A 43365-nucleotide genomic window follows, 5' to 3' on the forward strand; every position below is an offset into this window, starting at 1 on the left:
CCCCGACGGGGTGCGGCCGGTCGGCCGTCGCGCGGAGAGCGGCGGCGCGGACACCCGGGTGCCCGCGCCGGCCCGTCAGCTCTGGACAACGCCGCGGACGTTCTCCAAGGAACCGCAGTCCGCGTCGAGTTGCCGCTCCCGCTCCTTCAGGAAGGCCGCGCCGAGTTCCTCCCGGCGCGCCATGGCGACGTTCTCACGGGCGCCGTTGAGGATGGTCCGCTCCTCCTCGTCGGCATGGTGCGTGACGGCCTCGACGAGCTTCTCCAGCTTCTCGTCCCACTCCTCGGAACTGACCTCGTCGACCTCAAGGAGCGCCAGCAACGCCTCGTTGCCCTCCTCGTGTTCCGACTCGCCGTGCTCCACCTCTTCGTCGTCGATGTTCTTGTAGCGCTTGAGCGCGGGATAGACCTCGCGCTCCTCCGCGACGGCGTGCGCGATCAGCAGCCCGGAGAATTCCTTGAGCGCGCTCGCTCTGTCGGCCTCGACACTGCGCATGGCACGGAAGAGATCCTCCATCCTCCGGTGGTCCTCAAGAATGAGTTCGACGACATCCTGCGTTGCAGACACGGCGGTACACGCCTTTCCTTGAAGGAGATGGGTCCACTCAGGCGCCTACCCCCGTCCGCCCCGGCCACTACGGAGATTTCGCGGTGCCGGAGTGAAAAGAACCGCTCCGCGAGGCGGCCACGCGCACCAGGAGGAATCTTGCCGGGCCTAGGAAAAGACGTGGGGGCCGCGGGGAGCGGGCGCGACGAGACGGAGGAGGAGAGAGCCGACCGGAAATGGGGCGAGCTCATCCAGGAGATCCGGGTGGCCCAGACGGGAGTGCAGATCCTCTTCGGCTTTCTGCTCACCGTCGTCTTCACTCCGCGCTACGCACAGCTCCGCGAGGCCGACCAGACGATCTACATCGTCACCGTCGTGCTGGGCGCCGCCGCCACCGGCGCGCTGATCGGGCCGGTGTCCCTGCACCGGCTCGTCTCCGGGAACCGGGTGAAGCCGCAGGCGGTCCAGTGGGCCTCCCGGCTCACCTTCGCCGGGCTGATCCTGCTGCTCGCGACGATGACCTCCTCGCTGCTGCTGATCCTGCGGGTGGCCACGCACGACAGCTACGTGCCCTGGCTGGTCGCCGGAGTCGTCGCCTGGTACCTGTTCTGCTGGTTCGTCCTGCCGGTGTGGGCCCGACGCCACCGCACCGCCGCCCGCCCCGCGGACCGGGACACCCGGGGCCGGTAGGTTCCGGCCGTCCCGCCGGACCGATCCTGCCGCGACGCGCGTTCAACGCCGCCGACGGGGCACTGGACCACGAGCGCCCGCCTCCCACAGGCGCGGCGACTGGTCCGATCCGGTCGGCCGACCGGACCTTTCGAGAGGAGTACAGGGTGGACGACTCCCTGTGGAACTACACGCCCACCAGCGGCCACACGCCCGACGACGACCTGACGGGGTACGCGGTGGAAGCCGAGGACGGTCATATCGGCAAGGTCGACAAGCACTCCAACGACGTCGTCGCCCAGTACATCGTGGTCGACACCGGCGTGTGGATCTTCGGCAAGCAGGTGATGCTGCCCGCCGGCACGATCAAGGACATCGACCACCGGGCCCGGAAGATCCTCGTGTCCCGCACCAAGGACGAGATCAAGGCGTCTCCCGAGTTCGACAAGGAGAAGCACCTGGGCGACCCCGCCTACCGCGACCAGCTGGGCGGCCACTACGGTTCCGGCCACTGACCGCCGTCCCACCGCGGCCGGCACCGGCACCGCCTGCCGGTGCCCCGGACGTCAGGCGGTGAGAGCGTGCTGCGGAGCACTCGTTACGGACGGTGTGCTCCGCTCCGCGGCCCGCACGGGATACGTCGTCTTCGACGGGTCCACCACGGGCTCGCCGAGCACCAGCCGGCCCGCCGCGTGCAGGGCGTCGCACTCGTCCGTGGGGAGCGCGACGTAGCAGCCGCCGCGCCGGGCGGCCGAGGAGGCGGGCTGCCAGTAGCCGTACCGGCGGCGGCCGTTGGCGTGCACGGTGAGGCAGACGGAGACCCGCCGCTCCGTGATCAGACGCAGCACCTCGGCACCGCCCGCGCTGAGCGGGGTGTGGGGGCGGGGGACGGACCGGAGGGGAGTCACCCGGCTCCGGTCGCGGCCCACGGACCCGGGAGAACGGTGGAGGGCGAGCGTCATGAGGAGGCAGCCTTTCGACGGACGTGGTTCGATCGCGTACCGCCGGAGCGGTGACGTTCTCGCTGCCCGGCATTGTTGCGGAGACCACTGACAACGCGGACAGGGCAGGGCTGCGGAACTCTGCCTGTCAGCCGGATGCTCACTTTCCCGGGTTCCACACCTGCCCCGGCCGCCCCGCCCACGACAACGCCGGACCCCGTCCGGTCACCACGGCAGGAAGGCGTGCACGTCCTTGCCGTCGGACCGCAGCACCACGCTGACCTGGTCGGAGAGCGCGTGCACGAGGTGCCAGCCGATCCCGCCGCCGCCCTCACGAGGGTGGAAGGGGCGCGGTGCCGGCGCCGTCGTGCTGGTGTCCCGCAGCGTGACGTGGACGCCGTCGAAGGTCCGGCGCATCCGCAGCTCGAAGGGGCCCGGAGCGTACTGGATCGAATTGGCCGCGAGCTCCGTCACCACGAGGAGGATGTCGTCCCAGTGCTCGGGGGCGCTGGGACGTGCCGTGCGGGCGAGCGCGGTCAGGAAGCCCTCCGCCGTCAGGCGCGCGTCGGTCACGTTGCGCAGCTGGCCGGCGAAGGAGCTGCTGAGGGTCTCGATGTGCTCGCCTGACAGGTTCTTGTCCCCACTCGGTCTTCTTGCCATGTCGCCTTCCCGCAGATCGGCACCGGGACTCCTGCTGGTTCCGGCGGGTGGGTACGACCGTTCGTCCGCGTCCGTGGCCCCCGCTTCCGGGCGGCCGGGCTGCCGACTCCTCACCGGGCGGCGGGGTGCGGCGAACCCCGGCGTGGCCGGTCAGGCGGCGGTCGCCCTGGCCCGCCGGTTCGCCGTGCGCCGCCGCAGCGCGCGCCGCTCGTCCTCGCTCGTGCCGCCCCAGACGCCCTGGGTCTGCTCGGAGTCCATCGCCCACTCCAGGCACGCGTCCCGGACCGGGCAGACCCGGCAGACGGCCTTCGCTTCCTCGATCTGCAGCAGCGCAGGTCCGGTGTTGCCTATGGGGAAGAAGAGGTCGGGGTCGGCGGTGCGGCATGCCGCGGACTCGCGCCAGTCGTCCATGAGGGCCTCCTGCCATCGTGGTCGTCGCTCGGATCGGTGCGCTCGGGTCGCCGTCCGGGTCACCCCTGATCGCCCATGTGAAACGGCCCGCGGGCTGCGGGTTCGCTCCCGTCCGCTCGCGCCGGGCCGCGCGCAGGGCCCGGCGGCACCGCTCGCGACGCTCCGGACCGGTCGCTTCCGACCGGCGCGCGGGAGCCCCGGTGGTGGCAAGATGGAACCGCCAGGTGCGCCAGTTCCCCATCGACGAGGCAGGTGGCCATGTCGCAGGAGCCCGGCGAGGTCTGGGAACAGTTCGCCGTCGCTCTGGCGGACATGGCCCGGGACCTGTTGGCCCAGGACTCGGTCCAGGACACGCTGGACCGGGTGGTCGAGCATGCGACCGTGCTGATCAAGGGGTGCGACGAGGCGGGCATCCTCACCGTGCGCGGGGGGAAGGTCCACGCCCTGGCGGCGACGGACGACGTGGTGCGCCTCGCGGACCGGATCCAGGGGGACCTCCGGGAGGGGCCGTGCTTCGACGCGGTGGAGGACCGCCAGCCGGTCTACGCCATCGAGGACCTGCGCCAGCCGCACGAGCGCTGGTCCCGCTTCGCCCCCCAGCTGAGGAAGCTGGGCATGGGCAGCATGATGGGCTTCTTCCTGTTCACCGAGGACGACTCCCTCGGTGCCCTCAACCTCTACTCCCGGCGGTCCTACACGTTCGACGAGACGGCGCAGCGCGCGGGCTGGATCCTCGCCTCGCACGCGGCCGTGGCCTTCTCGGCGGCCCGTACGCACCAGCAGCTCAGCCACGCCCTGGAGACGCGGCACGAGATCGGGGAGGCCATGGGCATCCTGATGGGCCGCTACGGTCTGAGCGAGGACATCGCCTTCAAGGTTCTGAAGAAAGCGTCCCAGGACCACAACATCAAACTCCGAGAGGTCGCCCGGCAGGTGTGCGAGACCGGCGACAAACCTGAAAGTCCGTTGGAATAGGCGGAGTTGGCCCGGGCACCCGAAAGGTCGGGAAACGAAGAAGCGCCTGAATTCCTCGGGTGCTGTCGCCAACTGCACCGACAGCGGGAGAATCTGATGACGAGTTATGGCAGTTCCTCTGCCGCGTCCTCCGGATCGCGCACGAACGGTCTGGCCATCGCGAGCCTTGTCTGCGGCATCGTGGGAATCTTCTTCCTGAACGTGGTTCTCGGTCCCCTTGCCATCGTGTTCGGTGTGATCGGAATGCGTCAGGCCGGCGTCAAGGGCGGCGGCGGAATGGCGAAGGCCGGAGTCGTTCTCGGTATCGTGGACCTGGTCATTTTCGCGATTCTTCTGGCTGTGGCCGCGTCGAACGGCGGCTTCACCTGGTACGTGGGCGGCTGACCGGCCCGAGACCGACGCGACGGAGGGGCCCCACCGGATCGATTCCGGTGGGGCCCCTCCTTGCGTCGCGTACGCCGCGGGCCGTCAGGTGGTGAGGTGGCACAGCAGCAGACAGACGTCGTCGTCCCGCTCGGAGTCGTACAGCATCGGGTCCAGGATCCGGTCGGCCGTGCCCTCCAGATCGCGGTCCAGGTCCCGCACGCGCTGGCCGGCGAGCGCGTCCGCCAGCCGCTGGATCCCCGGATCGATGCCCTGGGCCCGCCGTTCGACCAGTCCGTCGGTGTAGAGGGCGAGTGTCGATCCCGGAGCGAGCCGCGTCGTGTGGTCGCGGATGTCCTGGTCGAGCGGGATGCCGAGCATGGCGCCGGGCCTGGCGTCCAGTATCCGCACCTCGCCCTCGGGGGTGCGCAGTACGGGCGGCGGGTGACCGGCGGCGGCCCAGGTGACGGTGGGTTCGCCGGGCCGGAAGCGGGCGATGACCGCGGTCGCGTACAGGTCGGGCTGGAGCTGGTGCAGGAACATGTGCAGCCGGGTCAGGAGCTGGCCGGGCGTGCCGCCGTCGACGGCGTAGGCCCGGAGCGCCGTGCGCAGTTGGCTCATCATGACGGCGGCGTGCAGACCGTGTCCGGTGACGTCGCCGACGACGGCGACCAGGCTGCCGTCGGGCTGGCGGAAGGCGTCGTACCAGTCGCCGCCGATGTTCAGGCCGTGGGTGGCCGGCAGGTAGCGCGCGGCCAGGCTGAGACCCGGTGTGGCCGGCAGCTCGGTGAGCAGGGCCCGTTGCAGGGTCTCGGCGATGTCGCGGTTGTGCTCGAACCGCTGGGCGTTGTCGATCGCGATGCTCGCCCGGCGGGCCAGTTCGAGGAGCATGACGGCGTCGTCGGCGTCCCACCGGGGTTCGGGAGGCGTCAGGGTGACCACGCCGAGCGGGGAGTGGCGGGTCGGCAGCGGGATGCACAGCAGCGGCTCGGCGGGGTGCGCGGCCGACGGGGGGTGGTCGTCGACGCCGGACAGGCCGCCCGGATGGTCGGCGGCGTACTGGGGGCGCCCCGTGCGGGCGGCGGCCACGGCTGCCGCCGGCCGGTGGCCCGTCCCCGCCGCCGCGTCCTCGTCGGTGAAGAGCCATACGTCGACGCTGCGGGCGTAGGCGGGCACCAGGAGCCGGGGCAGCCGCCGCAGGATCTCCTCGTGGTTGAGGGAGGCGGTGAGGGCGGCGCTCGCGTCGGCCAGGAACGTCAGCCTGCGGCGCGCGTTCTCGGCCTCCGTACGGGCCTCGCGCTCGGCGATGAACAGCTCGCGCTGGGCACGTCCGGCCGCGTCCAGCTCGGCGTGCAGCGCGAGGACACCCTGGTTCGTCTGGTGCAGTTCCTCCCGGTGGAAGGCGACCAGTTCCTCCTGCTGGGCGAGGCTCTCCAGGACCATCGACGTGTCCTCGTCGGCGCTGAGCAGCGCGTAGGCGAGGCTCGTCGTCCCCTCGTACGGCACCTGGTCCGCGGCCGGATCGCCGCCGCCGGGCAGCTCCGCGCTCGCCCGCCAGGCGGCCTGCCGCGGTAGGAGGCCCGCCCCCTCGCAGGAACGGACGCTCGCTGTGATCCTGTGGTGCTGTCCGTCGTCCCCGGGCGGGGTGACGCGCACGTCAAGGCGCCAGGTGCCGCCCTTGGTGAGGCACTGGCGCAGCTGCGTGCTGAGCGCGGTGACCAGCCGGGTGCGCTCCAGGGCGGAGAGGCCGTGGGCGGCCACGATGCGGGCGGTGTCTATGCGCGCCCGGGCGGCGTCGGCGACCGTGGTGATCTGCCAGGTGTGGGTCATGGTTCGCGGTCCGGCGGGGCGGGCGTCAGCACCGCCACGGTCGTGTCGTCCCGCACGGGCCTCGCGGCGCTGCTGGAGTCGCGCACGACGACGGCGGCCGTGACGGCGGGGTCGAGGGTGTCGAGGGGGACGGCGGGCGGGGGAGTCCAGCGGCTGGGCAGGCCGTCGCTGTGCAGGATGAGGAGTCCGTCGGCCGTCCACGGCAGCCGGTGACCGGGCAGCCGGGCCGGACGGTGGGCGCCGACTATGCCCGGGTGGGACAGCAGCGGGTGCCAGGTGTCCCCGGAGCGCAGGCGTGCCCCCACGTTGCCGATGCCGGCGAAGTCCAGGGTGCGTGAGGCGAGGTCGAGCTGGGCCACGGCGACGGCGGCGCCCCGGGTGTGGCGGAGCGCGGTGTGCAGCCGGCCGAGCAGGTCCACCGGCGGCAGGTGCGGCCGGTGGCGCAGTTCCGCCAGGGCGGCGCCGGACGCCTCGGCGGCGGCCTCTCCGTGTCCGAGGCCGTCGGCGAGCAGGAGTGTCACGAGGTCGCCGGCGCGCACGCAGGCCCACGCGTCGCCGGAGTGCTCGGCGGCGGCGAGCGGGATGTTCACCCCGCCCACGCGCACCGGCTCGTGCGCGCCCCCTGCGTCCCGTCCGCCCGGGTCCCTGGGGACGGCGTGGACGCGGGCCAGGGCGACGGTGCCGCGTCCGGGCGTGCTCTGCAGGTCGAAGTCGTCGGCGACGCGACGGCACGTGCCGAGTCCGGCTCCCAGCGAGGAGGCCGTCGAGTAGCCGTCGCTCAGGGCGGAGGGGAGGTCGGCGATGCCGGGGCCGTGGTCGATCGCCAGGATCTGCACGGCCCGGACGCCTCCGTCTCCGGACGGCGCGAGCCCGGCGTCCACGGTGTCGATCAGGACCTGCCCGCCGCCGGCGTGCTTGAGCAGGTTGGTGGCCAGTTCCGTCGCGACGAGCGCCGCCGCGGCCGTACGGTCCCTGTCGAGTCCCGCGTGGTCCGCGGCGGACTCGGCGGCCACCCGGGCGTCCCGTACCCGCGTGGAGTCGTGCACCGGCACATCCCAGACGCGGGTCATGGACTCTCCTCACGCTGCGGGGGCGGGGCGGCCGACCAGCAGATCACGGTGACGGTGGTGCCCGCGCCCGGACGGCTGTCGATGGTGAACTCGTGCACCAGCCGGCGGGCCCCGCCGAGGCCGAGGCCCAGACCGCCGCCGGAGGTGTAGCCGTCGCTCAGCGCGCGTTCGAGGTCGGCGATACCGGGACCCTCGTCGTGGAAGGCGAGGCTCAGGCCGCGCGCGAGCCCGCTGTGCAGGACGGTGGACTCGACCTCGCCGCCGCCGCCGTGGACCAGCGTGTTGCGGGCGAGCTCGCTCGCCGCCGTGACCAGTTTCGTCTGCTCCACCAGGCCGAAGCCCAGCTCGGCGGCCGACTGGCGCACATGCTGGCGCACCCACGCCAGATCCATGTCCGAGCGGATCGGCAGTCGGGTGGTGACGCAGCCGGAGGTTTCCGTCACGGGCTCTCCCGGCGGGCGGGGCCGTGCGGGGGAGACGGCGGCGGGGTCAGCATCCGCATGGCCTCCTCGGCGTCGAGCGCGGTGCGCAGGCCGGGCAGGGTGAGCCCCAGCTCGACCAGGGTGATGGCGACGGCGGGCCGCATGCCGGCCACCACCGTCTGCGCCGCCAGCAGCCTTGCGGTGGCCGCGATCTCCGCGAACACCCGGCCCAGGAAGGAGTCGATCATCTCGATCCCGGAGATGTCGATGACCACCCCGCCGACGGAGCTGCTCACGATGGCCTCGCCGATGTCGTGCTTCAGCTGTTCGGCGGCGGAGTCGTGCAGGTCGCCCTGGAGCGTGACGAGCAGGGTGTCGCCGAGCTTCAGGACCGGTACGGCGGCGCCCGGGAAGCCGCCGGGTCCGCCTCTCATCGGGCGCTCGCAGCGCCGCGCTCCTGGTCGACGACGACGATGCCCTGCTGGTGCAGGGCGTACTCGAGGGCGTCGGCGAGGCTCGCGCGGGTGATCACCGACCCCAGGTCGATGCCGAGGTGGACGATGGTCTGGGCGATCGCGGGCCGGATGCCGGAGACGATGCACTCCGCTCCCATCAGCCGCGCGGCCGCCACGGTCTTCATGAGGTGCTGGGCCACCAGGGAGTCGACGGTCGGCACCCCGGTGATGTCGAGGATCGCGAAGCGGGCCTGCTGGGTGACGACGGCTTCCAGGAGGCTCTCCATCACCACCTGGCTGCGGGCGCTGTCGAGGGTGCCGATCAGGGGGACGGCGACGACGCCGCTCCAGAGCTTGATGACGGGGGTGGCGACTTCCAGGAGCTGGAGCCGCTGACGGTCGATCAGCTCCTGACCCGCGTTCAGAGCGGTCTCCAGGACGACCAGTCTGAGCGTTCCGAGCAGCGCGGTGAGGGTGACCGCACCCCCCTCCACGTGCCCGTCGCCGGAGCCGGCGGTCTCCGCTTCGAGCAGTTCGGTCACCGGGGGGCGCAGGGCGGCGACCTCCCGGGCGATCTGGGCGGACGTGGCACCCGAGCGCGCGCGGGAGGCCGCCATGCGCCTCAGCTGTTCGCGGACCGTGCCGAAACCGGCGGCTGCCAGGTCCTCGACCTGCCCCGACAGGGCCACCGCCGCCAGTGCGTCGACCACGGCCCTGCCCGCTTCCACGGCCTCGTCCCGGGACACCGTGAAGACGGCGCGGAACAGGGTCTCGTCGGCCCAGCGCTGCGCGATCTGCTCGCGGCGGCGCCGCAGGAAGTTCCCGACGTCCTGGGCCGGGGAACCCCCGTGTGCCGCCTCGTGGTCCGCCACGTGCTCGTCTCCTTCGTCGTACGGTGGACCGGCTTCCGGAAGCGTCACGGAAGCGCGGTCTCTTGTCGCGCGACAACTGTAGTCATGCCGTACGTGCGTCCGTCGCCGCCTCGGTGGAAGATCGCTCCCGCGGGTGGTGCCTACCCGGGAGACGGACGGCCGTGCCAGTCCAGGCACACCACCAGGGCGTCGTCCTGCGGGGCGGGTCCGCCGCGGTGGCCGGACAGTTCCCGCAGCACCGCGCGGGGCACCTCCGCCGCAGGCAGCAGCCGGGTGGACGTGATCGCCCGCTCCAGCGCCCGCTCGCCGTACGTCTCACCACCGGGGGCGGCGACGGCGTGCACGCCGTCGCTGACGAACAGCAGCCGGTCACCGGGTTCGCACTGGAACTGCTGTACGACGTAGTCGGTCTCCTCGAACATGCCGAGGGGCAGCTGTGCCTCGAACTCCACGCACTCCACGCGCTTGTCCCGCAGCCGGAGCATCTGGGGCGAGCCCGCGTCCACCACCCGCATGAGGCCGGTCGACAGCTCGAAGTCCACCATCAGCACGGACAGGTGCGAGGAACCGCGGTACTGGGCGTAGATCGCCTGGTCGGCCAGGGCCGCTTGGTCCTCGATCGGGATGCCCGCCCGTCGTGCGTTGCGCAGCGCGTTGATGCCGAGGTGCGTCAGCAGCGAGGCCTCGATCCCCTCACCCATGCCGTTGGTTATGTACAGCACCAGGCGGTCCGCGCTGGCCGACCAGTCGAAGTTGTCGCCGAAGATCGCGTAGGCGGGTTCCAGCTGGGCGCCGAGCTCGTACTCCGGGCGGGAGCAGGAACGGCCGGGGAGCAGCTGCCACTGCATCTCGGCGGCCAGCGTCAGCCGGTCCTTGCGGCGCGCCTGGAGGTACACGTCGGTGTCGCGCTCGGCCACCAGCACCTCGTGGCCGAGCACCTCGGCGATGTCGGAGAGCTCGCCCAGCGCCTCCTCGGTGAGGTGGTCGGACGGCAGGGTCACGGTCAGCACGCCGAGCCGGTCGCCGCGCACCGTCACCGGGAGATACGTGCGCCGCCGGCCTTCCCCGTCCTCCTCGACGAAGGGCTCCTGCGAGCCGAACGCCCGGCCCGCGCCGCTGCCGTGCACCGGGACGGGCTCCAGGGTGTGGGGGAGATCCGAGACGGGCTGGAGCACGGTGAGCCCGTAGTCGGCCATGAGAAGCTCGACGGACTCGGCCGCGTAGCACTCGCGCAGGACGCCGCGGACGGCGTCCAGCAACTGATGGGGAGCCGCGGTGCGCAGAGCGCGCTCCGCAGCCACGAATCTGTTCACGATGTCGGGTACGCCATTCTTCGACTAGTACGATTCCCGGTCCACGCTGGGGAGAGGTCGCCCGTCCGCCCGTGGGCACCGGTGTCTATTGTTTTGTGTCTGACGTCGTTCCGGCGAGCTGACAGTGCCCGAGAAGACTGGGAGAGTGAGACGGTGACTTCCTCCGGCCCGCGTCCGCAGCCCGGCGAGGTGGCTCGTGTGACCTCAGAGGCCGCCGAGCTGCTGGAAATCCTCTGGGGGCGGGCCTCGACGGCACCGGTCTCCGCCTCGCAGCTGCGGGTGCTGTTCATCCTTGAGCACAACGAGGGCATCAATCTCCGCACCCTCGCCGACGGGCTCGGCTCGACGCCGCCCTCCACCAGCAGGCTCTGCGACCGGCTCCAGGCCGTCGGATTCGTCGAGCGGGTCCCCAGCGCCACCAGCCGTCGCGAGCTGTGCCTCTTCCTGAGCGGCCAGGGCAGGTCCTTCCTGCGGGAGCTGCGGGTGCGCCGCGAGGACGCCCTGGAATCCGTGCTCGCCCAGATGCCCGCCGCCAAGCGCACGGCGCTGCTCGCGGGGCTGGAGGCCTTCTGCGCCGTCGCGGCGGCCGAGATGCAGGTCGACGCCGACCTGGACGTCCGTACGGCCTGACCGGCGCACCGGTCCGTCGCCGGTGCGGCGGCGGGGCCGCCCGCGGGCCGTGGCCGGCCCGCGCCGGCCGCCGGCTTCACCCAGCGCGACATCCTTGGTCTCCTCCGTGCGTCCGACGCGTCATCACATTGTTGCCTCACGGCCATAGTTGTCAAATGACAACTGTTGTTCGTATTTCTCCGTTCGTCCGGCCGGTCCGGCCGGTACCGCGGTCAAAGAACTCCTGCCCCGGAAGGCCCTAATGCCGACCGGTGACTTCGCTCACCTGGGCAAGAGCGGCGTCCACGCTCTCCGACGACGGCACCGCCATGTTCACGCCGGTGAGTTCGAGGATGCGCCGGACGGTCGGGGTGGGCGAGATCAGCCGCACACTGCCCCCCACGGACCGGGTCTGCTCGCGGGCCTGGAGAATCGCGTTTATCCCGGACGAGTCCATGAAGGAGACCGCGGCCAGGTCGAGCAGCAGGTGGTAGCGGCCGCGGCTCACCTGATCGGACAGGTGGCGGCGCAGCTCAGGCACTGTGTCGACGTCCAGGAAGCCCTCGACGGTGAACACGGCGACACCGTCCCGAGGGAGTGTCACGTCGACGGACACCGGAACTCGCTCGGTCGGCACAGTTACCTCCAATAGACACCACAACTGGGCCTCCCCACCGCTGAGCAGGGCCGATGCGCCGGAGGCGGTCTGCCGGGCGATCCGTCCCGGCGGGGCGCGGGGAGCACGACCACGCCTACCCCTTACACCGGTACGCACACCTGGAGGCCGTGCGGCGCGCGTCCCGGGAGGACGCCGAAAGGGCCTACGCCACCCTGATCCCGACGATGCAGGTGTCGTCGTCGGTGTCCGACTTGCTGTACGTCAGAAGCCGGTCCAACTGGTGGTCCAGCGACGGAACGTCGGCCCGCGCCGTGGTCAGCAGCTGCTTCAGCGACTCCTCCACCGACCGGTCGCGGCGCTCGATCAGACCGTCCGTGTACATCAGCAGCGTGTCGTCCACCGCGAGCTGCACCTCCGACTCCTCGAAGGCGGCCTCGGGCACGGCGCCCAGCAGTATGCCCCTGAGGAGGGGCAGCGGGCTCGCGTCCCGGTCCCGGATCAGCACCGGCGGCAGATGACCGGCCCGCGCCCACCGCAGCACGCGGGTGTCCGGGTCGTAGAGGCCGCAGACCGCGGTGGCCGTGACGGCGCCCGTCAGGTGGTGGGCCACGATGTTGAGCCAGGACAGCAGCTGGCCGGGACCCGCGCCCGTCACGGCGAGCCCGCGCAGCGCGTTGCGCAGGACCACCATGCTGGTCGCCGCCTCTATGCCGTGACCCGCCACGTCGCCCACGCACAGCAGGACCAGCCCCGAGGGCAGCACCACGGCGTCGTACCAGTCGCCTCCGACGAGCTGCTCGGTCTCCGCCGGACGGTAGCGGACGGCCGCCTGGATCCCCGGCGCCTTCAGGGGCGCCTGGGTCGGCGGCATGATCGCGTGCTGCAGCTGAAGGGTCAGCCGGGCACGCTCGTGCGCCTGCTGCTCGCTGTGGGCGAGCTGGTCGCGGGTGGCCGCCAGCGCCACCTCCGTCCAGTGCTGGGCCGAGATGTCCTGGTAGGCGCCGCGAACGACCAGGGGGCGGCCGTCGACGCCGAGCACCGGTTCGGCCACCACCCGGATGTGCCGGGTCACCCCGCCGGGACGCTGGAGCCGGAACGCCGCCGTGGCCGGCCGACGGTGGTGCAGCAGCGTCCGCAGGAAGCGGCCGATGGTGACGGCGTCGTCGGGGTGCGCGTGGGCGGCCAGGTCCTCCAGCGGCACGGGACTGCTGGACGTGGGCCGCCCGTACAGGTCGAAGAGCGTGCCGTTCCAGGTGATCTCGCCGGTGAGGAGGTTCTCCTCGAAGCCGCCGATCCTGCCGAGCCGCTGCGCGTGCTGGAGCAGACTGGCGAGCCGCGCGGTCTCGTCCTCGATCCGCCAGATGAGCAGTACGCTGCCGCCGTGCCGGCTCACGCTGATGTCGGCGACCGCCGCCAGGGGCACCTGGTCGACCAGGGCCGTCAGGTCCATCCGCCGGGCGCGGAACGGCTCGCCGGTGGCGTAGACCCGCTCGACGCGCTGGAACAGCTCGCTCTCGCCGGCCGCCATCGGATACGCCTCCAGCAGCAGCGCGCCGTTGACGACGCCGCGCGGGCGGCCCGCGGGATCGAGGAAGTGGCTGTTCACGTGGCGGATACGGAAGTCCGAGAGCTGTCCGTCGCCGTCGAGGTGGGGCACCAGGACGAGCGCGGGGTCGTGCAGCCCGTCGACCAGGTCCATCAGCTCGGAGACGTCGGCCGTCAGCGGGCCGCGGGCCTCGGCGCCGTCGATCAGGGCCGGCTGCGTCTCCAGCGTGTGGGCGCACAGCTCCGCCAGGGCCTCGACCTGCCGGACGACCTGGGGGGTCTGCGGTTCCAGCGGGGACGGCCAGGCGATCTCCAGGACGCCGTGGATGCGGCCGCCCGCCCCGGCCGGGGCGGCGACCCGCCCACCGCCCGGGAAGTGCCCGTTGCCGATGGTCGGCAGGCCCTCCTCGGCCAGCGAACCGGTCCACTGGGTCGCGCGGTGCGCCAGGGCACGGCGGGCCACCGTCGCCACACCCGGCGGCACGTAGCGCCAGCGGGCGGCCTCCGCCGTGGAGAAGCCGGCGCTGCCCGCCAGCGTCAGCGAACCGTCCGCGCCGGCCGCCCAGATGGCCACGGCCGCCGCGCCCAGCGGGGCCAGGGCGTGCTGCAGCAGGGAGTCGGCGACCGCCTGGGTGTCGTCGGCGGCCAGCACGCCGCTCTCGGCCTCGCGCAGCCGTACGGCGGAGGAGGTGTCCGGGGAGGCGCCGGGATCCGTCGCGGTGGCGAGGAAGGTGCTGGTCACCTCGGACAGCCGGTCGCGGGCCGCCTGGTTGATGACGTCGACGGCCAGTTCGAGCATGGGCACCCTGGCCTGCTCGGTCAGCTCGGCCAGTTGCCGGGCGGCCTGCGCGGGACCGCAGCCCAGCCGCTCGATGAGGATGCCCTTCGCCAGTTCGATCAGGGCACGCCCGTCGGCCTCGGCCTGGGCGGCCTGGACCTCGCGCCGCAGCCGCTCCACGGTGGCGGCCAGCCTGCCCACCGGTGACGTGGACGGGGCGTCCCGCAGCTCGTCGGCGGGCACCGCGGCCTCCGAGCCGGTGGCGGCGTCCTCGCCGGGGGCGGTCGGCGGAAGGGAGGGAGCTGCGGATCCGACGGGCTGTTCGCCGGGGCCGGACTCGCCGGACTCCTCAGGAATGCTCACTGTGCGGTTGCTCCTCGGCTGGGACGCCGGCTGGCGCGGGGAAGGTGGGGTGCGGGACGGCGCCCGGCCGGCTCGGCGAACCGGCCGGGGCCATCCGGTGTCACACGCTCAGCCAGCGCCGGACGCAGGCGATGAGATCGTTCGTGTCGACCGGCTTGGTCACGTAGTCGCTGGCGCCCGACAGGAGACTCTTCTCCCGGTCGCCGGGCATCGCCTTGGCCGTGACCGCGATGATCGGCAGGTCGGCGTACTGCGGCATCTTGCGGATCTCCGCGGTGGCCGTGTACCCGTCCATCTCCGGCATCATCACGTCCATCAGGATCAACGCGATGTCCGGGTGGTTGACCAGGGTCTCGATGCCCTTCCTGCCGTTCTCCGCGTGCAGCACCTGGAAGCCGTGCAGCTCCAGGATGCCGCTCAGGGCGAAGAGGTTGCGCGCGTCGTCGTCGACCACCAGCACGGTGGCCCCGTGGAACGCCTCCCCGACGAGCCCGGCGTCCTGCTGCTGGGCCTCCTCGGCGCCGCGCACGAGCGGGAGCACGTCACCGGGCTCCTCCGCGGAGAGGTGCAGCGCGATCCGCTCCCGCAGCTCGTCCAGGCTGGAGAGGAACTCCAGCGGCCGGTCCCCGCACAGGGACCGCAGGGCCCGCTCCTGCGCCAGGTCGAGCCGGTTGCCGTTGTGGATCAGCACGGGCACGCTCGCCAGCGCCGAGTCGCCCTCCACCGCCTGCAGGAAGTGGGCCGCCTCGCCCTCCGGCATGCCGAGTTCCAGGACCACGCAGTGGCAGGGCTCCGCGGCCAGCGCGCTCGCCGCCTCCTGCGCTCCCACGACCGTGATGACGTCGACCGTCTCGCGGCCCTCGACCTCCTCGCGGCTGCGGCTGACGTCCCCGACCGCACTCTCCGCGACGAGGGTCAGCAGACCGCGGGGACGCTCCTCGACGACCAGCAGCCGCCGCCGGGCCTGCCGGGCGGACCCGGACGACGCCGGCACCGCACGCCGGACCGACACGACCTCGGCGCTCGGCTCGGCCGGCGCCGGCTCCAGCTGACGGGTGCCGCTGAGCAGCTCCTCGAAGTCCGGACGGGCGACCGGCAGGAACAGCGTGAACGTGCTGCCCTGGCCGGGCGTGCTGTCCACGGTGACCGCGCCGCCGAGGAGGTGGGCGATCTCCCGGGTGATCGACAGGCCGAGACCGGTGCCGCCGTACTTGCGGCTCGTGGTGCCGTCCGCCTGCTGGAAGGCGCCGAAGATCGTCTCGAGCTGCTGCTCCGGGATGCCGATACCCGTGTCCTTCACGCGGAAGGCGACGACCGTGCCGTCCCGCAGCACGCCCTGGGGCACCTCGTCGCCCGCCGCCGGTTCGATGCGCAGTTCGACACTGCCCTGCTCGGTGAACTTGACCGCGTTCGAGAGCAGGTTGCGCAGCACCTGGCGCAGCCGGGAGTCGTCGGTGAGCAGGTCCCCGGGGGCGCCGGGCGCCGTGCTGATCGTGAAGTCCAGGCTCTTCTGCGAGGTCATCGGCCGGAACGTGGCCTCGACGTATTCCAGGAGCTGCCGCAGCGGGACCCGCTCCGGGGTGACGTCCATCTTTCCGGCCTCGACCTTGGACAGGTCGAGGATGTCGTTGATCAGCTGGAGCAGGTCCGAGCCCGCGGAGTGGATGATGCCCGCGTACTCGACCTGCTTGGGGGTGAGGTTGCGCGAGGGGTTCTGCGCGAGCAACTGGGCGAGGATGAGCAGGCTGTTGAGCGGCGTCCGCAGCTCGTGGCTCATGTTCGCCAGGAACTCCGACTTGTACTTCGACGCCAGCGACAGCTGCTGGGCGCGCGCCTCCAGTTCCTGGCGGGCCTGCTCGATCTGCAGGTTCTTGGCCTCGATGTCGCGGTTCTGCGTCGCGAGCAGCGAGGCCTTGTCCTCCAGCTCCGCGTTGGAGCGCTGGAGTTCGTCCTGCTGGACCTGCAGCTCCTCCGAGCGGGCCTGGAGCTCGGCCGTGAGCCGCTGGGACTCACCGAGCAGTTCGTCGGTGCGGGCGTTGGCCACGATGGTGCTGACGTTGACGCCGATGGTCTCCATCAGCTGTTCGAGGAAGGTCTGGTGGACCGGCGTGAAGCGGGCCACCGAGGCCAGCTCGATGACGCCGAGCACCTGCTCCTCGACCACGATGGGCAGGACCACGAGCGCGGTCGGCACCGTCTGGCCGAGACCCGAGGAGATGGTCACGTAGCCCGGCGGCAGCTGGTCCACGGTGATGGCGCGGCGGCTGCGGGCCGCCTGGCCCACCAGCGAGCGTCCCATCGGGATACGGGCGGGCCGGTCGTCGTCGTCCGGGTAGCCGTACGAGCCGACGAGCCGCAGCTCGGTGCCGCGGGGGGTCTCCTCGGCGAGGTAGAAGGCGCCGAACTGGGCGGACACCAGCGGCGTGAGCTCGTCCATGATCAGCTCGGCGACGACGTCCAGGTCCCGGTAGCCCTGCATCAGACCCGAGATCCGCGCCAGGTTGGTCTTGAGCCAGTCCTGCTCCTGGTTGGCCCGCGTCGTCTCGCGCAGGGACTCCACCATGGAGTTGATGTTGTCCTTCAGCTCGGCGACCTCGCCCGAGGCCTCCACGGTGATGGAGCGGGTCAGGTCGCCCTCGGCCACGGCGCTCGCGACCTCGGCGATGGCGCGCACCTGGCGGGTCAGGTTCCCCGCCAGCTCGTTCACGTTCTCCGTCAGCCGCTTCCACGTACCGGAGACGCCCTCGACCTCGGCCTGGCCGCCGAGGCGGCCCTCGCTGCCCACCTCGCGCGCCACTCGGGTCACCTCGGCGGCGAAGGCGGAGAGCTGGTCGACCATCGTGTTGATGGTCGTCTTGAGTTCCAGGATCTCGCCGCGGGCGTCGACGTCGATCTTCTTCGACAGGTCGCCCTTGGCCACCGCGGTCGTCACCAGCGCGATGTTGCGCACCTGGCCGGTGAGGTTGTTGGCCATCGAGTTGACGTTGTCGGTGAGGTCCTTCCAGGTGCCCGCCACGTTCGGCACGTGCGCCTGGCCGCCCAGCCGTCCCTCGGTGCCCACCTCGCGGGCCACGCGGGTGACCTCGTCGGCGAACGCGGACAGCGTGTCGACCATCGTGTTGATGACGTCCGCGAGCGCCGCCACCTCGCCCTTGGCCTCGACGGTGATCTTCTGGGAGAGGTCGCCGCGGGCCACGGCCGTGGCGACCTGCGCGATGGACCGCACCTGACCGGTCAGGTTCGACGCCATCACGTTGACGTTGTCGGTGAGGTCCTTCCAGGTGCCGGAGACACCGCGCACGGTGGCCTGTCCGCCCAGGTTGCCGGCGGTGCCGACCTCTCGGGCGACGCGGGTGACCTCGTCGGCGAAGGCGGACAGCTGGTCGACCATCGTGTTGATGGTGTCCTTGAGCTCCAGGATCTCGCCGCGGGCGTCCACGGTGATCTTCTGGGAGAGGTCGCCCTTGGCCACGGCCGTGGTCACCTGCGCCACGTTGCGGACCTGGGCGGTGAGGTTGCCCGCCATGAGGTTCACGGAGTCGGTGAGGTCCCGCCACACGCCGCCGACGCCCGGCACCTGGGCCTGGCCGCCGAGACGGCCCTCGCTGCCGACCTCGCGGGCGACGCGGGTGACCTCGTCGGCGAAGGCGGACAGCTGGTCGACCATCGTGTTGACGGTCTCCTTCAGCTGGAGGATCTCGCCGCGGGCGGGAACGTCGATCTTCTGGGAGAGGTCTCCCTTGGCGACGGCCGTGGCGACCTGGGCGATGTCGCGGACCTGCGTGGTGAGGTTGCCGGCCATGGCGTTGACCGAGTCGGTCAGGTCCGCCCAGGTGCCGGAGACTCCCGGGACCTCGGCCTGGCCGCCCAGGGTGCCCTCGGTGCCCACCTCGCGGGCCACCCGGGTCACCTCGGAGGTGAACACCGACAGCTGGTCCACCATGCCGTTGAACACGGTGGCGATGTCGCCCAGGAGGCCGCCGGCCTCGTCCGGAAGACGCGTGCCGAAGTCTCCGTCGCGCACGGCGGTGAGCCCTGCCAGCAGTTGCCGCAGCTCCTGCTCGCCCGGCGTCCGGCTCGAAGGCTCGGTCGTTGTGACGGTCATGCGTACCCCTCGTTCCGCTCCCCAAGAGTCCCCGGGAAAAGGACTCGGAACCACGCCGCACCCGCGGACGGTCTCACACGCCGTACACGGTATTCCCGCAGATCACGGATCTGCCGCTGAGAAAATACGCCGCAGGCTAACCCAGAAGGCACGTGCTGAACAAAGCGGTGGGCGTAACCAAGGGTACGGTCGGGAAAGTTGCCTGGGCGAGGCATGACTTCGCGAAGTGGGGATACACAGAACCCTCTCGGTCCGTCCCCCTCCGGGCCCCCGTGAAAACCGCCGGGTTTCCCGTCCGCGCCGGTGCCGCCGAGGGGCGTCGAACCGGGAAGCGGGCGGACGGAAAGGTCCCGCCGTCCTGGTGCACCGGGGGGACGGTGACGACCGGGACGGCGGGACCGGGGTCCTCGCGGGGGACGGGGGCGTCAGGCGACGGCCGGGTCCAGCAGGCCCGTGCGGAGCCGCTTCAGGATGCGGGTGATCAGCCGGGAGACGTGCATCTGGGAGATGCCGAGCTCCTCACCGATCTGGGCCTGGGTGCGCTCCTCCACGAAACGCAGGTGGACGATGCGGCGCTCGCGGTCGTCGAGTCCGGCGATCAGGGGAGCCAGGGAGTGGAAGTCCTCGACGAGCTGGAGGGAGGGGTCGTCCTCACCGATGAAGTCGGCCAGGACGCTCTCGCCGTCCGCTCCGCCGTTGCCGAGGAGCGCCGCGTCCAGGGACGTCGGGCTGTAGGCGTTGGCGGCCTTGCGGGCCTCGATGACGTCCTCCTCGGGGAGGGACATCAGCTCCGACAGCTCGCGCGTGGTCGGGGTGCGCCCGAGGCGGGTCTGGAGTTCCTCGGTGGCCTTGGCGAGTTCGACGCGGGCTTCCTGGAGCCGGCGGGGCACGTGGACCGCCCAGCTGGTGTCACGGAAGAAGCGCTTGATCTCGCCGACGATGTAGGGGACGGCGAAGGAGGTGAACTCGACTTCGCGCGTCAGCTCGAACCGGTCGATGGCCTTGATCAGGCCGATGGTGCCGACCTGGACGATGTCCTCCATGGAGTCGCCGCGGCTGCGGAAGCGGGAGGCGGCGTAGCGCACCAGGGAGAGGTTCATCTCGATCAGGGTGTTCCGCACGTACTGGTACTCGCGCGTGCCCTCCTCCAGCACGGAGAGCCGGTCGAAGAACTGACGCGAGAGGTCGCGGGCGTCCTTCGGCTTGACCTTGGAGGGGTCGTCGATGAAGGGGAGCTCCGACGCGGAGACCGCCTCGACCGCCTCACGCGCCGTGCCCGTTGCCTGCACCGCCGTCACGGCTGCCATGCCGTCCACCCCAATCGTCGAAAAATCTTGAATGACAGAGCCCGCCTGCCCGGGTTCGAAAGATCTAATCCACCCGAACTGACGAAAACATGCATACCAGAGTGCCTGGAGTGAACGGCTGCCCCCCTCGGCCCCCTCGCGCCCTTCCGCCTTGCGCGGCGGGGCCGTGCGGCGGCGTGTACGGCGTCCCGCCCGTCGACGTCCGGTCGCCCAGGGTGTCAGCGGGCTGTCGGGACGGCCAAGTACGCTTGGGATTCCCAGGCAGAGGCGGTGGAAATGGCGCACGGCGGTGGTGGGCCGGAGACGGCCCCCGTCTCCCGGCAGGTCGGTGGGGCGGTGCTTCACACGTACGCACTCGTGGAACGACCGGGCATACGTATGATCGGCGAGATCAGCCCGCCCACCCGTCCCGTCTGGCGGGAAGCCCTGGGCCGGCTGGCGTGCCGCTCCGACCACGTCTGCTTCCTGGAGATGTCGGCGATCTCGTTCGTCGACGTCGCCGGGGCCGCCGATCTGGCGCGCACCGCGCAAAGCCTGCACGCGAAGCGGCGTCTGGTACTGGAACAGCCTCCGCCCGAACTCGAGCGGATCCTGCATATGTTCTGGCCAGACCTACGGACGATTGAGGTGGCGGCATGACGAGTACGGCCACCCGACCCGACCCCTTCACCCACCCCGCGCTCTTCTACCGCGGCGACGAGGACTACGTCGACGGCACGGTGCCGTTCCTGCGGGCCGGCCTGGAGGCGGCGCAGCCGGTGGCGGTGGCGGCGCCCGTCCGGCAGCTGGACCTGATCCGCTCGGCACTCGGCGAGTCGGCGGCGCGGGTGCACTTCGTCGACATGACGAAGGCGGGCCGCAACCCCGGCCGCATCATCCCGTCGGTCCTGCGCTCCTTCGCCGACGCCCACTCCGGCAGCCACGTGCGGATCATCGGCGAGCCGATCTGGACCGGCCGGACCGCCGTGGAGTACCCGGCCTGCGTCCAGCACGAAGCCCTGATCAACGTGGCGTTCAGCGGCCGGGACGTGACGATCCTGTGTCCCTACGACGCCGAGGCACTGCCCTCCGAGGTGATCGACGACGCGCGTGCCACGCACCCCGTCCTCATCGACGGCGGCCAGAAGGAAGTCAGCGCCGCCTACGCGGTCGACAGCGTGCTCGCACGCTTCAACGAAACGCTTCGCCACCCGCCCGGAGCGGCGAGCGCCGTCTTCGACGCGGAGGCCCTGCCGGTCACCCGCGACTTCGCGCTCGCCGAGGCCCGGGAGCGCGGGATGAGCGGTCCCCGGCTCCAGGACCTCGCTCTCGTCGTCGCGGAACTCACCACCAACAGCGTCGTGCACGGAGGCGGTTCCGGCACGGTGCGGATCTGGGCCGAGAACGACCAGATCGTCTGCGAGGTGCAGGACGACGGGCGGCTGACCGACCTGCTGGCGGGCCGGCGCCCGGCGCCTCCGGCTCAGCTCGGCGGCCGGGGCCTGCTCCTCGTGCACTACCTGTCCGATCTGGTCCGTGTGCACAGCGGCGCGGTGGGGACGACGGTGCGCAGCTACCTCCCCCGAGCCTGACCCCGCCCGTGGTGCCGGCCGGGACCACATCCGCCCCGGACTCCTGGCCCCCTGGCCCCGGACGCGCGGAAGGCCCCGCCCCACTTCGCACTTCGGGGCCGGGCCTTCGCCTTGTATGCGGGCGGACGTCTAGCGCGTACCGCTCCGCTCGGCGTCCTGCGCGGCCTGGCGCTCGGTCTGCGCGCCGGCCGTGGACAGGGTGCCGCCGGAACTCTCGAGGTGCGCCCGGACGAACCACTGGAACTGCTCCAGGTCCCGCAGCTGCTCGATGAGGATGTCCTCCGTCACCGGGTCGGTCTTGCCGACCTCGGTCATCGCCGCGCGGTGGTCCTCGATGATCCCGGTGTAGACGAGGTCGAGGGCGCCGAGGTGGGCGATGGCGTCGGCGCGCCCGACGTCGTAGTCGTCCCAGGTGCGCTCGGTGACGAGGGTGCCCGGGGTGCCGTGCGGCACGCCGCCGAGGGCGGAGATGCGCTCGGCCGTGGTGTCGGCCATCTCACGCACCCGGTCGACCTGCGGATCGAGCATTTCGTGCACGGCGATGAAATGCGGCCCGACGACATTCCAGTGAACGTGCTTCAGCGTCAGGGAAAGGTCGTTCAGGGCGTGCAGACGCATACGCAGCAGATCGATGACCTTTCCGCCGTCGTGCATGCTGAGTCCGGGGACCGTGTAGTTCGGGGTCGTGGACGTCGACATCAATTCTCTCCCTTCGTGTGGGGCTGATTGCGGTGAGATTCGCCGTGTCTTCTACCAGCGGTACCAGCGTCCGCGCCGCCCGCCGGACGCTTCGGAGCGCATCACGAAGCCCAGCAGCCAGACGACGAGGACGACGACCGCGATCCACCAGAGCGCCTTCAGGGCGAAACCGGCTCCGAAAAGGAGCAGGGCGAGCAGGAGGACCAGCAGAAGCGGAACCATTGTCATCAACCTCCAGCCCTCACGTGCCCCGGTTCTTGCCGGATACACGCATGCGGGGGCGAGGTGGACGACAGCGCCCGGACGACCGGGCCGGAACGCGCCAGTCCCCGCCTAGAGGCGTACGTACTCCCTGCGGACCATCGCGGCGAGTTCCGTCAGTGCTTCCTCGGCAGCCGGGCGGTCGGCGCGGTCGAGCAGCGCGAGGGCGTCGGCCGCGGCCTTCCTGACGGACTCCGGGACCTCGTCGACGGCCGCCATCCGGTAGGCCAGGGAGCGGCGTGCCGCCCGTTCCTCGGGGGAGACGCCCGACGGTCCCGAACGCGGGAAGACGGCGGCTTCGTAGGCGGCGACCTGGACCAGCACGCCGTGCGCGATGCCCTCCGCGTAGCCGCGGGCCCCGGCCTGCCGCTGCGCCGCGCCGAAGTCCGCCAGGGCGCGCCGCCGGACGAGAACAGAGGCGGCGGCGCCGGTCACCGCGAAGGCGAGCGCCGCGAGAAGGCCGATACCCGTGCCCCCGAGAAGAGCGCCGACGAGCCCGCCCGTGGCCGCGAGGAGGCAGGTCAGCCCGCCGGTGAGCAGGAGGAGCGCGCGGGCGGGGGTGAACGGGGCCATGGCGAGCAGTGTGCCAGCCGCCGCAGCGGGTGCGGCCGGGAGGTGGCGACCCTCACACGACGAGGCCGGTGATTCGGCCGATGGCCGGCCCGGCCGCAGGCGCGAGGCTGCGTTCCCCCGATCCGTTCCACTCGGTCCGTTGGAGGCAACGCATGCGCAGTCCCGACCGGTTACTCCGGCGGTGGGCCACCGCCACGACCCTGGGCGCGGTACTCCTCGCCACGCTCCTCGGTCCTTCCCCCGCCCAGGCCGCACCGGCGCGCGCGGAGGCTGTCAGCCCCGTGATCACCGTTCCGCCCGAGGGCAGCCGCGGGTTCCCCTTCCTCGCCGCGGCGGAGGACCTCGGCTCCCTCGGCTACACCGAGAGCGAGTACTTCACGACGGGCACCGCCACCTCGTACGCGAAGTCCGGGATCTGGGGCTCGGACGGCCGCTGGACCGTCCGCGCCGGCGCCCGCGCCGAGTACCGCACCCGGCTGCTGGTCCGCCGCCCCGTCGACGCCGCCAAGTTCAACGGCACCGTCGTCGTCGAGTGGCTGAACGTCAGCGGCCAGATCGAACTGTCCCCGGACTACTGGTTCGCCCGGGAGGAACTGCTGCGCAAGGGGTACGCCTGGGTCGGCGTCTCGGCACAGTCCGTCGGCGTCAACGGCGGCAGCGGCGAGATCCACGGCCTCAAGGGCTGGGACCCGGAGCGCTACGGCAGCCTGGTCCACCCCGGTGACGCCTACGCCTACGACATCTTCTCCCAGGCCGGCCAGGCCCTGCGCACCCCGAACGGTCCCGATCCGCTCGGCGGGCTGCGGATCAGGACGCTGCTGGCGGACGGCGAGTCCCAGTCGGCCGGATTCATGACGACGTACGCCAACGCCGTCCAGCCGGTGGCACGCGTCTACGACGGCTTCATGGTGCACAGCAACAGCGCCATCGCCGCGCCGATCAGCGGGCAGTTGGGCGACACGCTCCTGATGCCGTACCCGTCCCGCATCCGCACCGATCTCTCCGTGCCGACGTTCGTCGTCCTCACGGAGACCGACGTGCCCGGTGCCTCCGCCGCACGGCAGCCCGACACGGACCGCGTCGTGCACTGGGAGCTGGCGGGCACCGCCCACGGCGACCAGTGGGCCTACGACACCGGGCAGCCGACGGTGATCAGGTCGGCGGGCTCCGCTGCCCCGGCGCCCGGCTGCGCCGCGGGGTCGGCGCCGTTCAACGACGGCCCCGGCCACTACTCGATGAACGCCGCGCTGCGCGGGCTGGCCGACTGGGCGCGGGGCGGTGCCCGGCCCGCGAGCGGGGCCCAGCTGAGCGAGCTGCGCGACCCGGCCACCGGACTGGCGCTCGGCGGCATCCGGCTGCCCGACGTCGCGGTGCCCACCCGTACGCTCACCGGCGAGCGGGACACCAGCGGCAGTGGTCTCTTCTGCGGCCTCTACGGCGCGCGGGACCCGTGGAACGGCGACAGCGACCCGTGGGACCGGCACGACGACGGCGACCCGTCCGACCCGTCCTTCCCGAGCCGGGCGGAACCGGTGCTGAGCCGGCTGTACCCGACGCACGAGGGATACGTGAGCCGGGTCCGGACGGCCGCGCAGAACTCCGTGGCGGCCGGCCACCTCCTGCCGGAGGACGCGACCGCGATCGTGGCCGCCGCGCAGGACTCGGACATCGGCGGCTGATCGCGTCCACAACGCGAGACCACACTTCGCGGTCCGAAGTCCCGCTCGCCGAGCGGGACTTCGGGCGTTCGCTTCGTCCGGGACAGCCGTCGTCCGCGGGCACGCGGTCAGGTGAGCCGCCCACACGGCCGGCCGCTTGACCGGCACGGTCGCGGGCGCGCTGGTGCCCCCGCGGGTGCGGGGCGGAGAATGCGGGCATGAGCCAAGACGTGAGTGATGTCAGTGGTCCCGCCCGGCTGGCCGGACCCGACGAGGGCATCAGCCAGGAGGAGCTGGCCCTCGCCGCCCGCAACCACGGGCTGCCCCTGGAGGCGCTGCGGTACGACGTCACCCCGCCGGGGCTGCACTACGTGCTGACCCACTACGACATCCCCTACGCGGACGAGAGCACCTGGGAGCTGACCGTCGGCGGCCTGGTCGACCGGCCGCTGCGGCTCACGACGGCGGACCTGCGGTCGTTCCCCGCGGTCACCGAGCGGGTGACCATGGAGTGCGCCGGCAACGGGAGGGCCCTGCTGACGCCCCGGCCGGTGAGCCAGCCGTGGCTGGTCGAAGCGGCAGGCACGGCGGAGTGGACCGGGGTGCCGCTGCGGGTGCTGCTCGCCGAGGCCGGCGTCGACCCGGCCGGGGTGGACGTCGTCTTCACCGGTGCCGACCACGGGATCGAGCGGGGCGTCGAGCAGGACTACCAGCGCGCGCTGCCGCTGGAGACGGCGACCGGCCGCGACCCCGAGGTGCTCGTCGCGTACGCGATGAACGGCGCACCGCTGCCGCCCCAGCACGGGTACCCGGTGCGGCTGGTGGTGCCCGGCTGGTACGGCATGGCCCATGTGAAGTGGCTGCGGGACATCTCCGTCGCCGACACCGCGTTCACGGGGTTCCAGCAGGCGGTGGCCTACCGGCTCAGGCAGGACGCGGACGACCCGGGGGAGCCGGTGACCCGCATCGCGCCCCGCGCCCTGCTGGTCCCGCCGGGCTTCCCGGACTTCATGTCACGGTCGCGGGTCGTCCGGCCCGGCGTCGTGCCACTGGAGGGACGCGCCTGGTCGGGCCGCGCCCCTGTGGCCTCCGTGGAGGTGAGCTGGGACGAGGGCCGGTCCTGGCACGAGGCCGACCTCGCCCCCGAGTCCGGTCACCGGTGGGCGTGGCGCCGCTGGCACCTCGACTGGACGGCCGTACCGGGCACCCACGTGCTCAGCGCCCGCGCCACCGACGCCGAGGGCCACGTCCAGCCCCTTCAACAGCCATGGAATCGCGGCGGCTTCGCGAACAACCTCGTCCAGCGGGTGCCGGTGCTGTGCGTCGACGCATCCTCGTGAGTGCGACAGCGGAGGGCTGACGACCCGTCAGTTCCCCTTAGCGGTGGGCAAGTTGGCGATCCGGGCAGCCGGATCGCTCATGGGCCTATGAACCTTCGGGTCCTCTCGCTACCCTCCGCCGCATGATTCCCACGGTCGTATGGGGCACCGGCAACGTGGGCCGCGCGGCCATCCGCGCCGTCGACGCCCACCCGGCGCTGGAACTCACGGCGGTACTCGTCCACGACCCGGCCAAGGCCGGGCGTGACGCGGGTGAACTCGGCGGCCTGGACCGGCGCCTCGGGGTCGCGGCGACCGTCGACGTCGGCGCCGTGCTGGCCGCCCGTCCGCGCGCGCTGGTGTACGCGGCCTCCGGAGATCTGCGTCCGGACGAGGCGCTCGCCGACGTCGGCAGAGCGGTCGGAGCGGGGGCCGTGGTGGTCACTCCCGCCCTGTACCCGCTGTACGACCGGCGCGGCGCGCCGCCGGAGTTCCGGGACCCGGTGCTGGCGGCCGTCGCCGAGGGCGGCGGCTCCCTGTTCGTCTCGGGCGTCGATCCGGGCTGGGGCAACGACGTGCTGCCCCTGCTGGTCAGCGGGCTCGGCACCGTCGTCGACGCGGTCCGCTGCCAGGAGATCTTCGACTACTCCACGTACGACCAGGAGGAGTCCGTCAGGCACCTGATCGGCATGGGCCGCCCGATGGACTACGAACCGCTGATGCTCGCGCCCTCGGTACCCACCATGGTGTGGGGCGGCCAGATCCGGCTGATGGCCAGGGCGCTCGGCGCCGAACTGGACGACATCCGCGAGACGTTGGACCGGCGCGCCCTCGACGCCACCGTCACCACCCGCACGATGGGCGTCTTCGAGGCCGGCACCCAGGGCGCCGTGCGGTTCGAGGTGCGGGGCATCGTCGACGGCCACCCGCGCATCGTCATCGAGCACGTCACCCGCATCCACCCGTCCTGCGCCCCCGACTGGCCCGCCCCGCCCGACGGTGGCGACGGCGCGCACCGGGTGATCATCGAGGGCCGCCCCCGGATCGAGGTCACCGTCGAGGCGACCGACGAGGGCGAGAACCGGTCCGCCGGGGGTAACGCCACCGCGGTGGGCCGGCTGGTGGGCGCCATCGACTGGCTCGTGGACGCGGAGCCAGGACTGTACGACGCGCTCGACGTCCCGCTGCGTCCCGCGACCGGCCGGCTCGGAAGGAAATGACATGCGCATCGACATCCCCGACGGTCAGGAGCCGATCGGATACGTGTGGGGCGAGATGGTTCCCGGCATCGGCCCGGCCGCCGCGAACTTCTCGCTGGCGGTGTACGAGCACACGACGCTGGGCCTGCGGGAGTTCGAGGCGGCGAGGCTGCGGATCGCGCAGATCAACGGGTGCCTGTTCTGCCTGGACTGGCGTACGGAACGGGACGGGCACAAGGTCGAGGAGGGGTTCGCCCTCGCGGTCACCCAGTGGCGTACCACCGACGCCTTCGACGACCGCACGCGGCTGGCCGCGGAGTACGCCGAGCGGTACGCCCTGGATCCTCACGGTCTCGACGACGAGTTCTGGGCCCGGATGACCGCGCGGTACAGCCAGCGCGAGATCGTGGAGCTCAGCATGAGCATCGGCTCCTGGCTGGCGTTCGGCCGGCTCAACCACGTGCTGGGCCTCGACGCCGTGTGCGTACTGCCCACCCATTGAACCGGTACGGGAGTTCGGGCGGGACGGCTGCCGCTACAGGTCGTCGGCGATGATCCGCTCGATGTTCCGTTCGGCGAGGGCCGTGATGGTGACGAACGGGTTGACGCTGGTGTTGCCGGGGATCAGCGCGCCGTCGATGACGTAGAGGCCCCGGTACCCCTGCAGCCGGCCGTGGTTGTCGGTCGCCTTGTCGAGCACGGCGCCGCCGAGCGGGTGGTACGTGAGGTGGTCGCCCCAGATCTTGTAGGTGCCGAAGAGGTCGGTGCGGTAGATCGTGCCCTCCTTCGCGTTGATCCTGTCGAAGATGGTCCTGGCCATGTCGATGGACGGCTGCTTCCAGGCCGTCTGCCAGTTCAGCTCCGCCCTGCCCGAGGCGGGGTTCCACGTGAACCGCGCCCGGTTCGGGTTCTTGGTGATGGACAGGTAGAACGAGGCGTAGGTCTCGATCCCCGTGGGCAGTGGCGCGACCTCGGCGAAGGCGCCGCCCGCGGCCCAGTTGTCGATGCCGCCGCAGGGAATGCTCGACTGGAGTTTGCCGGTGGGGTCCCACATGTGGTTGGCGCGGCCGCACATGACGTTGCCGTTGTCGCCCCAGCCCTTGCCGACCTCGTCGTTGAGGGCGGGCAGGGCGCCGGTGGCCTTCAGTTTGACGAGCAGCTTGCTGGTGCCGACGCTGCCCGCCGCGAAGAACACCCGGTCCGCGGTCACCGTCTTCGTGGCCGTCGTGGTGCCGCCGGTGTCGATCCGGTCGATGACGACCGTGTAGCCGCCGCCGGTGGCGGGGGAGACCGAAGTGACCTTGTGCAGCGCCGAGATGGTGACCCGTCCGGTGGACCCGGCGCGCGCGAGGTAGGTCTTCTGGAGGGACTTCTTGCCGTAGTTGTTGCCGTAGAGGATCTCGCCCGCCAGTGCCGACCTCGGGACGGTGCCGGCCGCCTCCTGCTCCATGTAGCCCCAGTCGTACACGTCCGGCACGAAGACGAAGGGGAACCCGGACCGCTGGGCGTGCTTGCGGCCGACCCGCGCGTACTGGTAGCACTCGGCGGTCTCGAACCACGTCGGGTTCACGGTGGCCACCCCGAGGCCCTGGTTGGCGCGGGGGTAGTAGGTGGCGTACATCTCGGCGGCGTCGACCGAGGGGAGGACGGCGGCGAAGTTCTCGCGCCTGGGGGTGACGGCCATGCCGCCGTTGACCAGGGAGCCGCCGCCGACGCCGCGGCCCTGGTACACGATGATGCCGCCCATCTCCTCGGCGTCCAGGATGCCGGTGTAGCGGGGGATGTCCTTGTCGATCGGGAAGCCCAGGAAGTTGCTCAGGGGCTGCTTGGTCCTGGTGCGCAGCCAGTAGGAGCGCTGGTCGGGACTGGTCGTGTTGGCGAAGATCCTGCCGTCCGGGCCGGGGGTGTCCCAGGCCATGCCCATCTCGACCATGTGGACGTCGACACCCGCCTGGGCGAGCCGGAGGGCGGCGACGGAGCCGCCGTATCCCGTGCCGATCACCAGCGCCGGGACATGGGCTCCCGGAGCGATGACGTCGGCCGCCGCGATGGGCGAAGGAGTCGCCGCGGCGCGGCCGGTGAGCGCCGCGACGCCAAAAATAGAACCTGTTCCAGCGATGAAGCTACGACGCGAGACACCCCTGGGATCGTTTGCCTGCAAGGTTGTTTGGCTCATGTGAGGTTCCTCACTCTTCGATGAGTGAGAACAGGTTCTACTGTCACTTGCGCGTCAAGTCACTACATACCTCTAGGTAACTTCCGGCCGCCCCTCCGCGGCCTCCCGATGCCCGGGATGCGGCGCGGCGTCCGGACTTCGATGCTGGGAGGGCAGAGACCCGACCAGACGAAGGACGGCCATGGCGAAGGACAAGAAGCTCTCCAAGGGTGACGAGGTGTCGTGGAACAGCCACGGCCAGACCGTGCCCGGCAAGGTGAAGAAGAAGATCACTCAGCGCACCGAGGCCGCCGGCCGGACCGTCGACGCCTCACCCGAGGAACCTCAGTACGAGGTGGAGAGCGACAAGTCGGGACGGTCGGCCGTCCACAAGCCCGGTTCGCTGCGCAAGAAGGGCAAGAAGGCGTGAGCGGGCAGGGGGACGGGGACCGCGAGGAGACGCTCACCCGGTTCGGCGAGGCCGTGAACATGACGCCCGGCGAGCTGGAGAAGTGGCTGGAGACCGACGAGTCCAAGAGCGTCGGGCAGAAGGACGGCGGCGAGAGCGTCGGCCACGCCTCGGGACGCCGGATCGTCGGTCTGCTGCGGGCGAGGAAGTCGGACCTGACGGACGACGACGTCGCGCACATGAGCAAGGTGGTCGGCTACGTGCACCGGCACCTGGAGCAGCGCCCGAAGGGCGACGTCACCGACACGAAGTGGCGCTACTCCCTCATGAACTGGGGCCACGATCCCGAGAAGTGAGGGACGGCCGGTCCGAGTCGGGCCAGAGGTACGGCAGGTCGTCGGGGGCGTCCGGGAAGCGGGCGGTGTAGAACTCCGGGTCCTTGCGCACGAGGGCCGACCGGTGGCTGAGGTGGAACGCGGGATCGCCCAGCCAGGGCGGCAGTTCACCGGCCTCGGCCAGTTCCTCCTGCGTGCGCACGGGAAGCCCGGGACGGTGTCCGGCCAGATCGGTGACGAGGGTGGCGGCGCAGGTGTCGCCCCGGCCCAGCGCCGTCCACACCCCGCACATCTCCAGGCCGTAGCGCACCAGCGCCTCCTCGTAGCCGTGCCACATGCGGACCGCGGGGTGATGCCGCCAGCCGTAACCGGGCACGGTCAGGCCCCGCAGCACCTGGAGCGCCTCGACGCGCTGCTTGCCCAGCCGGCGGGGGTCCAGGACCTCGGCGGACCGGGTGAAGTCGGAGTAGGGAAGAAAGGTCTGCACGCCTCATCCCTACCGTGCGCGGGCCCGGTCCAGACGGCCGATTCGGGTGGACGCGGCCGGCGCCCGCCGCGGCGCCCTCAGGGCTTCACCCGGGCGCGGGCCGCCGCGAGGATCTCGTCGGACAGCGGGTCGCCTTTCACGGCCCGCGCGAGCAGGAGGGCGCCGACCAGGGTGCTGAGGCCGGTGAGGCCGTCGTCGCCGTCGGTCGCGAGCCACGCGGCGAACCGGCGTACGCCCTCGGTGTAGGTCTCCTGCGCGGTGCTGTCCTGGGCGCCGCGGGACATGTCCGCCGCGAGGGCCGCCGTGGGGCAGCCGCCGGCCGCGTCGTCGCGGTGCTCGGGGGAGAGGTAGTAGTCGATCAGGTCCCCCCGGGCCGCCGCCGGATCGCCCTCGTGAGCCCGGAGGGCGTCGGCCAGCCGCTCCTCCAGGGTGGTGAAGGCGTGCGCGGTGGCCTCGTCGACCAGGGCCTCCTTGGAGGCGAACTGCTTGTAGAACCCTCCGTGCGTCAGGCCCGCCGCCTTCATGAGGTCGGCGACGCTCACCCCGTCGGTGCCCTGCTCCCGGAACAGGCGGGAGGCGCCGGCGACGACACGCTCGCGGTTCTCCCGCGCCTGGTCCTTCGATACGCGGCCCATGATCGCTCCCCGTTCTGGATGTTCGGTGACATCTATCCTACGGCGGTCCCTTCCTTTTTTAGATGATGGATGTAATCTAAAAGAGCGGGTGCGGCCGACCGGGCCGCCTCCGATCCGTCTCGAAGGGACAGCACCATGGACCTGACCAACGCCGTCGCGGTCGTCACCGGAGCCAACCGCGGCCTGGGACGCCACGTCGCCGAGCAGCTGCTCGCGCGCGGCGCCAAGGTCTACGCGGCCGCCCGCCGCCCCGAGACGGTCGACCTGCCCGGCGTCGTCCCGCTCCGCCTGGACATCACCGACCCCGAGTCGGTCCTGGCGGCGGCCCGCACGGCGTCCGACGCGACCGTCCTGGTGAACAACGCCGGCATCTCCACCCACACGCAGCTCGTCACCGGCGACTGGGACAACGTGCGGCTGGAGATGGAGACTCATTACTTCGGCACCCTGCGGACCACCCGCGCCTTCGCCCCCGTCCTGGAGGCCAACGGCGGCGGCGCGATCCTGAACGTGCTCTCGGTCCTGTCGTGGCTGCACCCGGCGGGCCTCGGCGCGTACAGCGCCGGCAAGGCCGCGGCCTGGGCCCTGTCGAACGCGGTGCGCGAGGAGCTGGCCCCGCGCGGCATCCAGGTCATCGCACTGCACGTCGGCTACATGGACACCGACATGGCCGCCGACGTCGACCCGGCGCAGAAGATCAGCCCCGCGACCGTCGCCGGCCTCGCGCTGGACGGCGTGGAGAAGGGCGCCCCCGAGGTGCTGGCCGACGAGCTGACGCGTCAGGTCAAGCAGGGGCTCGGCGTGCTCACCGGCTGAGGCGCGGCACGGGCGGCCCGCCCCGCCGGCACTGCTCCGCCTGGAGTACGCCCGCGCGACACCCGGCGGGCCGCCCGACAGGCTGGAGGGCATGACTGAGGAGAGCACCGTACTGACCGGCCAGGCCCCGCCGCCGGTCCGCGACTGGCCCGCGCTCGACCTGGACGGGACCGACTTCGACCCGGTGCTCGCGGAGTTGATGCGAGAAGGGCCGCTCAGCCGGATCAGCCTGCCCCACGGCGAGGGCTGGGCCTGGCTGGCGACCCGGTACGACGACGTCAAGATGATCACCAACGACCCCCGCTTCAGCCGCGCGGAGGTCGTCGGCCGTGAGGTCACCCGCCTCGCACCGCACTTCAAGCCGAAGCCCGGCTCGCTCGCGTTCGCCGACCAGCCCGACCACAACCGCCTCCGCCGGGCGGTGGCGGGAGCGTTCACGGTGAGCGCGACGAAGCGGCTGCGGCCCCGGGCGCAGGAGATGCTCGACGGCCTGGTGCACACCGTGGTGCGCGACGGACCGCCCGCCGACCTCGTCGAGCGCATCCTCGAACCCTTCCCGATCGCCGTGGTCTGCGAGGTCATGGGCGTGCCCGCGGCCGACCGCGAGCAGATGCACGCGTGGACCCGGCAGATCATCTCCACCGCGGGCGGCGCGGAGGCAGGCGAGCGCGCCAAGAACGGCATGTACGGGTGGATCGCGAAGGCCGTCCGTGAGCGCCGCGACAGCGACGGCGAGGACGTCCTGTCCCTGCTGGGAGCCGCCGTCGGGCGCGGCGACCTGAGCGAGGAGGAGGCGATCGGGCTGGCCGGCCCGCTCCAGATCGGCGGAGAGGCCGTCACCCACAACTGCGGACAGATGCTCTTCGTCCTGCTGACCCGCCCCGACCTGCTCGACCGGCTGCGCCGGCGGCCCGAGCTGCGGCCCGCGGCCATCGACGAACTCCTGCGCCACATCCCGCACCGCACCTCCGTGGGCCTGGCGAGAATCGCGCTGGAGGATGTCGACGTGCGGGGCGTGCGGATCGCCGCCGGGGACGCCGTCTACGTCTCCTACCTCGCCGCCAACCGCGACCCGGACGTGTTCCCCGCCCCCGACCTGATCGACTTCGACCGGGAGAGCGGCGCCCACCTCGCCTTCGGCAACGGACCGCACCACTGCACGGGCGTCGTGCTGGCCCGGATGCAGACCGAGCTGCTGATCGACACCCTGCTGGACCGCCTGCCCGGACTGCGCCTGTCGGTGCCCGCCGACCAGGTGCCGTGGCGCCGGAACACCATGATCCGCGGCCCCCGGGCGCTGCCCGCCACCTGGTGACGCCGCCCGCCTCAGCCGACGGGCGGCCGCCAGGCGAGTTCGGCGGCCCGCGCGGTGGGGTGGGTGGTGAAGACCCGGTCCAGGCCGATGACGCGGAACGTCCGGCCGACGCGCTCGGGCACGGCGCTCAGGGCCATGCCCGCGTGGGCCTCCAGGGCGCGGTTGCGGGCGGCGATCAGTGCCGTGATGCCGCTGGAGTCGCAGAGCGTGACCCCGGTCAGGTCGATGACCAGCTGCTGTCCCGCCACCAGGTCCAGCCCGGGCAGCAGCGCCTGTACGCCCGGCGCGCTCAGGTGGTCGAGGGCGCCGACGAGCTCGATCACGGGACCCGACGGGGTGTTCCGTGTGTGGACCTGCAGCCGTTTCATGGACGCTCTTCACTGATCTGTCGGGGCACGTTGATCGCCAGGACGGCGGTGTCGTCGTCCACGCCCGTGCCGAACGTGTCGAGCAGATCGCGGATCGCCGCCACGGCGTCCGCGGCCGTGGTCGGTGCCAGTTCGCGGGCGAACTCCAGGAGCGCCTCGTCGCCGTACCGGTCGCCCGCGGCAGCGGTGTGCGCCTCGGTGAGGCCGTCGGTGTAGAGCAGGAGGGTGTCGCCCGGGTCCAGGCGCAGCGAGGTGGTGGCGATGTGCGCGTCGGGCAGCACGCCGATCAGCTGGCCCCCGGGGGTGGGCAGGTAGTCGGTGCTGCCGTCGGCGTGCATGAGCAGGGCCGGCGGATGCCCGCCGCTCGCCAGGGTGATGCGGAATCCGCCCTCGTCGCCGTCCGGGGTCAGCAGTCCGAGGATGACCGTGCAGAAGCGCGGGTCGGGTCCCTGGTACTCGTGGTTCAGGACGGTGTTGAGGTTGCCGAGCACGGTGGCCGGGTCCGGGTCGTAGACCGCGGCGGCACGCAGGGTGTAGCGGGCCAGGGAAGTGACGGCCGCCGCCGCGGCGCCCTTGCCGCACACGTCCCCGAGGAACATCCCCCAGGTCCCGGAGCCGAGCGGGAACAGGTCGTAGAAGTCGCCGCCCACCTCGTCCGTGGAGGCGATGTGGTAGTACGCGGCGACGTCCAGTCCGGGGACGTCCGCGAGCGTCGGCGGCAGCAGAGTCCGCTGGAGGGTGTCGTTCAGCCGCTGGAGGCGCTGCCGTTCCTGCTCGGACTCCTTGCGCGCGCGCAGCAGTTCGGTCTCGTACGCGCGACGGTCACGGGCGTCGAAGACGGTGGTGCGGATCAGAACCGGCTGTCCGTCGCCGCCCAGCTTGACGTGCGAGGTGACCAGGACCGGCAGACGGCTGCCGTCCGCGGTCTTGAGCTCCAGCGCGATGCCGCTGATCTCGCCCTGCATGCGCAGCAACGGGGCGAAGTGGGTCTCGTGGTAGAGCCGGCCGCCCACGGTGAGCAGGTCGGAGAACCGCATGCTGCCCACGAGGTCGCCGCGCTCGTAGCCGAGCCAGTTGAGCAGGGTCGTGTTGACCTTGGCGATCTGACCGTCCAGCAGGGTGGAGAGGTAGCCGCACGGGGCGTTCTCGTAGAGGTCCTCGACGCTGTCCTCGAGCAGGGCCGAGAACAGCGCCTCCTCGTCCCGTGCCCGGCCCGGTTCCGGGCTCCGGCCGTCTTCCTCGCACATCACCGCGGGACACCGGCGCGGTCGCGGGCGGCGGTGCCACCGGGGGCACCGGACAGCGGGCGGCGACCGGCCGCCGCAGGCCGGAAGGGGTGGCGCGGGACGGTCGCCCCACGCCGGACACCGGGCGTGCGGACGGGCGGCCGGCCCCCGGGGGCGCGGCACTCGCCTCCCGCCCGCACGTGGTCTCCGCTCCGCACGTTCATGCTCACATCCTCGCAGACGCCCGACCGGTTCACCTTCCGCGTTCCCCCTCCGTCGCACCGCCCCGCCACGGCTGCCCCGTGCCGGTGCGGTGTATGCGGTGGCGGGGGCGTGACCTCGCCCGGCGGCGGCTCCGGGGGAGCGATCCCGACGCCGTCGACGCGTCTCCACGCCTTCCGGCGACCCTCCCGGTGCGCGCCGTCCGGCGTCGCGCGGCAGGCGTACCCGTGCCCGGCGAACGCCGCGGGGTGCCGATCGCGTGCGGGGTGGGTGGCGCCCGAACGCGGGGCGTGCTCCCGGTCGTTGTGTTCATCCTGTCCGCCGCCGGCGGGCGGGCACGGCCCCCACGCACGCAGGGGATCGGAGAGGCGCGGCGGCGGTCGCGGCCCGTGCCGCGTCCGGTCCTCCCGCCGTCTCCCCGCCCCGCCGTCTGCTTTCCCGGCGGCATCCGCGCACTGAAGCTCCTGACGGGGGTAGACGCAGCAGAACGGGGGTGCAGCGAGCGCGAAAGGATGACCATGAGCGGATCGTCGATGAAGGCCGTGGGCTGGGCACGTTCCATGCCCCTTTCCCGGGGTGTCAACGAGGCCCGGCAGTGGGCCCGCGAGCACCTGGAGGCCCTCGGGTGGACCACTACCGCACCCGAGACCACGGACGCGGTCCTGCTGACGGTCTCGGAGCTGGTGACCAACGCTCATGTGCACGCGCACAGCAGCGCGCAGCTGCTGCTGACCTGGGACACCGAGTGCCTGCACGTGAGCGTGCACGACGCCTCGACCACGCTGCCCGAACCGCGGGCGGCGGACCCGGAGAGTCTCGGCGGACGCGGCATGTTCCTGGTCGACGCGCTGGCGGACACCTGGCAGGCCCGGCGCTGCCCCAACGGCAAGACGGTCACCGCCTGTTTCCACCTTCCGGGCGCGGCCGAGTCCGACGAGAAGACGTGACGCGGGTGCCGGAAGCGCCCCGGCACGGCGCCGTCCGGCCGGTGGCGGACCGGCCGACGGAACGGTTGCGGAAAAAGACCGGCCATGATCGCGTCCGGCGTTCTACCGTACGGATCTGACGGAGTCGCGAGCCGAAGAGACCACGGCCCCGCGGTGTTCGGCCGGCACCGTCACCCGTAGACCCACGTGAACGGTGTCCGGAGAGCGGACGTCCCGAAGGATGCCTGAATGGTCATGTCCGCCGCCGCGCCGACCCGCCTGTGGACCTGGAACTTCACCCTGTACTTCACGGCCCGCACCATGTCGGTGCTGGGCGACACGATGATCCCGGTGGCCATGGCGGTCGCGATGCTCTCGCTGGGATACGGGGCCAGCGGCGTCGGGTTCGCGCTCGCCGCGTGGATGGGGGCGTTCGCCCTCTTCGTCGTGTTCGGCGGGGTGTTCGCGGACCGGTTCCATCCGCGCCCCCAGATGATCGGCGCCGACGCCGTCCGCTGTGTCATCCAGGTGTCCCTGGCGGTCTCCCTCTTCGTGGGGCACCCGCCGCTGTGGTTCATCGTCGTGGGATCGCTGCTCGGCGGCATCGCGACAGCGATGTTCCAGCCCGGCGTCTCCGGACTGGTGCCGCAGGTCGCCACCGACCCGCACCGGGCCAACGGAGTCCTGCGGGTGAGCCAGGGGCTCTCCACGATGGCCGGCCCCGCCCTGGCCGGCCTGCTCGTCGCCACCACCTCGGCGGCGACGGTCTTCGTGGTCGACGCCGCCACCTTCGCGGTCAGCGGGATCTGCCTGGTGGCCCTGCGGCTGCCCCGGTACGCGGTGGACCGCTCGGCGTCCACGCTCGCCAACCTGCGCACCGGCTGGGACGAGTTCCGCTCCCGGTCGTGGATGTGGTCGGTCATCCTGATCTGGTGGGTGCTCGGCGTCTTCGTCTGGGGCCCGGTCACGCCAGTCGGCGCCGTCTCGGTCATCGAGGCCCACGGCAAGGCGGCGTTCGGCTACGCCGAGAGCGCGTTCGGGGCCGGCTGCGTCCTCGGCGGCCTGGCGGCGATCCGCGTACGGCCGCCCCGCCCGCTCCTCGCGGGCGGCCTCGCGATGTTCCTCTTCCCGATGATGCCGCTCGCGGCGGCCCTGGTCCCCGCACTGCCGCTGCTCATGCTCGGCTACGCGCTCAGCGGTCTCGGCTGGGCGTTCTGGGGAGTCCAATGGGCCACCGCCGTGCAGACCCACATCCCCGAGGACCGGCTCAACCGCGTCACCGCCTACGAGATCGCCGGCTCCATCCTGGCCGTGCCGTTCGGACAGGCGATCGCCGGTCCCGCCAGCGCGGTCGTCGGCGTCCACCGCCTCCTCCTCGCGGGCGCCGTGATCGCCCTGGGCTGCGCCGTCGCCCTCGTCGTGTGCGGACCCGTCCGCCGCCTGACCGGACACCGGCCCAGCACCGGGATCGCGCACACCGCCGGGCTCCCGGCCCCGGCGTCGGCCCCGGGAGCCCCCTGAGACGACCCGGCGTGGTCGACGCGGGGGAGCGCCGGCGCCCTTCCGCGTGTTCGACGCGGGCACGCGCGGCCCGCTGTGCATGATGGGCCGTCAGATGTGGGCCGGCGGGCGGAGGCGGAGTGAGCGTACGGTGCCGGACCGGCGGGACGCCGCTCGTGCCGCGATCCCCGCGGGGCCCCGGCGGTTGTGGCGGCCCGGGGGAACGCCGTACCGACGCCTCGGCGGCGGTGAGCGAGTCCTGGCCGGTGCGGACCCGCCGTTCCGGAACCGGCGTCGAGGGATGAGGCGCGCACCGGCACCGCCCCGGGGGACGCGGCCGGACGCGGTACGTGGACCGGGAACGGGGACGTCTACCACGTCGGCAAACGGGAACCTGATTCAACCTCCGCCGGATTTCGGCCGGCTTCCGCAGCGAACGGAGAAGGTGGTCTTCGTGGGGCGCAAGGACCGGATTGCCGAACCCTGGGGCACGCGCACCCCGTACGGGCCCGGCGAGACCTGGCCCGTGCGGGTCGACACCCACCTGGCGGACGGCATCACCCCCGACGAGGTGGACCGCTGGGTCGGTTCGGCGTCCATCCTGCACTCCAACGGCGACGCCATGGACATCGCGGTCAAGGAAGGGCGGATCGTCGGCGTGCGCGGCCGGGCGGACGACCGGGTCAACCACGGGCGGCTGGGCCCCAAGGATTTGTTCGGCTGGCAGGCCAACGCGTCGGCCGACCGGCTGACCCGCCCGCTTGTCCGGCAGCACGGCCGCCTCGTCGAATGCGACTGGGACACCGCGATGGGCAGGATCACCGGCCGCACCCAGGAGTTGCTGGACGAACAGGGACCGAGCGCCATCGGCTTCTACACCACCGGGCAGCTCTTCGCGGAGGAGTACTACACGCTCGGCGTGATCGCCCGGGCGGGCATCGGCACGAACCACGTGGACGGCAACACCCGGCTGTGCACGGCGACGGCGGCCGCCGCGCTCAAGGAGTCGTTCGGCTGCGACGGGCAGCCCGGCTCCTACACGGACATCGACCACGCCGACGTCATCGCGCTGTTCGGCCACAACATGGCGGAGACGCAGAGCGTGCTGTGGACCCGCGTCCTGGACCGGCTCGCCGGACCCCGGCCCCCCGCGGTGATCTGCGTCGACCCCCGGATGACGCCGGTCGCCCGCGCCGCCACCGTGCACCTCGCGCCGCTGCCCGGCACGAACGTGGCCCTGATGAACGGCCTGCTGCACGAGATCCTCGCCAACGGCTGGATCGACCGGGACTACATCGACGCCCACGTCGTCGGCTTCGAGGAGCTCAGCCGACGGGTCGGGGAGTACCCGCCCGAACGTACGGCGGAGATCTGCGGTGTGCCGGCGGCACGCATCCGGGAAGCGGCGCGCGTCCTCGGCGGCGCCCGGCGGCTGCTGTCCACCGTGCTGCAGGGGTTCTACCAGTCCCACCAGGCCACCGCCGCCGCGGTCCAGGTCAACAACCTGCACCTGGTACGCGGCATGCTCGGCCGGCCCGGCTGCGGCGTGCTCCAGATGAACGGCCAGCCCACCGCGCAGAACACCCGGGAATGCGGAGCCGACGGGGACCTGCCCGGCTTCCGTAACTGGGCCAACGACGCCCACGTCGAGGAACTCGCCCGCCTCTGGAACGTCGACCCGCTGCAGATCCCGCACTTCGGGCCGCCCACCCACGCCATGCAGATGATGCGGTACGTGGAGGACGGGTCGATCCGCATGCTGTGGGTGAGCGGCACCAACCCTGCCGTCTCCCTGCCGGAACTGCGGCGCAGCCGCGCCCTCCTGTCCCAGGACCGCCTCTTCCTCGTCGTCCAGGACCTCTTCCTCACGGAGACCGCGCAACTGGCCGACGTCGTCCTGCCGGCCGCGACCTGGGGCGAGAAGACCGGCACGTTCACCAACGCGGACCGCACCGTCCACCTGTCGGAGAAGGCCGTCGAGCCGCCCGGCGAGGCCCGGCCCGACCTGGACATCTTCCTGGACTACGCCCGCCGGCTCGACCTGTGCGACAAGGACGGCGAGCCCTTGGTGAAGTGGCACGACCCGGAGTCCGCGTTCGAGGCGTGGAAGGAGTGCAGCCGCGGCCGGCCCTGCGACTACACCGGCATCACCTACGCCGGGCTGCGCGAGCGCGGCGGCATCCAGTGGCCCTGCAACGACGAGCACCCGGACGGCACCGAACGCCTCTACACCGACGGCGCGTTCATGAGCGACCCCGCCTACTGCGAGAGCTACGGACGCGACCTGATCACCGGCGCGCCGCTGGAACCGACCGAGTACCGGGCGATGAACCCCGACGGCAAGGCCGTCGTCAAGGCCGCCGCGTACGTGCCGCCGCACGAGAAGCCCAGCCGTGACCACCCCTTCGCGCTGACCACGGGCCGCACGCTCTTCCACTTCCACACCCGTACCAAGACCGCCCGCGCACCCCAACTCCAGGCAGCGGCACCGGAGGTGTGGGTGGAGTGCTCCGCCCACGACGCGGCCGCCCACGAACTGGGCGAGGGCGACCTGGTGGAGGTGACCACCCCCCGCGGCAGCGTCCGTGCCAGGCTGCGCGTCAGCGGCATCCGCGACGGCGTCCTCTTCCTCCCCTTCCACTACGGGTACTGGGACACCGACACCGGGCACGAACCGGGGGAGCACGGGCGCGCGGCCAACGAACTCACGTTGACCGACTGGGATCCGGCGTCCAAGCAGCCGATCTTCAAGACCGCCGCCGCGGCCCTGCGGCGCGTCGACGCGGACCCCCGGCCCTCGGCCGCACCGACGAACACGGCCTCCGCCCCCGTCACCGCGGACCTCGCGCCGACGCGCGGCGGACCGGAGGCGCAGGCCGACGAGGAACTCGCCCGACCGCTGGAGGCGGATGCCCGATGAAGGTCGGTCTGCTCCTGCAAGAACTGCACCGCGACGAGAACGACCTCGCGCACGAACTGCTCCGGGTCTGCGAACGGCACCGCTCCGACCACGAGGTCCACCACGTCGGCCGCGACCTGGCCCGCTGGTCCCAGGAGCACGTGCGCATCCTCGCCGCCCTCGGCGACCGCTTCGACGTGACGCTCGACCCCGACCCGGTGGACGACCTCACCGGGGCGGAACGCCTGCGGGAGAAGGCCGGCGAACTCCTCGGGCGGCGCCCCGAGAGCGGCCTGCTGCTCCTGCGCGACCTGCGCGAGGTGTACCTCAAGGCGTCCGGCGTCAGCGTGGACTGGGAGCTGCTCGGCCAGGCCGCCCAGGCACTCAAGGACAACGCGCTCCTGAAGACCGTGCAGCGCTGCCACCCCGACGCCCTGCGCCAGATGCGCTGGGCGAACGGGAAGCTGAAGGAGTCCTCGCCGCAGATCCTGCTGAGCTGAATTCCCGGGGCACGCCCCCGCCGGTTCAGTGCGACAGGGCGAAGGAGACCAGGAACCCCGCGACGGTGATCAGGCCGATGGCCAGGTGCGCCTCGTCGAACGCCTCGGGGATCATCGTGTCGGCGATCATCGCCAGGATCGCCCCGGCGGCCACGGCCGTCACACCGGCGACGACCGAGTCGGACATCCCGCCCACGATGCTGTAGCCGAGGACCGCGGCGACCGTGCTCGCGGCGGCGATCGCCGACCACACCCCGAAGACGTAGCCCTTGCCGCGCCCCGCCTTCTTCATGCCGGCGGAGCTGGAGAGACCCTCGGGGACGTTGCTGATGAACACGGCGGCCACCGTGACCATGCTGACCGCTCCGCCGTGCAGCAGGCTGACGCCGATCACCGCGGACTCCGGCACCCCGTCGAGCAGGGCCCCCAGCGCGAGCGCCGTGCCGGAGCCGGACTGCTCCGTCTCGGTCGGCTGCGTCTGCTGCGCGTTGCCGGAACGCTTGCGGTGGCGGGCGCCTCGACGCGCGAGCCACATGTTCCCGCCGGTGTACGCCAGTGCCCCGCCGAGGGCACCGATCGCGGCGGGCGCCAGGCCGGCCTGGTCGTAGGCCTCACCCATCAGCTCGTACGCCACCGCCGAGATGAGGACACCGGAGCCGAAGGCCATCACCGAGGCGATCACCTTCGGCGGCACCCGCAGCCCGTATCCCAGCGCGGCGCCCACCAGGAGCGCCGACCCGGCCACCAGACCCCACAGACCCGCTTGCATCACTTCAGCCACAGCGCACCGCCTACCCCGATCGGGGACGGTCCATGGCTCGGGCCAGGCGGGACCGCGTCCGGGCCGCCTGGGAGCGGACACGGTTCGGGTGCAGCCGGCCCGGGTGCGGGGCGCGGGCCGGCTGCGGGGAGGGTCAGGCGGTGTGCAGGGTGAGTCCGTAGCGGTTCAGGATCTCGTTGACGGGCTGGTACCAGGTCTCGCCGCCGCTGCTGCAGTTGCCCCAGCCGCCCGAGGTGACGCCCTGTGCCTGGTCGCCGCTGATGAAGGAGCCGCCGGAGTCGCCGGGTTCGGCGCAGACGCTCGTCTTCGTCATCTGGCGCACGGCGCCCTGGCTGTAGTTGACCGTCTCGTTCTTGGCGAGGACGGTGCCGCAGTGCCAGTGGGAGGTGGATCCGGACCGGCAGATGGAGGCGCCGACGGGAGCCTCACCCGAACCGCGCACGAGCTGGTCGGAGACGGTGCCCCAGCCGAGTACGACGGGCACGGTCCACCAGCCGCTTCCGACGTTGACCCAGGCGTAGTCGTTGTCGGGGAAGGAGGAGCCCTGGAAGTTGCCGATGTAGCTGCGGTCCCAGCCGCTGACACCGGCCCCGGCCTGTCCGCAGTGACCGGCGGTCACGAACCCGCCGTACACGGAGAAGCCGATGGAACAGCGCACGTTGCCCGTGTAGTACGGGTCGCCGCCCACGGTGCCCGCGGCGAAGGTGCGCGGCGACTGCCGCGTCTCGCGCACGGTCACCGGCCCGGCCTCGCGGGCGCGGTCCAGGAACGCCTGGACATCGTTGTCATCATGGTGGGAGGTGACTACGCCGACGACGACCGAGTTGCTCCTGGGGTCGACGTGCCAGCTGCTGACCCCGGCCGGGGCGTCGAGCTTGTCGAGCCGCTTCAGGGTCGCGTCCAGCCGCCGCTGGCTGTGCTCGACGAGGGTCACCCGGGCGCCGGTGGCCTCGACGGCGTTGCGGTGCGCCTCGTCGGTGACGGCGACGGTGAGCTTGCCGTTCTTCGCCTCGAACCACGAGCCGCCGTAGGAGCTGCCCGCGGCACGCCGGGCCGCGCGGTCGACGCCGCGCGCCTTCGTCTCGGCCTCGAGGCGGGCGGTCGCCTGGGTATTCGACAGGCCGAGGTCGCGCTGCATGGCGGTGATCAGCGCGGCGGACGCGGGTGCCTCGGAGACGGTGGGGGCGGGAGCGGCGGACGCCTGGGTGGTCAGACCGGCCGCGACGGTGCTCAGGAGCAGGGCCGCCGACAGGCTCGCGCGCAGAACTGTGGTGCGTCTCAAGGGAGTTGCCTTTCGTCGTTCCGGATGTGGGGGAGGAGCGGAAGGGCAGAGAGAGCGCTCTCAAATGCGTGCGCGAACGAGATTAGCGGTGGATCATGAGCAGGTCCATGCCAATGCGTGAGATGGTCCGACGCGGCATGTCGTACGGCGGGCACGTCGTACCGGCAGGCGGCGGTGGCCGGAGGGTCAGGCCCGGACTCGCGGGAGGGGAGGCCGTCTCGTGCGATCGTCGGCGGGCGGCTCGGGCGGCTCGGGCGGCTCGGGCGGCTCGGGCGGCTCGGGCGGCTCGGGCGGCTCGGGCGGCTCGGGCGGCTCCGGCGGTCGGGGGCGGTCGGGCGGCTCGGGCGGTCGGGGGCGGTCGGGGGCGGTCGGGCGG

The 43365-nt window shown here is 72.1% G+C and carries 43 protein-coding genes; 19 read left to right on the forward strand and 24 right to left on the reverse strand.

The window, feature by feature from the left end:
- Positions 1–75 precede the first annotated feature (75 nt).
- On the reverse strand, positions 76–567 hold the full coding sequence (locus ACWGIS_RS32420; RefSeq protein ID WP_453366071.1) for a hemerythrin domain-containing protein: 492 nt from the start codon (positions 565–567) through the stop codon (positions 76–78).
- Positions 568–726: 159 nt separating this feature from the next.
- Here ACWGIS_RS32420 and ACWGIS_RS32425 point away from each other — a divergent pair, with 159 nt between their 5' ends.
- Together ACWGIS_RS32425 and ACWGIS_RS32430 are read left to right on the forward strand one after the other, a co-directional pair.
- Positions 727–1236, forward strand: coding sequence for a DUF6328 family protein (locus tag ACWGIS_RS32425; RefSeq protein ID WP_453366072.1), 510 nt, complete (start codon positions 727–729; stop codon positions 1234–1236).
- 146 nt (positions 1237–1382) lie between these two features.
- Complete coding sequence (locus ACWGIS_RS32430) at positions 1383–1730, forward strand: PRC-barrel domain containing protein (RefSeq protein WP_453366073.1); 348 nt, start codon at positions 1383–1385, stop codon at positions 1728–1730.
- A gap of 51 nt (positions 1731–1781) precedes the next feature.
- Here ACWGIS_RS32430 and ACWGIS_RS32435 read toward each other — a convergent pair whose 3' ends face one another.
- The 3 genes from ACWGIS_RS32435 to ACWGIS_RS32445 all read right to left on the reverse strand — a co-directional run bounded on the left by ACWGIS_RS32435 (position 1782) and on the right by ACWGIS_RS32445 (position 3227).
- Positions 1782–2123 (reverse strand): hypothetical protein, encoded by a 342-nt coding sequence (locus ACWGIS_RS32435; protein ID WP_453366074.1) that lies wholly within the window; start codon positions 2121–2123, stop codon positions 1782–1784.
- Positions 2124–2381: 258 nt separating this feature from the next.
- Entirely contained in the window at positions 2382–2816 is a 435-nt protein-coding gene (locus ACWGIS_RS32440; protein WP_453366075.1) for an ATP-binding protein, read from the reverse strand.
- A gap of 150 nt (positions 2817–2966) precedes the next feature.
- Entirely contained in the window at positions 2967–3227 is a 261-nt protein-coding gene (locus ACWGIS_RS32445; RefSeq protein ID WP_453366076.1) for a WhiB family transcriptional regulator, read from the reverse strand.
- A gap of 258 nt (positions 3228–3485) precedes the next feature.
- Between ACWGIS_RS32445 and ACWGIS_RS32450 the strand changes: the two genes are divergently transcribed.
- On the forward strand, positions 3486–4202 hold the full coding sequence (locus ACWGIS_RS32450; protein ID WP_453366077.1) for a GAF and ANTAR domain-containing protein: 717 nt from the start codon (positions 3486–3488) through the stop codon (positions 4200–4202).
- Positions 4203–4298: 96 nt separating this feature from the next.
- Positions 4299–4586: a DUF4190 domain-containing protein gene (locus tag ACWGIS_RS32455; protein WP_453366078.1), complete on the forward strand. Its 288-nt coding sequence runs from the start codon at positions 4299–4301 to the stop codon at positions 4584–4586.
- A gap of 84 nt (positions 4587–4670) precedes the next feature.
- On the opposite strand, the gene ACWGIS_RS32460 is transcribed toward ACWGIS_RS32455, so the two are convergent.
- From ACWGIS_RS32460 to ACWGIS_RS32485, 6 genes are all read right to left on the reverse strand, one after another.
- Positions 4671–6395 (reverse strand): PP2C family protein-serine/threonine phosphatase, encoded by a 1725-nt coding sequence (locus ACWGIS_RS32460; RefSeq protein WP_453366079.1) that lies wholly within the window; start codon positions 6393–6395, stop codon positions 4671–4673.
- Positions 6392–7465, reverse strand: a complete 1074-nt coding sequence (locus ACWGIS_RS32465; protein ID WP_453366080.1) for a SpoIIE family protein phosphatase — start codon at positions 7463–7465, stop codon at positions 6392–6394. Before ACWGIS_RS32465 ends, ACWGIS_RS32460 begins: the two co-directional genes overlap by 4 nt.
- Entirely contained in the window at positions 7462–7857 is a 396-nt protein-coding gene (locus ACWGIS_RS32470) for an anti-sigma regulatory factor (protein WP_453366110.1), read from the reverse strand. Before ACWGIS_RS32470 ends, ACWGIS_RS32465 begins: the two co-directional genes overlap by 4 nt.
- A 47-nt stretch (positions 7858–7904) precedes the next feature.
- On the reverse strand, positions 7905–8321 hold the full coding sequence (locus ACWGIS_RS32475; protein ID WP_453366081.1) for an STAS domain-containing protein: 417 nt from the start codon (positions 8319–8321) through the stop codon (positions 7905–7907).
- A complete protein-coding gene (locus tag ACWGIS_RS32480; protein WP_453366082.1) occupies positions 8318–9214 on the reverse strand; it encodes an STAS domain-containing protein in 897 nt (298 codons plus the stop codon). Before ACWGIS_RS32480 ends, ACWGIS_RS32475 begins: the two co-directional genes overlap by 4 nt.
- A 140-nt stretch (positions 9215–9354) precedes the next feature.
- Entirely contained in the window at positions 9355–10527 is a 1173-nt protein-coding gene (locus ACWGIS_RS32485) for a PP2C family protein-serine/threonine phosphatase (protein ID WP_453366083.1), read from the reverse strand.
- A 198-nt stretch (positions 10528–10725) separates the two neighbouring features.
- Here ACWGIS_RS32485 and ACWGIS_RS32490 point away from each other — a divergent pair, with 198 nt between their 5' ends.
- Positions 10726–11157, forward strand: a complete 432-nt coding sequence (locus tag ACWGIS_RS32490) for a MarR family winged helix-turn-helix transcriptional regulator (RefSeq protein ID WP_453366084.1) — start codon at positions 10726–10728, stop codon at positions 11155–11157.
- Positions 11158–11395: 238 nt separating this feature from the next.
- Here ACWGIS_RS32490 and ACWGIS_RS32495 read toward each other — a convergent pair whose 3' ends face one another.
- The 4 genes from ACWGIS_RS32495 to ACWGIS_RS32510 form a co-directional block, all read right to left on the reverse strand.
- Complete coding sequence (locus ACWGIS_RS32495) at positions 11396–11773, reverse strand: STAS domain-containing protein (RefSeq protein WP_453366085.1); 378 nt, start codon at positions 11771–11773, stop codon at positions 11396–11398.
- A gap of 184 nt (positions 11774–11957) precedes the next feature.
- Positions 11958–14321 carry a SpoIIE family protein phosphatase gene (locus tag ACWGIS_RS32500; protein WP_453366111.1) on the reverse strand — a complete coding sequence of 788 codons (2364 nt, stop codon included), beginning with the start codon at positions 14319–14321 and terminating at the stop codon, positions 11958–11960.
- A 220-nt stretch (positions 14322–14541) separates the two neighbouring features.
- Entirely contained in the window at positions 14542–18546 is a 4005-nt protein-coding gene (locus ACWGIS_RS32505; RefSeq protein WP_453366086.1) for a HAMP domain-containing protein, read from the reverse strand.
- Between the two features lie 425 nt (positions 18547–18971).
- Positions 18972–19853, reverse strand: a complete 882-nt coding sequence (locus tag ACWGIS_RS32510; RefSeq protein WP_453366087.1) for an RNA polymerase sigma factor SigF — start codon at positions 19851–19853, stop codon at positions 18972–18974.
- A 276-nt stretch (positions 19854–20129) separates the two neighbouring features.
- On the opposite strand from ACWGIS_RS32510, the gene ACWGIS_RS32515 reads away from it, so the two are divergent.
- Both ACWGIS_RS32515 and ACWGIS_RS32520 read left to right on the forward strand, forming a co-directional pair.
- Positions 20130–20492: an STAS domain-containing protein gene (locus ACWGIS_RS32515; protein WP_453366112.1), complete on the forward strand. Its 363-nt coding sequence runs from the start codon at positions 20130–20132 to the stop codon at positions 20490–20492.
- The gene (locus ACWGIS_RS32520; protein WP_453366088.1) at positions 20489–21424 is read left to right on the forward strand and encodes an anti-sigma factor RsbA family regulatory protein; all 936 of its coding nucleotides are present in this window, start codon (positions 20489–20491) and stop codon (positions 21422–21424) included. The genes ACWGIS_RS32515 and ACWGIS_RS32520 overlap by 4 nt, the downstream gene beginning before the upstream one ends.
- Before the next feature lie 129 nt (positions 21425–21553).
- On the opposite strand, the gene ACWGIS_RS32525 is transcribed toward ACWGIS_RS32520, so the two are convergent.
- The 3 genes from ACWGIS_RS32525 to ACWGIS_RS32535 form a co-directional block, all read right to left on the reverse strand.
- A complete protein-coding gene (locus ACWGIS_RS32525; RefSeq protein ID WP_453366089.1) occupies positions 21554–22123 on the reverse strand; it encodes a Dps family protein in 570 nt (189 codons plus the stop codon).
- 51 nt (positions 22124–22174) lie between these two features.
- A complete protein-coding gene (locus tag ACWGIS_RS32530; protein WP_453366090.1) occupies positions 22175–22345 on the reverse strand; it encodes a hydrophobic protein in 171 nt (56 codons plus the stop codon).
- Positions 22346–22456: 111 nt separating this feature from the next.
- Complete coding sequence (locus ACWGIS_RS32535) at positions 22457–22957, reverse strand: hypothetical protein (RefSeq protein ID WP_453366091.1); 501 nt, start codon at positions 22955–22957, stop codon at positions 22457–22459.
- 152 nt (positions 22958–23109) lie between these two features.
- Here ACWGIS_RS32535 and ACWGIS_RS32540 point away from each other — a divergent pair, with 152 nt between their 5' ends.
- The 4 genes from ACWGIS_RS32540 (at position 23110) to ACWGIS_RS32555 (ending at position 27635) form a co-directional block, all read left to right on the forward strand.
- Entirely contained in the window at positions 23110–24636 is a 1527-nt protein-coding gene (locus ACWGIS_RS32540) for an alpha/beta hydrolase domain-containing protein (RefSeq protein ID WP_453366092.1), read from the forward strand.
- Between the two features lie 197 nt (positions 24637–24833).
- Positions 24834–25955 carry a sulfite oxidase gene (locus ACWGIS_RS32545; protein WP_453366093.1) on the forward strand — a complete coding sequence of 374 codons (1122 nt, stop codon included), beginning with the start codon at positions 24834–24836 and terminating at the stop codon, positions 25953–25955.
- Between the two features lie 122 nt (positions 25956–26077).
- Positions 26078–27154 (forward strand): NAD(P)H-dependent amine dehydrogenase family protein, encoded by a 1077-nt coding sequence (locus tag ACWGIS_RS32550; RefSeq protein WP_453366094.1) that lies wholly within the window; start codon positions 26078–26080, stop codon positions 27152–27154.
- Position 27155: 1 nt separating this feature from the next.
- Complete coding sequence (locus ACWGIS_RS32555) at positions 27156–27635, forward strand: carboxymuconolactone decarboxylase family protein (protein WP_453366095.1); 480 nt, start codon at positions 27156–27158, stop codon at positions 27633–27635.
- Between the two features lie 33 nt (positions 27636–27668).
- Here ACWGIS_RS32555 and ACWGIS_RS32560 read toward each other — a convergent pair whose 3' ends face one another.
- Positions 27669–29309, reverse strand: a complete 1641-nt coding sequence (locus tag ACWGIS_RS32560) for a GMC oxidoreductase (RefSeq protein WP_453366096.1) — start codon at positions 29307–29309, stop codon at positions 27669–27671.
- Between the two features lie 181 nt (positions 29310–29490).
- Here ACWGIS_RS32560 and ACWGIS_RS32565 point away from each other — a divergent pair, with 181 nt between their 5' ends.
- Positions 29491–29718: a DUF2945 domain-containing protein gene (locus ACWGIS_RS32565; RefSeq protein WP_453366097.1), complete on the forward strand. Its 228-nt coding sequence runs from the start codon at positions 29491–29493 to the stop codon at positions 29716–29718.
- 59 nt (positions 29719–29777) lie between these two features.
- Positions 29778–30053 (forward strand): DUF3140 domain-containing protein, encoded by a 276-nt coding sequence (locus ACWGIS_RS32570; RefSeq protein ID WP_453366113.1) that lies wholly within the window; start codon positions 29778–29780, stop codon positions 30051–30053.
- Here ACWGIS_RS32570 and ACWGIS_RS32575 read toward each other — a convergent pair.
- Both ACWGIS_RS32575 and ACWGIS_RS32580 read right to left on the reverse strand, forming a co-directional pair.
- On the reverse strand, positions 30022–30519 hold the full coding sequence (locus ACWGIS_RS32575) for an MSMEG_6728 family protein (protein ID WP_453366098.1): 498 nt from the start codon (positions 30517–30519) through the stop codon (positions 30022–30024). The genes ACWGIS_RS32570 and ACWGIS_RS32575 overlap by 32 nt on opposite strands.
- Before the next feature lie 77 nt (positions 30520–30596).
- Positions 30597–31154 carry a TetR/AcrR family transcriptional regulator gene (locus ACWGIS_RS32580; RefSeq protein WP_453366099.1) on the reverse strand — a complete coding sequence of 186 codons (558 nt, stop codon included), beginning with the start codon at positions 31152–31154 and terminating at the stop codon, positions 30597–30599.
- 135 nt (positions 31155–31289) lie between these two features.
- Between ACWGIS_RS32580 and ACWGIS_RS32585 the strand changes: the two genes are divergently transcribed.
- Positions 31290–31970: an SDR family oxidoreductase gene (locus ACWGIS_RS32585; RefSeq protein ID WP_453366100.1), complete on the forward strand. Its 681-nt coding sequence runs from the start codon at positions 31290–31292 to the stop codon at positions 31968–31970.
- Between the two features lie 91 nt (positions 31971–32061).
- Positions 32062–33285, forward strand: a complete 1224-nt coding sequence (locus ACWGIS_RS32590) for a cytochrome P450 (protein WP_453366101.1) — start codon at positions 32062–32064, stop codon at positions 33283–33285.
- Between the two features lie 11 nt (positions 33286–33296).
- Here ACWGIS_RS32590 and ACWGIS_RS32595 read toward each other — a convergent pair whose 3' ends face one another.
- Entirely contained in the window at positions 33297–33653 is a 357-nt protein-coding gene (locus ACWGIS_RS32595; RefSeq protein ID WP_453366102.1) for an STAS domain-containing protein, read from the reverse strand.
- Complete coding sequence (locus ACWGIS_RS32600; protein ID WP_453366103.1) at positions 33650–34900, reverse strand: PP2C family protein-serine/threonine phosphatase; 1251 nt, start codon at positions 34898–34900, stop codon at positions 33650–33652. Before ACWGIS_RS32600 ends, ACWGIS_RS32595 begins: the two co-directional genes overlap by 4 nt.
- A gap of 719 nt (positions 34901–35619) precedes the next feature.
- On the opposite strand from ACWGIS_RS32600, the gene ACWGIS_RS32605 reads away from it, so the two are divergent.
- The 4 genes from ACWGIS_RS32605 (at position 35620) to ACWGIS_RS32620 (ending at position 40926) form a co-directional block, all read left to right on the forward strand.
- Positions 35620–36048, forward strand: a complete 429-nt coding sequence (locus tag ACWGIS_RS32605; RefSeq protein ID WP_453366104.1) for an ATP-binding protein — start codon at positions 35620–35622, stop codon at positions 36046–36048.
- Between the two features lie 228 nt (positions 36049–36276).
- Entirely contained in the window at positions 36277–37548 is a 1272-nt protein-coding gene (locus tag ACWGIS_RS32610; RefSeq protein WP_453366105.1) for an MFS transporter, read from the forward strand.
- A 433-nt stretch (positions 37549–37981) separates the two neighbouring features.
- Complete coding sequence (locus tag ACWGIS_RS32615; RefSeq protein ID WP_453366106.1) at positions 37982–40447, forward strand: molybdopterin oxidoreductase family protein; 2466 nt, start codon at positions 37982–37984, stop codon at positions 40445–40447.
- Positions 40444–40926, forward strand: coding sequence for a hypothetical protein (locus ACWGIS_RS32620; RefSeq protein WP_453366107.1), 483 nt, complete (start codon positions 40444–40446; stop codon positions 40924–40926). Before ACWGIS_RS32615 ends, ACWGIS_RS32620 begins: the two co-directional genes overlap by 4 nt.
- Before the next feature lie 25 nt (positions 40927–40951).
- On the opposite strand, the gene ACWGIS_RS32625 is transcribed toward ACWGIS_RS32620, so the two are convergent.
- Both ACWGIS_RS32625 and ACWGIS_RS32630 read right to left on the reverse strand, forming a co-directional pair.
- On the reverse strand, positions 40952–41707 hold the full coding sequence (locus ACWGIS_RS32625) for a ZIP family metal transporter (RefSeq protein WP_453366108.1): 756 nt from the start codon (positions 41705–41707) through the stop codon (positions 40952–40954).
- A gap of 133 nt (positions 41708–41840) precedes the next feature.
- The gene (locus ACWGIS_RS32630) at positions 41841–42989 is read right to left on the reverse strand and encodes a S1 family peptidase (RefSeq protein ID WP_453366109.1); all 1149 of its coding nucleotides are present in this window, start codon (positions 42987–42989) and stop codon (positions 41841–41843) included.
- Between the last annotated feature and the right edge of the window lie 376 nt (positions 42990–43365).

The sequence above is a fragment of the Streptomyces sp. NPDC054842 genome, from assembly GCF_053611025.1.

What these genes read in the sequence shown, in the direction of transcription:
- ACWGIS_RS32570 (WP_453366113.1), top strand. Translation starts at nt 29,778, where the DNA reads ATGACGCCCGGCGAGCTGGAGAAGTGGCTGGAGACCGACGAGTCCAAG.
- ACWGIS_RS32580 (WP_453366099.1), bottom strand. Translation starts at nt 31,154, where the DNA reads ATGGGCCGCGTATCGAAGGACCAGGCGCGGGAGAACCGCGAGCGTGTC.
- ACWGIS_RS32605 (WP_453366104.1), top strand. Translation starts at nt 35,620, where the DNA reads ATGAGCGGATCGTCGATGAAGGCCGTGGGCTGGGCACGTTCCATGCCC.
- ACWGIS_RS32455 (WP_453366078.1), top strand. Translation starts at nt 4,299, where the DNA reads ATGACGAGTTATGGCAGTTCCTCTGCCGCGTCCTCCGGATCGCGCACG.
- ACWGIS_RS32465 (WP_453366080.1), bottom strand. Translation starts at nt 7,465, where the DNA reads ATGACCCGCGTCTGGGATGTGCCGGTGCACGACTCCACGCGGGTACGG.
- ACWGIS_RS32445 (WP_453366076.1), bottom strand. Translation starts at nt 3,227, where the DNA reads ATGGACGACTGGCGCGAGTCCGCGGCATGCCGCACCGCCGACCCCGAC.
- ACWGIS_RS32450 (WP_453366077.1), top strand. Translation starts at nt 3,486, where the DNA reads ATGTCGCAGGAGCCCGGCGAGGTCTGGGAACAGTTCGCCGTCGCTCTG.
- ACWGIS_RS32555 (WP_453366095.1), top strand. Translation starts at nt 27,156, where the DNA reads ATGCGCATCGACATCCCCGACGGTCAGGAGCCGATCGGATACGTGTGG.
- ACWGIS_RS32470 (WP_453366110.1), bottom strand. Translation starts at nt 7,857, where the DNA reads ATGGATCTGGCGTGGGTGCGCCAGCATGTGCGCCAGTCGGCCGCCGAG.
- ACWGIS_RS32460 (WP_453366079.1), bottom strand. Translation starts at nt 6,395, where the DNA reads ATGACCCACACCTGGCAGATCACCACGGTCGCCGACGCCGCCCGGGCG.
- ACWGIS_RS32475 (WP_453366081.1), bottom strand. Translation starts at nt 8,321, where the DNA reads ATGAGAGGCGGACCCGGCGGCTTCCCGGGCGCCGCCGTACCGGTCCTG.
- ACWGIS_RS32545 (WP_453366093.1), top strand. Translation starts at nt 24,834, where the DNA reads ATGAGCCAAGACGTGAGTGATGTCAGTGGTCCCGCCCGGCTGGCCGGA.
- ACWGIS_RS32600 (WP_453366103.1), bottom strand. Translation starts at nt 34,900, where the DNA reads ATGTGCGAGGAAGACGGCCGGAGCCCGGAACCGGGCCGGGCACGGGAC.
- ACWGIS_RS32525 (WP_453366089.1), bottom strand. Translation starts at nt 22,123, where the DNA reads ATGTCGACGTCCACGACCCCGAACTACACGGTCCCCGGACTCAGCATG.
- ACWGIS_RS32620 (WP_453366107.1), top strand. Translation starts at nt 40,444, where the DNA reads ATGAAGGTCGGTCTGCTCCTGCAAGAACTGCACCGCGACGAGAACGAC.
- ACWGIS_RS32510 (WP_453366087.1), bottom strand. Translation starts at nt 19,853, where the DNA reads ATGGCAGCCGTGACGGCGGTGCAGGCAACGGGCACGGCGCGTGAGGCG.
- ACWGIS_RS32505 (WP_453366086.1), bottom strand. Translation starts at nt 18,546, where the DNA reads ATGACCGTCACAACGACCGAGCCTTCGAGCCGGACGCCGGGCGAGCAG.
- ACWGIS_RS32540 (WP_453366092.1), top strand. Translation starts at nt 23,110, where the DNA reads ATGCGCAGTCCCGACCGGTTACTCCGGCGGTGGGCCACCGCCACGACC.
- ACWGIS_RS32595 (WP_453366102.1), bottom strand. Translation starts at nt 33,653, where the DNA reads ATGAAACGGCTGCAGGTCCACACACGGAACACCCCGTCGGGTCCCGTG.
- ACWGIS_RS32610 (WP_453366105.1), top strand. Translation starts at nt 36,277, where the DNA reads ATGGTCATGTCCGCCGCCGCGCCGACCCGCCTGTGGACCTGGAACTTC.
- ACWGIS_RS32440 (WP_453366075.1), bottom strand. Translation starts at nt 2,816, where the DNA reads ATGGCAAGAAGACCGAGTGGGGACAAGAACCTGTCAGGCGAGCACATC.
- ACWGIS_RS32560 (WP_453366096.1), bottom strand. Translation starts at nt 29,309, where the DNA reads ATGAGCCAAACAACCTTGCAGGCAAACGATCCCAGGGGTGTCTCGCGT.
- ACWGIS_RS32585 (WP_453366100.1), top strand. Translation starts at nt 31,290, where the DNA reads ATGGACCTGACCAACGCCGTCGCGGTCGTCACCGGAGCCAACCGCGGC.
- ACWGIS_RS32590 (WP_453366101.1), top strand. Translation starts at nt 32,062, where the DNA reads ATGACTGAGGAGAGCACCGTACTGACCGGCCAGGCCCCGCCGCCGGTC.
- ACWGIS_RS32550 (WP_453366094.1), top strand. Translation starts at nt 26,078, where the DNA reads ATGATTCCCACGGTCGTATGGGGCACCGGCAACGTGGGCCGCGCGGCC.
- ACWGIS_RS32565 (WP_453366097.1), top strand. Translation starts at nt 29,491, where the DNA reads ATGGCGAAGGACAAGAAGCTCTCCAAGGGTGACGAGGTGTCGTGGAAC.
- ACWGIS_RS32515 (WP_453366112.1), top strand. Translation starts at nt 20,130, where the DNA reads ATGGCGCACGGCGGTGGTGGGCCGGAGACGGCCCCCGTCTCCCGGCAG.
- ACWGIS_RS32520 (WP_453366088.1), top strand. Translation starts at nt 20,489, where the DNA reads ATGACGAGTACGGCCACCCGACCCGACCCCTTCACCCACCCCGCGCTC.
- ACWGIS_RS32535 (WP_453366091.1), bottom strand. Translation starts at nt 22,957, where the DNA reads ATGGCCCCGTTCACCCCCGCCCGCGCGCTCCTCCTGCTCACCGGCGGG.
- ACWGIS_RS32530 (WP_453366090.1), bottom strand. Translation starts at nt 22,345, where the DNA reads ATGGTTCCGCTTCTGCTGGTCCTCCTGCTCGCCCTGCTCCTTTTCGGA.